The organism is Kitasatospora sp. NPDC101801, assembly GCF_044766665.1.
Taxonomy (GTDB): domain Bacteria; phylum Actinomycetota; class Actinomycetes; order Streptomycetales; family Streptomycetaceae; genus Kitasatospora.
In genome coordinates, this window is sequence record NZ_JBIWML010000017.1 from 54,768 (window position 1) to 111,585 (window position 56,818).

Sequence of the window (56,818 nt, forward strand, 5' to 3'; positions counted from 1 at the left end):
GCTCAATCATCTCCCCGTGAACGCCTAGAGCGGAATGTTGCCGTGCTTCTTCGGCGGCAGGACCTCGCGCTTGCCGCGCAGCGCCCGCAGGCCCCGGACGATGTGCCGACGGGTCTCGCTCGGCGCGATCACCGCGTCCACGTAGCCGCGCTCGGCGGCCAGGTAGGGGTTGAGCAGGGTGTCCTCGTACTCGGCGACCAGTTCGGCGCGGCGGGCGTCGACGTCCTCGCCCGCCTTGGCGGCCTCGGCCAGCTCGCGGCGGTAGACGATGTTCGCGGCGCCCTGGGCGCCCATCACCGCGATCTGCGCGGTCGGCCAGGCCAGGTTGAGGTCGGCGCCGAGGTGCTTGGAACCCATCACGTCGTACGCGCCGCCGAAGGCCTTCCGGGTGATCACGGTGATCATCGGGACGGTCGCCTCGGCGTACGCGTAGATCAGCTTGGCGCCGCGCCGGATGATGCCGTTCCACTCCTGCTCGGTGCCGGGCAGGAAGCCGGGGACGTCCACGAAGGTCAGCACCGGGATGTTGAAGGCGTCGCAGGTGCGGATGAACCGGGCGGCCTTCTCGCTGGCGTTGATGTCCAGGCAGCCGGCCAGGTCCATCGGCTGGTTGCCGACCACGCCGACCGGGTGGCCCTCGACCCGGCCGAAGCCGGTGAGGATGTTGCCCGCGTACAGCGGCTGGGTCTCCAGGAACTCGCCGTCGTCGAGGACGTGCTCGATCACCTTGTGCATGTCGTACGGCTGGTTCGCCGAGTCGGGCACCAGGGCGTCGAGTTCGAGGTCCTCGTCGGTGACCGAGAGGTCGGCCTCCTCGGGGAAGGCCGGCGGCTCGGAGAGGTTGTTGGAGGGCAGGTAGGAGAGCAGGCTCTTGACGTACTCGACCGCCTCCTTCTCGTCCGCCGCGAGGTAGTGCGCGTTGCCGGACTTGGCGTTGTGGGTGCGGGCGCCGCCCAGCTCCTCCATGCCGACGTCCTCGCCGGTGACGGTCTTGATCACGTCGGGGCCGGTGATGAACATGTGCGAGGTCTGGTCGGCCATCACCACGAAGTCGGTGATCGCGGGGGAGTAGACGGCGCCGCCCGCGCACGGGCCCATGATCAGCGAGATCTGCGGGATGACGCCCGAGGCGTGCACGTTGCGGCGGAAGATCTCGCCGTACAGGCCGAGCGAGACCACGCCCTCCTGGATCCGGGCGCCGCCGGAGTCGTTGATGCCGATCACCGGGCAGCCGGTCTTCAGCGCGAAGTCCATCACCTTGACGATCTTCTCGCCGAACACCTCGCCGAGCGAGCCGCCGAAGACGGTGAAGTCCTGGGCGAAGACCGCGACCTGACGGCCGTCCACGGTGCCGTAGCCGGTCACCACGCCGTCGCCGTACGGCCGGTTCCGCTCCTGGCCGAAGTTGACCGAGCGGTGCCGGGCGAACTCGTCGAACTCCACGAAGGAGTCCTCGTCCAGCAGCTCCTGGACCCGCTCACGGGCCGTCAGCTTGCCCTTGGCGTGCTGCTTCTCGACGGCTGCGGCGGAGCCGGAGTGCACGGCCTCGTCGATCCTGCGGCGCAGGTCGGCGAGTTTGCCGGCGGTGGTGTGCGGGTCGTGCGACGCCTCGGTCATCCGGTCGGCTCTCCCTGATCCATCGGCCGCTCCCGGGTGCATGACTGCGTGAGGGCAGGTGCGGCGCTGCGAACTACCGCTGGGTAGCGTAGCCAGCCAGCGGGCGTTCCGGTTATGGCCAGCGACACAGTGCACTCGGGCGTGTTCCTGCGGCAGCATGGTGCGGCTCACGGCCGGGTGGGCCGGGGCCGGGCCCGATCCGGGGCTATAACCTCTATGATGACGAGTAAGGGTTAGGGTGGAGTCGTTCGGTCTTCCGCCGCGACCCGTGAGGATCCGTCATGTCCGCTGCCCGGCCCCCGCTGCCGCCGTTCACCGCCGAGAGTGCCGCCGCCAAGGTCAGGGCGGCCGAGGACGCCTGGAACTCCCGTGACCCGGAGCGGGTGGCACTGGCCTACACACCCGACTCGGTCTGGCGCAACCGCGACGAGTTCCTCACCGGACGGGCGGAGATCGTCGCGTTCCTCACCCGGAAGTGGGCGAAGGAACAGGAGTACGCGCTGCGCAAGGAGCTGTGGGCGTACACCGGCAACCGGATCTCGGTGCGGTTCACCTACGAGTGGCGCGACGGAGCCGGCCAGTGGTGGCGCAGCCACGGCAACGAGCAGTGGGAGTTCGCCGAGGACGGGCTGATGAGCCGTCGGGAGGCGAGCATCAACGACCTGCCGATCACCGAGGCGGAACGCGGCATCCTCGGGCCGCGCGAAGCCGGTTGAGCCGGTGGCCGGTCGGTACGCTGGCCCGGTGACCGAGAGCGCCGAGAACCCCCGCCCCCGCCGCAGTGGTCTGCGTGGCTTCGGCCACGACGGGCCGTCCCCCTGGACCGACCTGGAGCGGCCGCCGCTCGACCAGGCCGCGTTGCAGCGGGACCTGGTGACCCCGGGCGGGCTGTGGACCTCGTTGGAGGTGCTGGCCGAGACCGGTTCGACCAACACCGACCTGGCGGCCCGGGCCCGGTCGGGCGCCGCCGAGGGCGCGGTGCTGGTGGCCGAGGAGCAGACGGCCGGCCGGGGCCGGCTGGAGCGGCAGTGGTCGGCGCCCGCGCGCTCCGGGCTCTTCCTCTCCCTGCTGCTGCGGCCGAAGGACATCCCGATCGAGCGGTACGGCTGGCTGCCGATCCTGGTCGGCGTGGCGGCCGCGGCCACCCTGAGCCGGGTGGCCGGGGTGGACACCGGTCTGAAGTGGCCGAACGACCTCCAGGTCACCGTGGGCGGGGCCGAGCGGAAGCTCGGCGGCATCCTGACCGAGCTGAGCGACGGCGCGGTGGTGGTCGGACTCGGTGTCAACGTCTCGCTGCGGGAGGACGAGCTCCCGGTGCCGACCGCGACCTCGCTGGCGCTGGCCGGGGCCGAGGTGACCGACCGGGAGACCCTGCTGCGGTCGCTGCTGCGCGAGTTCGCCGAGCTGTACGGCGAGTGGGTGGCCGCCGCGGGTGACCCGCAGGCGAGCGGGCTGCTGCCCGCGTACGCCGCCCGGTGCACCACCCTGGGCCGCCAGGTGAAGGTCCAACTCCCGGGCGACCGGGAGCTGTTGGGCGAGGCAGTGGCGATCGACGGGGACGGCCGGCTGGTGGTCAGGACGGCCGACGGCAGCCGCAGGCCGGTGGCCGCCGGGGACGTCGTGCACGTACGGCCGCAGGCGCTCTGAAACCGTCCGGCTCGTGGACGGGGGAGCGTCCGGCCCGTGGTCGGCTCTCCGGCGGATGCCCCGGATCGGGGGATTCCGTGCGACGATTCCACCTGGCAGCGGTGTGAGGCGCACCACTACCCGCGTGGTGGTCGGTCGCCCCCGGACAGGCAGGACATGAGGCAAGTGCGGCAACCGCACGGGGACGGACCGGTGGAACGCGCAGGCGGCGGTGACGAGGAGCCGGACCACGACGGCCGGACGGTCGCGCTGGACCTGGAGCGCCTGATCCTCGACGCACCGCGCAGATACACGCCGTACCAGGCCGCCCGGGCCGCCGACGTGCCGATGGAGCTGGCCACCCGGTTCTGGCGGGCGATGGGATTCCCCGACATCGGCCAGTCCCGCGCGCTCACCGACGGCGACGTGATCGCGCTCCGCCGACTGGCCGGTCTGGTCGAGTCCGGCCTGCTCAGCGAGTCGATGGCGATCCAGGTGGCCCGCTCCACCGGCCAGACCACGGCCCGGCTGGCGGGCTGGCAGATGGACACCTTCCTGGACAACCTGACCCAGGCCGTCGAGCCCGGGCTGACCAGGGCCGAGGTGGCCTACCCGCTGGTCGAGCTGCTGCTGCCGGAGCTGGAGCAGTTCCTGGTGTACGTCTGGCGGCGTCAACTCGCCGCCGTCACCGGTCGGGTGGTGCAGGCCGCCGAGGACACCGAGATCACCAGCGGTCGGCTCGCGGTCGGCTTCGCGGATCTGGTCGGCTTCACCCGGCTGTCCCGGCGGCTGGAGGAGGAGGAGCTCGGCGAGCTGGTGGAGAGCTTCGAGAACACCTGCTCCGACCTGATCGCCGGTCACGGCGGCCGGGTGGTGAAGACCCTCGGCGACGAGATCCTGTACGTCTCGGAGGACCCGGCCACCGCCGCCGAGATCGCGCTGAGCCTGGTCGAGGCGCTGGCCGACGAGGAGAACATCCCGGCGCTGCGGGTCGGCATGGCGTTCGGCACCGTGACCTCCCGGATGGGCGACGTCTTCGGCACCACGGTCAACCTGGCCAGCCGGCTGACCTCGATCGCGCCCAAGGACGCCGTGCTGCTGGACGGCGAGTTCGCGGCCGCGCTGGAGGGCAGCGGCGCCGCCGAGCCCTCCGGGGAGCCGGACGGCACCGAGAAGGCCGGGCCGCACCGCTTCCACCTGCAGCCGATGTGGCGCCGCCCGGTCCGCGGCCTGGGGCTGGTCGAACCGTGGCTGCTCACCCGGATCGGGCGCACCCACCTGCCGTAATGCGGGGCGCCCGGGCACCGGATTCCCCCGGGTCCACCCCGAAAGCTCCCCGACAAAACAGACAAACTCTCAACAATGCGTCATAACCTTGGGGTAGAGCGGGCAGATCAACCTGCACCAGGGACGAGGCGAGCCGGTGAGCGAGGCGACCATGGCGGAGTGCGTACAGGCACCGTCGACGGACCGGCGGTTGCGCGCGGTGGTCGAGCTGGCCCAGGACATGGCGGGCGCGCTGACCCCGCTGGAGGCGGTCCGGGCGGCCGCCGTCCGGGCCACCACCGCGCTCGGCGCGACGATGGCGGCGGTCTCGGTCTGGGACCGCGAGTCCGGCCGGCTGCGGGTGCTGGTCAACCACGGCGACCTGGCGGCGGGGGAGGAGGAACTCCCCGAGGACGAGTCCTACCCGGTGGCCGACTTCCCGGAGATCGTCACCTACCTGGAGGAGCACTGGACCACCGGGCGCTTGCCGCGCGCCTGGGTGCAGACCGCCGAGAGCACCGAGTCGCACGTCCCGCACGCGCATCCCGGTGCGGGCGCGTTCTGCCAGCAGCGCGCCGCCGGTCTGCGCCGGCGCGGCCGGGAGTGCTGCCTGGTCGCGCCGATCGTGCTGCACGGCCAGGCCTGGGGCGAGCTCTACCTGGCCCGCACGCTCGGGCTCGCCGTCTTCAGCGACTCCGACGCCGAGTACGCCACCCTGCTGGCCGCCCAAATCTCGGCCGGTCTGGCCGCCACCGAACGCCTGGCCGACCTGCGCCGGCTGGCCTTCACCGACCCGCTCACCGGCCTGGCCAACCGCCGTGCGGTGGACGCCCGGCTGGAGGGCGCCCTGCAGGCGCACAACCGGGACGGCACCGTGGTCTCGCTGGTGGTCTGCGACGTCAACGGCCTCAAGCGGGTGAACGACCGGCTCGGGCACGAGGTCGGCGACCGGCTGCTGGAACGATTCGCCCACCAGCTCTCGCTGGCCGCCGCCCGGCTCCCCGGGTCGCTCGCCGCCCGGCTCGGCGGCGACGAGTTCTGCCTGCTCGCGGAGGGCCAGAAGGCCGACGAGGTGGTCGCGGTGGCCGAGGAGCTGTGCGCCCGCGCGCTCCAGCTGGCCGACGGCGAGGGCGTCGCCTGCGGGGTCGCCTCCACCGGTGACTCGATCGGCCCGGTGACCACCCCCGACCGGCTGTTCCGGCTCGCCGACGCCGCGCAGTACCGGGCCAAGGGTGCCCGGTCCGCGCACCCGGTGGTGGCCGGGCGCAGCCACGGTCCTGGCTTCTCGCCCGACCCCACGGTGCTGCTCGCCGACGCGGCCGACCCGCACCACCGTGCCGACGGCCGCCCGCGCCCCGGCCGGATCGGCGCCGCCGACCGCCGCCGGTTCCGCGGCGCCGCGCACAGCGCGGACCCGGGCCAGTTGCTCACCGTGGTGCTCGGCGCCCTGGACCGGAGCGGGGCCGGCCGGGCCAGCCACCCCGCCGACACCATCAGCCGGCTCGCCGTGGTCGCCGAGACCGCGGCCCGGCTGCTGGACGCGGTCGGCTGGTGGATCTCGTACGTGCCGCCCGGCTCGCAGTTCATGCGCACCTCCAGGCACGCGGTCTACCGGATGACCAGCGGTCCGACCAGCACGGGTGCGGAGACCCAGCGGGCCCAGATCGAGGCGCCCGACGCGGTCTTCGACCTCGGTCACTACCCGCTGACCCGCCGGACGGTGCGCGGCGGGGCGTTCGCGCTGCGCGCCGGGGCGGCCGGGAACGACCCGGCCGAGGAGGCGATGATGATGGTCAGCGGCTACAAGGCGATGGTCGCGGCGGGTGGTGGCAACGCGGCGGGCGGCTGGCTGCTGGAGCTCTTCGCGGACGAAGCCACCCTGCCGTTCGGGCAGATCGCCCCTGCCCTCCGCTCGCTGGTGGCGGTGGCGCTGGCCGGGCCCGCCTCGCCGCCGCCGTGAGCGGTCCGGCCGCGGTCGTCACAGCTCAGGTACAAGGCTGTCGCGGCGGCCCGCGCTCTGCCACAGTGGGCGGCGACGCCGGCCGGAGGGGCCTGGGCGGGAACGAGGTACGGGGAACATGCGGACACGAATGGCTGCCACACTGCTCACGCTGACGCTCGCCTTCGGCGGGCTGACCGCCACCACCGCCAGTGCCGGCGACGCGAGCGTGCAGCCGCGGAACAGCCTGACCCTGACGGCCGTTCAGGGGGCGCAGCCGAGCGACGCCGTGCTGGTGGTCGCCGCCCCCGCGGTGACCCGGACGGTCGCGACCACCGAGCTGGCCAAGTCGAAGTCCAAGAGCAAGAAGAAGAAGGGCCTGTCGGTCGTCGGCATCCTGATCATCCTGGTGCTGCTCGGCCTGCTGGCCGCCGCGGTGATCCTGGTGGTGCTGGCGATGAAGCGGCGCGGCAAGGACCGGCACTGACCTGACGCCTGGGTCGCGGCGCTGCGACCCCGGCGGGTACGGGGGCCGACCTGGCAGAGTGCGGCTCCGCCCCCTGGTCCGGGCACCCCGTCCGACCTGCGCTTCTCCCCGCGCACCGCAGGTGGCCGACCGATCGTCAGGCCCGTCCGCCCCGCCCTACGCTCCCGGCGTCCGGGGCATGGTGGCGGAGGGGAGCGACTCGATGACGACGGTGGCAGCGGAGACGGAGCCGTACGGCCGGTCACTGGCCGAGCTGTTCGCGGTGCAGGTGCGCAGACAGCCGGAGCGGTGCGCGGTCGAGGGGCCCGAGCTGCGGTACACGTACGCCGAACTCGGCGTGCTGGCCGAGCGGTTCGCCCGTGGCCTGGCGGCCGCCGGGGTGGGCCGGGGCGCGGTGGTCGGGGTGCTGGGGCAGCGTGGTCCCGAGGCCTGCGCGGCGCTGCTCGGCGTGGCGTACGCCGGGGCGAGCTACCTGCCGCTGGACGCCGCGCTGCCGCCCGAGCGGCTGCACGGCATGCTGGCCGACGCCGGTGCGGTGGCGGTGGTCCGGCTGCCGGAGGCCGGGCGGCTGGCCGGCGCGGCGGTGCCGGTGCTGCGCTACCGGGAGGTGCTGGCGGCGGGCGAGGCGGCGGGTGACGGACCGTTCGAGCTGCCTGGGCCGGAGGCAGCGGCGTACGTGATGTTCACCTCCGGCACCACCGGCCGGCCCAAGGCGGTGGCGGTGCCGCAGCGCGGGGTGGCCCGGCTCTCGGTGGCCAACGGCTTCTTCGCCCCCGAGCCGGCGGACCGGGTGCTGCACGCCGCGACGCTCTCCTTCGACGCCTCGGTGCTGGAGTTCTGGCCGACCCTGCTGAACGGTGCCTGCCTGGTGCCGGTGCCCTCCGAAGTGCTGCTGTCCGCACCGGAGTTGCACCGGGTGGTGCGGGAGCGGGGGATCACCGCGCTGTTCCTCACCACCAGCATCTTCCACCGGATCGCCGAGGAGCGGCCGGAGACCTTCGCCGGGCTGCGCTACGTCCTGACCGGCGGCGAGGCCCTGCGGGCGGACGCCGCCCGGCGGGTGCTCCGGCTCGGGCGTCCGCAGCACCTGGTGAACGCCTACGGGCCGACCGAGGCGGCCTGCGTGGCCACCGCCCACCTGGTCGCCGAGGTACCGGCGGAGGCGACCGGGGTGCCGATCGGCCGCCCGATCGCCGACACCGTCTGCCGGGTCCTGCGCGCGGACGGCGGCCCGGCCGAGGTGGGTGAGGAGGGCGAGCTCCACCTCGGTGGCGGCGGCATCGCCACCGGCTACCTGAACAACCCCGAGGAGAGCGCCCGCCGGTTCCGCACCCTGGTGCTCGACGGTGTGCCCCAACTGTTCTACCGCACGGGTGACTTCGTGGTCCGCCGGGTGGACGGCGGGCTGGAGTTCCGGGGCCGCAGGGACGACCAGGTCAAGGTGCGCGGCTTCCGGATCGAACCGGAGGAGGTCCGCCGGGCGCTGACCACCCACCCCGACGTGACCGACGCCGCGCTGCTGGCCCGCGCCGACGGCACCACCCGGCAGCTGGCCGCCTACGTCGCCGTCCGGCCCGGATCGGCGCCCACCGCAACGGAGTTGCGGGCCCACCTGGCCGAGCGGCTGCCCGCCTTCATGGTCCCGGCCACCGTCACGGTGCTGGACCGGCTGCCGCTGGCCCCGAACGGCAAGGTGGACCGGGCCGCGCTGCCCGAGCCGGCCCGGGCCGCCGGGCCGGACCGGCCGGAGTCCGGGGCCGAGTCGGTGGCCGGGACCGTGGCCCGGATCTGGGCCGCGGTGCTGCCCGCAGCCAGCGCCGAACCGGCGGAGGACTTCTTCGCGGCCGGCGGCAGCTCGCTGCTGGCCGTCCAACTGGTGGCCCGGGTGCAGCAGGAGCTGGGCATCAGCGACCTGCACAACTACCAGCTGGTCACCGAGCTGCTCGGCGAACCGGTGCTCGGGGCTTTCGGCGCGGCCGTGGCGGAGCTGGTCCGCACCGCCGCCGCCGAGCCGCCGGCCGCCCCGGCCGACCGCTGGCGGCCCGACCTGAGCTGGGACCGGCCCCGGATCGGCACCGCCGCGCCCCGGCCGGGCTGGCGCACCCCGCACCACGTCTTCCTCACCGGCGCCACCGGCTTCTTCGGCGCCTACCTGCTGCGCGAACTGCTCGACCGGACGGACGCGGACGTGCACGCCCTGGTCCGGGCCCGCGACACCGACCACGCCCACCACCGCCTCGCCGAGGCCCAGCTCCGGTACGGCATCGACCGGCCGCTGCCCGCCCACCGGGTCCGCCCGGTGCTCGGCGACCTGGCCAAGCCGGGGCTCGGCCTGAGCGAGCTGGAGTGGGACTACCAGGCCGGTGGCGCCGACGTGATCCACCACTGCGGGGCGGAGGTCAACTTCCTCTACCCGTACGAGAAGCTGCGGGCCGCCAACGTGCACGGCACCCAGGAGATCATCCGGCTGGCGGCCGCCCGGGCCGTCCCGCTGCACCACGTCTCCACCGTCGCGGTGGTGCACGGGATGGGGGCGGCGGGCGTCCGGGAGGTCACCGAGACCACCCCGCTCGACCACGTCGAACTGCTGTCGATGGGCTACACGGAGAGCAAGTGGGTGGCCGAGGAGCTGGTCCGGGGCGCCGCCCGGGCCGGGCTGCCCGCCGTGGTGCACCGCCCGTATGAGCTGTCCGGGGACACCACCGGGCACACCTGGAACAGCGCCGCCGCGCTCTGCGAGTTCTTCAAGGTGATCGTCGAGCTGCGGCTGGCCCCGGAGTTGGACCTGCCGCTCAACCTGGTGCCGGTCGACTTCGCGGCCGGGGCGGTGGTCCACCTGGCGACCCGTCAGCCGGCCGTGGGGCAGACCTACCACCTGATCAACCCGCGCGAGGCGATGCTCGGCGACCTGGTGGAGCGGCTGCGCGCGTACGGGCACCCGGTCCGCACCATCGGCTACCACGCCTGGGTGGACGCCCTGTTGGACCATCTCGCGGACCGTCCGGACCACCCGTTCGCGCCGTTCGCCCCGCTGTTCACCACCGAGGCCGCCGGGGGTGGCATGACCGTCGAGGAGCTCGCCGGCACCCGGTACTCGCCCCGGCTGGACCGGTCCGGGATCGAACGGGACCTGGCGGGCAGCGGTCTGGTCTGCCCGCCGGTCGACGCCGCGCTGCTGGACCGCTACCTGGACTACTTCCACGCCTCCGGCTTCCTGCCGGCCCCGCTCGCCGAGGAGGCCGTCGGTGTCTGAACTCCCTTACGCGCAGCCGGTGTCCGACCTCTCCGACCCCCGAGCCTTCCTGCCGGAACCGCCGTACCGGCTCTGGGCCGAGCAGCGCCGGGCGGGCCGGCTGCCCCGGCAGGAGCGGGACGGCGCCCCGGCGTTCCACTCGGTGACCCGCTACCGCGACATCGACGCCGTGCTCCGGGACTCCGCCGGCTACAGCTCCGAGTGGGGCATGACGCTGGACACCTCGCTCGGCGAACCCGACCCGGCCGCCGGGCGGATGATCGAGCTGACCGACCCGCCGCGCCACCAGCGGCTGCGCCGGCTGGTCAGCAGCGGGCTGACCCGGTCGGCCACCCGCACCATGGACGGCCTGCTCCGGGACCGGGTCGAGCACTGGGTGGAGCGGGCGGTCCGGGCCGGCGAGACGGACTTCGTCGGTGCGGTCGCCGCCCGGGTGCCGTCCGCCGGGGCCGGGCTGCTGCTCGGCCTGCCCGAGCGGGAGTGGGCCGTCCTGGCCGACCGGGCGAGCCGGGCGGTCTGCGGCTCGCTCGGCGGCGACGACCCGGGGGCCGGCGACCTGACGGTCCGTCGGCGGTCCACCGCGACCGCCAACGGTCAGCTGCTGATCCACCTGGCCGGACTGCTCGACCACGCCGAGCTGGCCGAGGACGGGCTGATCCGCCGCCTGCTGGACGCCGAGCTGGACGGTGACCGGCTGACCCGGGAGGAGGTGCTGCTGAACTGCCTCAACCTGGCGATCGGCGGCAACGAGACCACCAAGAACGCCACCGCCGCCGGCCTGGCCGCGTTCGCCGCCCACCCCGAGCAGTGGCAGTGGCTGCGCCGCCACCCCGAGCACGTGGACCGGGCGATCGAGGAGGTGCTGCGCTGGACCACACCCCCGCTGCACCTGACCCGGACGGTGCTGCGCCCCACCCGGCTGGGCGGCACCTCGCTGGCGCCCGGCGAGCTGGTCTGCCTCTGGCTGCCGTCGGCCAACCGCGACCAGGAGGTGTTCCCCGACCCGGACGAGTTCCGGGTCGACCGGGCGGTCAACCCGCACCTCTCCTTCACCAGCGGACGGCACTTCTGCCTGGGGGCCGCGCTGGCCCGCAGTCAACTGCGGCTGGTGCTGGAGGCGTTGCTGGCCCGGGTCGACAGCATCACCCTGCTCGGGGAGCCGGCCCGGCGGGCCTCCAACTTCGTGGCCGCCTACGACACCCTGCCGGTGGCCCTGGTGGCGGCCGCCTAGCGCCGTGCCCGGCAAGGTTCACCCCGTCGCGCCGTCCGGCACGCACTCTCGCCGCACCGGTCAAGGCCCGAGCAGGGCCGCCGCGCGTGGCCTTCGTACGGCCCGCCGAGAGCACGACGCGACGGGGCAGCCCTTGCCGGGTACGGCACCAGCGGGCGTTACTCGAGGAAGAGCCCGCGGGCGGCGGCGGACTGCTCGATCGACTCCAGCCGGGCCTCGGCCCCCGGGATGAAGTCGCACATGGTCTGCAGCAACACCCGCCCGAGCATCATCGGCGCGCAGGCGGTGTCGAAGACCAGCCCGGTGCCGACGGCGGCCGGCAGCAGCAGGTCGGAGAGCTTGGCCACCGGGGCGAAGGCGCTGTCGGCCACCGTCAGCACGGTCAACCCGCAGTCCCGGGCGACCGTCAGAGCCTCCATCAGCTCCTTGGGATAGCGCGGCAGGGCGAAGCAGAGCAGGGCCGAGGCCCCGGCGGCGACCGCCTGCTCCAGCCGGTCGGCCAGCATCGAGCCGCCCTCGTCGAGCAGCCGGACGTCGGGGTGCACCTTGCCGGCGAAGTACGCGAAGCCGCGGGCCTGCGCGGAGGCGGCCCGCAGCCCGAGCACGGGCAGCGGCCGGGAGGCGGCCAGCAGCCGGGCGGCCCGGACGATCGGCTCGGGGTCGGCGAGCAGCTCGGCGAGGTGGCGCAGGTGGGCGATCTCGGCGAGCACGGCCTGCTGGTGCTCGTTGCGGACCACGTCCGCGTGCGACTCGGGGGCGGTCGGCTCGCCCGCGCCGAGCTCGCGGAGCTGCTTGCGCAGGGCGGGGTAGCCGTCGAAGCCGAGGGCGACCGCGAACCGGGTGACCGAGGGCTGGCTGACCCCCGCCAGTTCGGCCACCTCGACGCTGGACAGGAACGGGGCCTCGGCGGCGTGCTTGACCAGGGAGTGCGCGATCCGGCGCTGGGTCGGGGTGAGCCGGTGGCCCTCGAAGAGCTGGAGCAGCCGGGCGGAGGGGCCGACCGTACCGGTGTCGTCCGTGGCGGTCATCAGCGCTTCCTCCGGGCAGGTCGGGCGGTGCTCGGGACGACTGTGCAGCAGTCCCGCGATGCGGGCAACGAGGTATCGAACAGTGGGATGAGCGGATCGCTCTCAGGGTGACCCTGATTTACCCCTGAACCGTCCCGGAAACCGTGGACCCCGAGTGGACCCCGTGGTGGCCGGAACGACAGGATGGCCGGTATGAACAGTCGCCAGGACGATCTGAAGCAGGACCTCGATGCGGCTCTGCAGACCCGCAAGGAGCTGGGCAAGGAGTACGAGGCGGAGATCGTCGACTCCTTCCTGACCCGGTTGGACGCACGGATCGACGCGCAGGTCGACCAGCGGGTGGCCGACGGGCTCGCCCAGCACGGGGTGGGCGACGGGCGGCGCGGCGGCCGGGGCGGCTGGTCCTCCGCCGGGCGGCTGCCGGTGGTCTCCCTGGTGCTGGCCATCCCGCTGACCGGGATCGCTGCCGGGGCCAACCTGACCGGGATGATCGTCTGCTGGGCGGGCATCGTCGGCGTCAACGTCGCGGCGGCGGTCGGTGCCCGCGCCGAGCAGCGCAACGCCCGTCCGGGCCGGGGCGACTGGAACTGACGTCCGGTCACCCCGGCCCGAGGTGCACTACGCCAGCGGGCCGGTGACCTGCTCGACCGCGGTGACCAGCTCGCCGGTGGCGACCAGCGCGGCGGCGGCCTCCAGGTCGGGCGAGAGGAAGCGGTCGCGCCCGGCGCCGCCGACCCCGGCGGCGCGGGCGGTGGCCAGCGCGGCGGCGGTGGCGGGGGCCAGCGGGCCGCTGCCGTTGTCGAGCCGGATCTCCAGCGCGCGGGCCGAGGCGGTCAGTTCGACGGCCAGGATGCGGCCGAGGTTCTCCACCGACTGACGCAGCTTGCGGGCGGCGGACCAGCCCATCGAGACGTGGTCCTCCTGCATCGCGGAGGACGGGATCGAGTCCACCGAGGCCGGGACGGCGAGCCGCTTGTTCTCGCTGACCAGGGCGGCCTGGGTGTACTGGGCGATCATCAGGCCGGAGTCCACGCCCGGGTCGTCGGCCAGGAAGGCCGGCAGGCCGTGCGAGCGGGCCTTGTCCAGCAGCCGGTCGGTGCGGCGCTCGGAGATCGAGCCCAGGTCGGCGGCGGCGATGGCCAGGAAGTCCAGCACGTACGCGACCGGGGCGCCGTGGAAGTTGCCGTTCGACTCGACCCGGCCGTCCGGCAGCACCACCGGGTTGTCGACCGAGGCGGCCAGCTCGCGGGAGGCGACCAGCGCGGCGTGCGCCAGGGTGTCCCGGCCGGCGCCGGCCACCTGCGGGGCGCAGCGGATCGAGTACGCGTCCTGGACCCGGGGCGCGTCGTCCTGGTGATGGCCCGTCAGGGCGGAGCCCTTGAGCACGGCGAGCATGTTGGCGGCGGACAGCGCCTGGCCCGGGTGCGGGCGGATCGGGCCGTGCAGCTCGGGGGCGAGCACCTTGTCGGTGCCGAGCAGCGCCTCCAGCGACATCGCGGCGGTGATGTCGGCGGTGGTGAACAGGCGGGCCAGGTCGGCCAGCGCCATCACCAGCATGCCGAGCATGCCGTCGGTGCCGTTGATGAGGGCCAGGCCCTCCTTCTCCAGCAGCTCGATCGGCTCGATGCCGGCCTCGGCGAGCAGCTCGCCGGCGTCCCGCTCGACCCCGTCCGGGCCGAACGCGGTGCCCTCGCCCATCAGCGCGAGCGCGCAGTGCGACAGCGGTGCCAGGTCGCCGGAGCAGCCGAGCGAGCCGAACTCCCGGACCACCGGGGTGATCCCGGCGTTCAGCAGGGCGGCCATGGTCTGCGCGACCAGCGGGCGGACCCCGGTGCGGCCGGAGGCCAGCGTCTTCATCCGCAGGAAGATCAGCGCGCGGACCACCTCGCGCTCCACCACCGGGCCCATGCCGGCGGCGTGCGAGCGCACCAGTGAGCGCTGCAGCTGGGCCCGCAGTTCGGGGCTGATGTGCCGGACGGCGAGCGCCCCGAAGCCGGTCGAGATGCCGTACACCGGGCGCGGCTCGGCGGCCAGCGCGTCGATCCTGGCCCGGGCGGTCGCCATCTCGGCGAGCGCGTCGGGGCCGATCTCGACCCGGGAGTTGCCGCGCGCGACGGCGATCACGTCCTCCGCACTGACGTCGGCCTTGCCGACCAGGACCAGCGGAGCGTCGGGGTCCACAGCACTGTGCATATCCATATACATCATCACACCAGGTGAATGAAGATATGACAACTAGGGTGCGGACACCTGGGCGAACGCGCGCCGGTAGGAGCGCGGTGGCCCGCCTCGGCGGACGGCGCGCCGTTCTAGTCCCCGGCCGCGCGGGCGGTGACCAGGCCCGACTCGTAGGCCGCGATGACCGCCTGGGCGCGGTCCCTCACCCCGAGCTTGGCGAACAGGGCGGTGATGTGGTTCTTGACCGTGGAGACGCTGAGGTCCAGGGCCCCGGAGATCCCGGAGTTGTCGAGGCCGGTGGCCATCAGACGCCAGACCTCGACCTCGCGGGGCGTGAGATCGGCCGGCCCGGCGGGGACCGGCCGGGCATCGTGCGGGGCCCGTACGTAGGTGGCGATCAGCCGGGTGAGCAGGCGCGGGGCGACCACGGCCTCGCCGGCGTGCACGGTGCGGATCGCCGCGCCCAGCTCCTCCGGGGAGCTGTCCTTGGGCAGGAAGCCGTGGGCGCCGGCCCGCAGCGCGCCCACCACGTACTCGTCCAGGTCGAAGGTGCTGAGGGCCAGCACCCGGCAGTCCGGCACCTCGGCGGCGAGTCGTCCGGTGGCGGCGACCCCGTCCAGCACGGGCATCCGGATGTCCATCACCACCACGTCGGGGCGCAGCCGGGCGGCCAGTTCGACCGCCTCGGCGCCGTCCCCGGCCTCGCCCACCACCTCGAAGGCCGGGTCGGGGGAGAGGATCAGCGACAGACCGCGCCGGACCAGCGGCTGGTCGTCCGCGATCAGCACCCGGATCGGCCCGGTGGCCGTCATCGGACGGCCGCCTCGTCCTGGTCCAGCGGCAGCTCGGCCAGGACGCCGAAGCCACCCTCGGGCCGGGGGCCGACGGTCAGGGTGCCGCCGTGCAGGGCGACCCGCTCGCGCATGCCGATCAGCCCGTAGCCGCCCGGGCCCGCCTGCGGCGACGCGCCCACGCCGTCGTCCCGCACCTCGACGAGCACCCGGTCCTGACCGTACGTCAGCCGGACCGAGGCGCGGGCCGGCCCCGCGTACTTGCGGGCGTTGGTGAGCGCCTCCTGGGCGATCCGGAACACCGTCAGCCCCACGGTCGGCGGCAGCGGTCGCGGCGGCCCGTACACGCCGAGGTCGGTCGGCAGCCCGGCCAGCCGGGACTCGCCGACCAGCCGATCCAGGTCCCCGATGCCGGGCTGGGGCAGCGCCGGTGCGGTCTCCGGTTCGTCGTCGGCCCGCAGGACGTCCAGAAGTTGACGCATCTCGCGGAGCGCCAGCCGTCCCGAACCCTCCAGGGTGACCAGGGCGTCCCGGACCACCTCGGGGTTGCCCAGATTGGCCCGGGCGCCGCCGGCCATCAGCTGCATGGTGGTGATGTGGTGGGCCACGATGTCGTGCAACTCCCTGGCGATCCGCCGACGTTCCTCGGCCACCGCCCGGTCGGCGAGCAGCCTGCGGTTGGCCGCTCCCTCGCGCTGCCAGCGGTTCACCACCAGCGCGGCGCCGACCACGATCAGGACGGACATCGGCGGGCCCACCAGGGACTCCTGCCAGGGCGTGCTTCCGCCGCCGCGCTGGCTCAGCACCGTCACCGCCGCGGTCGCGAGGCCCGCGACCGCCGTCACCGGGAGCGGGCGGGCCCGGGCGACCGAGTACATGGCGACGATCAGGACGGCGCCGAAGTGGCTGGGCAGCGGGAGGGTCAGCGCGGCCGTCGCGTCCAGCACCAGGACGGCGGCCAGCGCCGCCACCGGGTGGCTGCGCCGGGCCAGCAGCGGTACGGCGCCCAGCGCGACCAGCAGGAACCCGGGCACGCTCACCGGCTGCCTGCCGCCGAAGTCGGTGAAGAACACGTAGCTGAGCAGGTTCAGCACACAGGCCGCGGCGGTCACCAACGCGTCGTTGCGGGACCACGGTGGCTCGTCGCCGCCGGTGGGCAGCGGCTCCCGGCTGTCCGCCGGCCCGGTGCTGGGCATGTCTGTTCTCCCCTGTGTCCGGCCTCCCGGCCCTCCCGGACAGCCTCGCACAGCGTTCGCGGCGGCAGTACCGACGGTGGACCGGGTCCTGACCAGGACCAGGGTCCTGGTCAGGACCCCGGGGAGGACCCAGGGCCCCGGTCCGGATCATCCGCTGCCCCGACGCCCGGGCACCCCTCCGGCTGATGGTCTGGAGACCGGCCGGGAGCACCCGGCCGACCCGCTCCCCAGTGCGTCCGCCGGAGGACACCGTGATCCGCGCCCTGACCGGATACTCGACCAGGAACCCATGGCGGGTGATCGCCCTCTGGGCGGTGCTCGGCCTCGCCCTGACCGCCCTGGCCCCGACCCTGCTGGCCCGGGTCACCCAGCACCAGACCGGTGACTTCTTGCCGCCGGGCTACGACTCGGCCGCCGCGCTGCGGATCGCCGAGGAGCGGTTCGGGGTGGACCCCGACGCCACCACCGTGACGGTGCTGGTGGCCCGGGCCGACGGCCGGCCGCTCGGAGCCGCCGACCAGCAGCGGGTCGAGGCCGAGGCCGCGAAGCTGGGCGAGCGCCGGGTGGTGATGCCCCGGGAGGACGACACCCCGGCGTTCCTGCTGCCGGACAGCTCCCAGACGCCCCGGATCGCCCCGGCGATGACGGCGCCCGACCGGAGCTTCGAACTGCTCTCGGTCCAACTCACCGGCAACCCCGCCGACCAGGGGGTGCAGGACGTCTACCGGACCTTCCGGGACGCCGCCCGGACCCAGTTCGCCGAAGCCGGGCTGCGGACCGGTTTCACCGGCGGCCTGGCCGACCTGGTCGACAGCACCGACGCCCACGAGACCGCCGCCAAGGTCGGCGGCATCCTGGTCACGGTGCTGATCGTGCTGCTCAACGTGCTGGTGTTCCGCAGCGTGCTGGCGGCCGTCCTGCCGCTGCTCGCGGTCGCCCTGATCGGCGGCGTGGCGGCGGGTGCCGTCGCGGGCGTCGCGCTGCTGACCGGGCGGATGCTCGACCCGAGCACCCCGGGGCTGATCAACGTGGTGCTGCTCGGCATCGGCATCGACTACCTGCTCTTCCTGCTGTTCCGGTTCCGCGAGCAGCTGCGCGCCCGGCCCGGGCAGCCCGCCCGTGAGGCCGCTGCCCAGGTCTCCGGCCGGGTGGGCACCGCGATCACCTCGGCGGCGCTGACCATCGTGGCCGCGTTCGCCACGCTGGGTCTGGCGACCTTCGGGCAGTTCCGCTCGCTGGGCCCGGCGATCGCGGTCGCGGTCCTGGTGATGCTGCTCGGCAGCCTCACCCTGATGCCGGCGCTGCTCGCGGCCGCCGGGCGGAAGATGTTCTGGCCCTCCAAGACCTGGCGACACGAGCCGCCGGCCGGCCGGGCCGCCCGGTTCGGCGACCTGGTCACCCGTCGCCCGCTGGCGGTGCTGGCGCTCTCGGTCGCCCTGCTCGCCGCGCTGGCCGCCGGGCTGGTCGGCATCCGGATGGACTACGGCCGGGGCGGCCCCGAGGAGCGGACGCCCGCGGTGGCCACCGCCGCCGAGATCTCCCGCGCCCTGCCCGCCGGGGTGTCGGACCCGACCAGCGTCTACCTCACCGCCACCGACGGCGGCACCCTCGACACCGCCCGGCTCGACGGCCTCGCCCGCGCGCTGGCCGGGGTCGACGGGATCGGCCAGGTCGCACCGACCGTACTGAACCAGGACCACCGGGCCGCCCGGATCGACCTCTACCCGACCGCCGACCCGCAGAGCCGGCAGGCCCGTGACCTGGCGTCAGGACCGGTCCGGGACACGGTCGCCCGGCACACGCCGGCCGGGACGGTGGCCCACGTGGGCGGTACGGCGGCGATCCTCGCGGACGTCTCGACCGCGGTGGACCACGACCTCACGATCGTGTTCCCGGTCGCGGCGGCGCTGATCGGGCTGATCCTGCTGCTGCTCCTGCGCAGCCTGCTGGCGCCGGTGGTCCTGATGCTCTCGGTCGGGCTCGGCTTCGCCGCCACCCTGGGTGCCGCCACCCTGGTGTTCCAGCACGGCCTGGGCCGACCCGGCGTCAGTTTCACCCTGCCACTGGTGCTGTTCCTGTTCGTGGTGGCGCTGGGCACCGACTACAACATCCTGATCACCGACCGGATCCGGGAGGAGATGCGGCGCCCAGGCTCGGCCCGGGCCGCCGTGGCCCGCGCGGTCCGGCACACCGCACCGGCCGTCGCGACCGCCGGGCTGGTGCTGGCCGGCTCCTTCGCCACCCTCGCCACCACCCCGGGCAGCGAACAGGTCGCCTTCGCGATGGCGCTCGGCATCATGCTCTCCGCGCTGGTCCTCTCGCTGGTGGTGGTCCCCGCGCTGGCCGCGCTGCTCGGCCGGGCCCTCTGGTGGCCGCTGCGCCCGCGGCCCCAGCTGCGGCACCCGGAGACCGTGCCCGCCCGGCACCCGGAACCGGCCGTGGTCGGGGGCGGCCCGGGGCCGTCGTAGCCTGGCAGCCGGTGGCCGGTCGGCCGGGAAAGGGGTACGGGATGGCTCGGGCGACGGTACGGCGGCGGGTGGTGCGGCTGCGCGGGGACGAGCGGGCCGAGCGGGCGGACGTGCTGGCGGGGGAGGAGCCGCTGGAGATCCGGGTCGGCGGCGAGCCGCTGACCGTCACCATGCGCACCCCCGGACACGACTTCGACCTGGTGGCCGGCTTCCTGGTGGGCGAGGGGATGCTGCACACGGCGGCCGAGCTGGCCGCGCTGCGGTACTGCGCCGGGACGGACGCGGACGGGCTGAACACCTACAACGTGGTGGACGCCACCCTGCGCGGCGGCCGGCCCGCGCTGACCACCCATCGGAACCTGCTGACCACCAGCGCCTGCGGCCTGTGCGGGCGGGACACCGTGGAGGCGGTCCGCACCCACGTCCGCTGGCCGCTCGCGGCGGACCGGGTGCCGGTCCGGCCGCAGGTGCTGTACGGGCTACCGGACCGGCTCCGGGCCGCGCAGAAGGCGTTCGACTCGACCGGCGGCCTGCACGCGGCCGGACTGTTCACGGCGGAGGGCGAGCTGCTCTGCGCCCGGGAGGACGTCGGGCGGCACAACGCGGTGGACAAGGTGGTGGGCTGGGCGCTCCGGGAGGGGCGGCTGCCGTTGACCGGCCACCTGCTGCTGGTGAGCGGGCGGGCCTCGTTCGAGCTGACCCAGAAGGCGGCCCTGGCGGGCATCCCGGTGCTGGCCGCCGTCTCGGCGCCGTCCTCGCTTGCGGTGGACCTGGCCGAGGAGCTCGGGCTGACCCTGGTGGGCTTCCTGCGCGGCGAGGGTGCCAACGTCTACACGGGCGCCGACCGGCTGGTCTGACAACAGCTCGGTCACGCCTGGTTGTTGACTGTCCGTGGGCGGGCATCCCCTCAGTGGGCCCTGGTGGCCAGGGCCGGACGGGGGTTGCCCAGCCATGCGTGTGATCCACGAGATGAAACTGGTCGGCCGGCTCGCCTCGGGCGCCGACGAGTGGTCCTGCCCCACCTGCGGTCGCCGGATCGCTCTCCGCCAACCGCCCCACCCCGACCTCACCATCCTGGAGGAGGGCGACGAGACCGCCGTGCACGTCGGCGTGATCCAGCCCGACCCGGCCGCCACGGCCGCCGCCGAGAAGTACGGCCTGGGCCCGATCCAGGAGATCCCCCGCCCGCCGAGACCGGTCGCCCCGGAACCCCCGGACGCGCAGGACCGCGCCTGGCTCGCCGACATCGGCATCAGCTGGGACGGCGGGGACGCGGCGGCCTGAACAGGACGAAAGCCCGGAGCTGCCTCTGGCCGCCGTTCGGATGATTGGATATATTCAGTCGAACAGACTCTGAATGAATCCATCCGCAAGGAGACCGTGAGCATGGTGCAGCAGCAGGGCAGTGGTCCGCGCGAGGTGCGTGCGGCGCGTGGGACGCAGCTGACGACGCAGGGCTGGCAGCAGGAGGCCGCGCTGCGGATGCTCATGAACAACCTCGACCCGGAGGTGGCCGAGCACCCGTCCAAGCTGGTGGTCTACGGCGGCACCGGCAAGGCGGCCCGGGACTGGCGCAGCTACGACGCGATGGTGCGCACCCTGCAGACCCTCAAGCAGGACGAGACCATGCTGGTCCAGTCCGGCCGCCCGGTCGGCGTGATGCAGACCCACGAGTGGGCGCCCCGGGTGCTGATCGCCAACTCCAACCTGGTCGGCGACTGGGCCAACTGGGAGGAGTTCCGCCGGCTGGAGAACCTCGGGCTCACCATGTACGGCCAGATGACGGCCGGCTCCTGGATCTACATCGGCACCCAGGGCATCCTGCAGGGCACGTACGAGACCTTCGGCGCCGTCGCGGCCAAGAAGTTCAACGACACCCTGGCGGGCACCATCACCCTCACCGCCGGTCTCGGCGGCATGGGCGGCGCCCAGCCGCTGGCCGTCACCATGAACGGCGGCGTGGCGATCTGTATCGACTGCGACCCGTCCCGGATCGCCCGCCGGATCGAGCACCGCTACCTGGACGTGGAGGCCAAGAACCTCGACCACGCGCTGGAGCTGGCCACCGCCGCCCGGGACAAGAAGCAGCCGCTCTCGATCGGCCTGCTCGGCAACGCGGCCGAGCTGTTCCCGCAGCTGCTCGCGATGGACGCGCCGATCGACATCGTCACCGACCAGACCAGTGCGCACGACCCGCTGGCCTACCTGCCGATCGGCGTCGACTTCGACGACATGGCGGCCTACGCGGCGGCCGAGCCGGCCGAGTTCACCCGGCGCTCGCGCGAGTCGATGGCCAGGCACGTCGAGGCGATGGTCGGCTTCCAGGACCGTGGCGCCGAGGTCTTCGACTACGGCAACTCGATCCGTGGCGAGGCCCAACTCGCGGGCTACGATCGCGCGTTCGACTTCCCCGGGTTCGTCCCGGCGTACATCCGGCCGCTGTTCTGCGAGGGCAAGGGCCCGTTCCGCTGGGCCGCGCTGTCCGGTGACCCGCAGGACATCTACAAGACCGACAAGGCGGTGCTCGACCTCTTCCCGGAGAACGAGTCGCTGCACCGCTGGATCAAGATGGCCCAGGAGAAGGTGCACTTCCAGGGCCTCCCGGCGCGGATCTGCTGGCTCGGCTACGGCGAGCGCGACAAGGCCGGCGAGCGGTTCAACGACATGGTCGCCTCCGGCGAGCTGTCCGCCCCGATCGTGATCGGCCGCGACCACCTGGACTGCGGCTCGGTGGCCTCCCCGTACCGGGAGACCGAGGCGATGCTGGACGGCTCCGACGCGATCGCCGACTGGCCGCTGCTGAACGCCATGGTCAACGTCGCCTCCGGCGCCTCCTGGGTCTCCATCCACCACGGCGGCGGCGTCGGCATCGGCCGCTCGATCCACGCCGGCCAGGTCACGGTCGCCGACGGCACCGCGCTGGCGGGCGAGAAGATCCGCCGGGTGCTCACCAACGACCCCGGCATGGGCGTCATCCGGCACGTGGACGCCGGGTACGACCGGGCGGTCGAGGTCGCCGACGAGCGTGGTGTCCGCATCCCCATGGGTGAGCTGTGACCTTCGAAGCGATGTGGGCGGAGCTGCTCCCCGTGGGCCGCTCCGCCGCCTCCGGGGGCTACCGCCGGCACGCCTGGAACTCGGCCGACGCCGAGTGCCGGGCCTGGTTCGAGCAGCAGGCCACCACCCGGGGCCTGGGCTACGAACTGGACCGGAACGGCAACCAGTGGGCCTGGCTCGGCGATCCGACCGGTGACGGCGCGGTCGTCACCGGCTCGCACCTGGACTCGGTGCCGGACGGCGGCGCCTTCGACGGCCCGCTCGGCGTGGTGTCCTCCTTCGCCGCCCTGGACGAACTCCGTTCCCGTGGCGCGGAGTTCACCCGCCCGCTGGCGATCGTCAACTTCGGTGACGAGGAGGGCGCCCGGTTCGGGGTGGCCTGCATCGGCTCCCGGCTGACGGCCGGCGTGCTGGGCCGCGAGCAGGCGTACGAGCTGCGCGACGCCGACGGCGTCCGGCTGCCCGACGCGATGGAGCGGGCGGGGTACGACCCGGCCGTGATCGGCGCGGACCACGACCGGCTGGGCCGGATCGGTGCCTTCGTCGAGCTGCACGTCGAGCAGGGCCGGTACCTGACGGAGGATCAGCCGATCGGCGTGGCCAGCGCGATCTGGCCGCACGGCCGGTGGCGGTTCGACTTCCACGGCGAGGCCAACCACGCCGGGACCACCCGGATCGAGGACCGCCGGGACCCGATGCTGACCTTCGCCGACACCGTCCTGTCGGCCCGGCAGCAGGCCGAACTGGCGGGCGCGCTGGCCACCTTCGGCAAGGTCGCGGTGGAGCCCAACGGCACCAACGCGATCGCCTCGCTGATCCGCGGCTGGCTGGACTCCCGGGCGGCCGACGAGACCGTGCTGACCGAACTGGTCGAGCGGATCCGGCAGTCCGCGCTCCGGCGCGGCGAGCGGGACGGCGTCCGGGTCGAACTGACCCGCGAGTCGTACACCCCGGTGGTCGACTTCGACGGACCGCTCCGCGACCGGCTGGCCAAGCGCCTCGGCGGCGTACCGGTGCTGCCGACCGGCGCGGGACACGACGCCGGGATCCTGGCCTCGGCCGTTCCGACCGCCATGCTGTTCGTACGTAACCCGAGCGGGGTCTCGCACTCCCCGGCCGAGTACGCCGAGCAGGCCGACTGCCTGGCCGGTGTGACCGCGCTCGCCGACGTCCTGGAGGATCTGGCGTGTCAGTGACCACCTACTGGGCCGAGCACGCCTGGCTGCCGCACGCCAACGGCCCGGTGGTCGAGCGGGACGTGTCGATCACGGTCGCGGACGGCCGGATCACCCGGGTCGCGCCGGACAGCGGGCCCTGCCCGCCCGGCGCGGTCCGGCTGGCCGGGCTGCTGCTGCCCGGCCAGGCGAACGCCCACTCGCACGCCTTCCACCGGGCGCTCCGGGGCAGCGTCCAGGTCGGCTCCGGCACCTTCTGGACCTGGCGGGACACCATGTACCGGTTCGCCGGTGCGCTGGACCCGGACAGCTACCTGGCGCTGGCCACCGCCGTCTACGCCGAGATGGCGCTCGCCGGGATCACCAGCGTGGGCGAGTTCCACTACCTGCACCACGCCCCCGGCGGCGGCCGGTACGCCGACCCGAACGCGATGGGCCACGCCCTGATCGAGGCGGCGGCCCGGGCCGGCATCCGGATCACCCTGCTGGACACCTGCTACCTGTCGTCCGGCTTCGGCGCGGAGCCGACCAAGCCTCAACTCCGGTTCAGCGACGGCGACTCGGACGCCTGGGCGGAGCGGGTCAGCGCCCTCAGGGCGGCTGAGCACGCCCGGATCGGCGCCGCCGTGCACTCCGTCCGGGCGGTCCCGGCCGGGCAGTTGGGCACCGTCGCGCAGTGGGCCACCGAGACGGGCGCCCCCCTGCACGTCCACCTCTCCGAGCAGACCGCCGAGAACGACGCCTGCCTCGCCGCCCACGGCGTCACCCCCACCAGGCTGCTCGCCGACCACGGGGTGCTCGGCCCGCGCACCTCCGCCGTGCACGCCACCCACCTGACGGACGAGGACATCCGGCTGCTCGCGGACTCCTCGACCAACATCTGCATGTGCCCCACCACCGAACGCGACCTGGCGGACGGCATCGGCCCGGCCCGGCGGCTGGCCAGTGCCGGCTGCCCGATCACCCTCGGCAGCGACAGCCATGCGGTGATCGACCCGTTCGAGGAGGCCAGGGCACTGGAGCTGGACGAACGCCTGCACACCCGGACCCGGGGCCACTGGACGGCGAACGCCCTGCTCCGCGCGGGCGGCCAGGACGGCCACGCCTCCCTCGGCTGGCCCGACGCGGGCCGGATCGAGGCCGGCGCCCTGGCCGACTTCACCGTGCTCGCGCTCGACTCGGTCCGCACCGCCGGCCCCCCGCCGGCCCTCGGAGCCGAGACGGCGGTCTTCGCCGCCTCCGCAGCCGACGTCCGCCACCTGGTGGTCGGCGGACGACACATCGTCAAGGACGGCGTCCACCAACTCGTCCCCGACGTCGCAGCCGCCCTGAGCACGACAATCGCCGCCCTCCGGTCCTAGACTGCGACGCGTGTGCCCGAGCGGGGCTGATCCTCTCGGGCACACACTTTTCGCACGGGGCTCGGCCATGCACCACCAGGGCCCGGGGAACGGCGGCGCCGACCTCAGGAGCGTTCAACGTACGGACCGGGTCAGGCACTCCGCACTGTGACCCGCACGCCAGATCTCCTCGCAGTTCCCCGAGCCCCTGACCGTAGAAAGGCCCGCTCCGTGAGCACGCTCATCACCAACCTCGGTTCCCTGGTCACCAACGACCCCGCGCTCGGCACCCGCACCGCCGCCGCCGTGGTGATCGACGGTGACCGGATCGCCTGGGTCGGCGACGCCGCCGCCGCCCCGGACACCGACCACCGGTTCGACGCCGAGGGCCGGGCGATGATCCCCGGCTTCGTCGACTCGCACGCCCACCTGGTCTTCGCCGGCGACCGCACGGCCGAGTTCAACGCCCGGATGAGCGGCCAGTCCTACAGTGCGGGCGGCATCAGGACCACGGTCGCCGCCACCCGCGCCGCCACCGACGCCGAGCTGGAGGCCAACCTCACCCGCTTCATCGGCGAGGCGCTCCGCCAGGGCACCACCACCATCGAGTGCAAGTCGGGCTACGGCCTGACCACCGAGGACGAGGCACGCGCGCTGCGGATCGCCGCCGCGCACACCCCCGAGACCACCTACCTCGGTGCCCACGTGGTGGCCCCGGAGTTCAAGGACGACCCGGCGGCGTACGTCGACCTGGTGACCGGCGAGATGCTGGACGCCTGTGCCCCGCACGCCCGTTGGGTGGACGTGTTCTGCGAGCAGGGCGCCTTCGACGGCGACCAGGCCCGGGCCGTCCTGACCGCAGGGGTCAAGCGCGGGCTGATCCCCCGGGTGCACGCCAACCAGCTGCACCACGGCCCGGGCGTGCAGCTCGCGGTCGAGCTGGGGGCGGCCTCGGCCGACCACTGCACCCACCTGACCGACGCCGACGTGGACGCGCTGGCGGGCGGCGACACCGTGGCCACGCTGCTCCCCGGCGCGGAGTTCTCCACCCGGGCGAAGTACCCGGACGCCCGTCGGCTGCTGGACGCGGGCGTCACCGTCGCGCTCTCCACCGACTGCAACCCGGGCTCCAGCTTCACCAGTTCGATGGCGTTCTGCATCGCGGTCGCGGTCCGCGAGATGGGCATGACCCCGGACGAGGCGGTGTACGCCGCCACCGCCGGTGGCGCCCATGCGCTGCGCCGGACCGACGTCGGCGTGGTGGCGCCCGGCGCCCGGGCCGACCTGCTGCTGCTGGACGCGCCGTCGGCCGTCCACCTGGCCTACCGTCCGGGCGTCCCGCTGACCGCCGCCGTCTGGCAGGGCGGCGTCCGCAAGGTCTGAGCACACGTCAGCGGGCCGGTACCCCTCCCAGAGGATTACCGGCCCGCCGTGCGTGGTGTCAGTGCACGTCGCCCATCAGCCTGACGACCTTCTTCCGGTACATCAGCAGGGCCACCCCGGCGAGCACGGCCAGCAGGCCCTGCGAGGCGAAGTACCAGGTGCTGCCGGTGGCGTCGCCGACCAGCAGCTGGATGATCGAGGCGGTGCAGTCGCCCGCCGTGACGGCGAGGAACCAGATGCCCATCATCTGGCTGGCGTACTTGGCCGGCGCCAGCTTGGTGGTGACGGAGAGTCCGACCGGGGACAGGGTCAGCTCGCCGACGGTCTGGACGAAGTAGACCAGCGCCAGCCAGAGCGGGGTGACCTTGGTGCCACCGGAGGCGGCGGCCATCGCCAGCATCATCACCAGGAACGAACCGCCGATCATCAGCAGGCCGAAGGCGAACTTCACCGTGGTGGACGGGTTCTGCCGGCGCCGGTCCAGCCAGATCCACAGCCAGGCGAAGACCGGTGCCAGCGCCATGATGTAGAGCGGGTTGAGTGACTGGAACCAGCTGCTCGGGAAGCTGAACCCGAGCACCGAGAGGTCGGTGTTGTTCTTGGCGAACAGGTTCAGCGTCGAGCCGGACTGGTCGTAGATCATCCAGAACACGGCGGCCGCCACGAAGAACCAGGCGTACCCGCTCATCTTGGACTTCTCGTCCGGGGTCAGGTCCTTGTCCCGGCGCAGCCGGGCGAAGTAGACCACCGGGATCACGATGCCGGCCACCGAGAGCGGCCAGATCACCCAGCCGAGGCTCAGCCGGCCGCTGAGCGCGACGGCGGCGTAGCAGACCACGGCGGCGGCCAGCCAGAGGGCGACCTTGCGGAGCATGCTCCGCTTCTCGTCGGCGCTCATCGGCGCGCTCACCACGCTGCTGCGCTCGCTCAGGTGGCGGCTGCCGAGCAGGTACTGGAGCAGGCCGATCGCCATGCCGACCCCGGCCAGCGCGAAGCCCAGGTGCCAGTCGACCTTCTCGCCGACCGTGCCGATCACCAGCGGGGCGACGAAGGCACCGAGGTTGATGCCCATGTAGAAGATGGTGAAGCCACCGTCGCGGCGGGGGTCGTTCGGGCCGTCGTAGAGGTGGCCGACCATGGTGGAGATGTTGGCCTTGAGCAGGCCGGAGCCGATCGCGATCAGGCCGAGCCCGGCGAAGAAGGTCGCCTGGGGCGGCAGGGCCAGCGCGAAGTGACCGAGCATGATGACGCCGCCGCCGATCGCGACCGTCTTCCGGGCGCCGAGGAAGCGGTCGGCGATCCAGCCGCCCGGCAGGGCGAGCAGGTACACCATGGCGTTGTAGACGCTGTAGACGGCGCCGGCCGTGGCGACCTGCATGCCGAGCCCACCCTCGGAGACGCCCGCGGCCATGTAGAGCACCAGCAGGGCGCGCATCCCGTAGAAGCTGAACCGCTCCCACATCTCCGTCATGAAGAGGGTGGCGAGTCCGCGAGGGTGTCCGAGGAAGGTCTGGCCGCTGCTGGTCGGGTTCGGCGCGGTGCCGACGTCCGGAGTTGTTGACGCCATGAGTGGGGGGTTCCTTGTGGCGGCGGGGGCAGGGACCAGAACACTCTACGTCGCGTTTTCAGAGCCAATCAGAGGACAAGGCCATATCCGTACCTCTTGTCCGAGTAAAGAAAAACGCCACTGCACCGCCTGGATCAATGGCAAGGAAGGAGAAAATCCTTGGAATCGCAACCTCTGCCGCCCGATCTTCCGGTGATGACATGATCAGTCCGAAAATCCCACCAGGGTTACCGGCCCCTGCGCCGCTCACGCTCTGTGAACTAGTTCACAGCGCCCATCAGCCGCTTGATCCGCCCGGCGGCCAGCCAGATCGCCACCCCGCAGACCGCCGCCAGCGCGCCCTGGAGATAGAAGTAGGCGTCCGCGCTGACCACCCGCTGGAGCTGGGTGGTCCAGCCTGCGACGGCGTCGCCGGTCGCGGTGGCCAGGAACCACAGCCCGAGCATCTGGCTGATGTACTTCGCCGGCGCCAGCTTGGTGGTCAGCGACAGGCCGACCGGAGAGAGCGTCAGTTCCGCGACGGTCTGCACGAAGTAGACCCCGACCAGCCAGAGCGGCGAGACCAGCGCGCCGCCCGAGGCGGCCAGCTCGGCCAGGCCCATCAGCCCGAACGAGGCGCCGATCAGCAGCAGGCCGAGGGCGAACTTGACCGGGGTGCCGGGGTTCCGGCTCCGGGTCGCCAGCCACTGCCAGAGCCAGGCGAAGACCGGCGCCAGGATGATGATGAAGAGCGGGTTCACCGAGTTGAACCAGCTGGACGGGAAGTGGAAGCCGAGGATCGACAGGTCGGTCGACTCGTTGGCGAACTGGGAGAGCGTCGACCCCGACTGGTCGTAGATCATCCAGAAGATCGCGGCCGCGATGAAGAACCACATGAAGGCCGACATCCGGCTGCGCTCCAGCGCGGTCAGCCCGCGGTCCCGGCGCAGCCTGGTGAAGTACCAGGCGGGCAGCCCGATCCCGATCACCCCCAGGATGTTGACCACCTGGTGCACCGAGAACCGGCCGAGCAGCGCGTCCACCGCGAAGAACACCACCGCCGCCCCGGCCCAGCACGCGGCCAGCCGGAACACCCGCCGCCGCTGCACCGGATCGGCCGGCCGGCCGGGCAGCGCGCCCGCGTGGCCGAGGTGCCGGCGGCCCAGCACGTACTGGATCAGCCCGACGCCCATCCCGACCCCGGCCAGTGAGAAGCCCAGGTGCCAGCTGACCTTCTGGCCGACCGTGCCGATCACCAGCGGCGCGAAGAACGAACCGATGTTGATCGCCATGTAGAAGATGGTGAAGCCGCCGTCCCGGCGGCCGTCGTTCTCGTGGTAGAGCCGGCCGACGATGGCCGAGACGTTCGGCTTGAGCAGGCCGGTGCCGACCGAGATCAGCAGCAGGCCGAACCAGAACGTCGCGCTCAGCGGCACCGCCAGCGCGAAGTGGCCGCCCATGATCACCAGGCCGCCGATCAGCACCGCCCGCCGGGCGCCCCAGACCCGGTCGGCGATCCAGCCGCCGGGGATGGCCAGCATGTAGATCAGCGAGTTGTAGACGCTGTAGACCGAGGCGGCCGTCACGGTGTCCAGGCCGATCCCGCCCTGGTCGACCGGCACCGCCAGGAAGAGCACCAGCAGCGACCGCATCCCGTAGAAGCTGAACCGCTCCCACATCTCGGTCATGAACAGGGTGGCGAGCCCGCGCGGGTGCCCGAAGAAGGCGTGCTCGTCCTCCGGTGGCATCCCGGACGCGGAGTACGGCTCCGCCCCGTCCCGCCCTGCTGCCTCGTCGGCCACCCGGTACCTCCCGCGCACGTTGTCCCACGACCGGCCCCCGTCTGCCCACGCTATGAGCCGACAAACCGTCAGGCGCTCCGGCGGCGCCCCCGGTACGCCGTCCGGGGCGTACCGGCAGGCCCAAGGCCCTGAACGTCGAGTCGCACTCGGACTACCATCTGCCACATGACCTGTGTGCTGTTGGCCGAGGACGACCCGGCGATCTCCGAACCGCTGGCCCGTGCGCTCCGACGGGAGGGGTACGAGGTGCTCGTCCGCGAGGAGGGCCCCGGGGCCCTCGCCGCCGCGCTGACCGAGGACGTGGACCTGATCGTGCTCGATCTCGGCCTGCCCGAGATGGACGGCCTGGAGGTGGCCCGCAGGCTCCGCGCCGAGGGCCGGACCTGCCCGGTGCTGGTGCTCACCGCCCGGGCCGACGAGGTGGACACCGTGGTCGGCCTGGACGCCGGGGCGGACGACTACGTCACCAAGCCGTTCCGGCTGGCCGAGCTGCTGGCCCGGGTCCGGGCGCTGCTCCGGCGCGGCAACGTGGACCAGCTGACCACCGGCGCGCACGGCGTGAAGATCGACATCGAGTCGCACCGCGCCTGGCTGGGCGAGGAGGAGCTGACCCTCTCGGCCAAGGAGTTCGAGCTGCTCCGGGTGCTGGTCCGGGACGCCGGACGGGTGGTCACCCGGGAGGAGATCATGCGTCAGGTCTGGGACACCACCTGGTGGACCTCGACCAAGACGCTGGACATGCACATCTCCTGGCTGCGCAAGAAGCTCGGCGACGACGCGGCCAACCCGCGCTACATCTCCACCGTCCGCGGCGTCGGCTTCCGCTTCGAGAAGAACTGATCAGGGGTCAGTCCGCGTGAAGCGCCGGATGATCAATTCACTGCTCGGCGTGGTCCTGGTGATGGTGGTGGTGTTCTGCGTCCCGATCGCCCTGATCGAGAAGCAGTCCATCGTGAACGCCGCGGACGCCCGGGTGGACGCCCAGGCGGTCCGGGTGCTCGGCCTGGTGGAGAGCCGGCTGGCGGCGCAGGAGCCGATCACCGGCGAGAAGTTCACCGCCCAGCTGCCCGAGGGCGGCTACGTCACCATCGCGGTGCCCGGACAGCCGGTGCTGGCGATCGGCACCCCGCCCGCGCCGCCGGTGCTCAGCGTCACCGAGTCCGGCGCCGACGGCGAGACGGTCACCGTGGTCCAGTCCCGCACCGGGGTGGACCACGAGATCGCCAACATGCTGCTGCTGCTCGGGGTGGTCGCGCTGCTCGCGGTCCAGGCGGCGGTGGCCCTCGCGGTCTGGCAGGCCAAGCGGCTGGCCAGGCCGCTGGTCGACCTGGCCGAGACCGCCGAGCGGCTCGGCTCGGGCGACCCCCGGCCCCGGGACCGGCGGTACGGCGTCCCGGAGCTGGACCGGGTGGCCGAGGTGCTGGACGCCAGCGCCGAGCGGATCGCCCGGATGCTCTCCGCCGAGCGGCGGCTCTCCGCCGACGCCTCGCACCAGCTCCGCACCCCGCTCACCGCGCTCTCGATGCGGCTGGAGGAGATCAACACCCTGGCGGGCGAGCCGGACACCGTGAAGGAGGAGTCCACCATCGCCCTCCAGCAGGTGGAGCGGCTCACCGACGTGGTGCAGCGGCTGCTCACCAACCAGCGCGACCCGCGCAGTCCCACGGCGGTGGTGTTCGAGCTGGACGAGGTGGTCAAACAGCAGCTGGCCGAGTGGAGCCCGACCATGCGCGGCACCGGCCGCACCCTGCGGGTCGAGGGCCTGCGCGAGGTACGGGTGCTGGGCACGCCGGGGATGGTGGCCCAGGTGCTGGCCACGCTGATCGAGAACTCGCTGATGCACGGTGCCGGGACGGTCGTGGTCCGGGCCAGGCCGTCCGGCCGCTCGGTGGTGGTCGAGGTCCAGGACGAGGGCCCCGGGGTCCCGACCGAGCTGGGCAACCGGGTCTTCGAACGGGCCGTCAGCGGCCGCAACTCCACCGGCATCGGGCTCGCGGTGGCCCGGGACCTGGCCGAGGCGGACGGGGCGCGGCTGGAGCTGCTCTCGCTGCAACCGCCGGTCTTCGCGCTCTTCCTCAGCCGGGCCGACGAGCCGGCCTGACGAGCCGGCCTGACGGGTCTCAGCGGGCGTACTCGGGCTGCTCGGTGACCGGCGGCTGGGCGGCGGCCGGCACGGTCGCCGCCGGCGCAGTCGGCTCGGCCAGCTCGGGCAGCGCCTTGAAGACCCAGGTCCGGTACGAGAAGAACCGGAAGACCGTGCCGATGGCGAGCCCGAGCGTCTTGGCGGCGAACTTCTGCAGGTCGCCGTCGAAGCCGAAGCCGTACTCCGACAGTCCGAGGACGCCGGTCTCGATCAGCATGCCCGCACCGCTGAAGAGCAGGAAGAGCGTGATCTCCCGCTTGCGTGAGCTGGCGTCGCGGTCCTTGTAGAGCCAGTAGCGGTAGCCGAGGTAGTTGGTGGCGATGGCCACCAGGGTCGCCGCGATGTTGGAGCGCAGCGTCGCCAGCCCCAGGCTGTTCATGCAGAACCAGAAGACGGCGAAGTTGACGACCACACCGCTGAGGCCGACCAGGCCGAACTTGAGTGCCTCACCGGAGAGGCCGCTGAGCTTCTGCCTCAGCGAGGGCTTCGGGCCGGTCATGCTCGTCATCCGCGGGTCTCCAGTGTGTGCTGACGAAACAGTGCTCGCACGGGCTGTCGCGCAAGCACATCATCCGACAGTGTGCTTCGGGCCCGGCCATCCAGGCTACTCGCTCCGGTCGGGCCCCTTCTCCCGGCCGGTCCGCCGCTCCCTTCCGGTGGCCGCCGGTGCACCGCCCCTCACCGGCCCGGATATCCTGGACAGCGTGACTTTCGCGGGTAATGCAAATTTTCCAGTCGTGGGCATGATCGGCGGCGGGCAGCTCGCCCGGATGGCGCACCAGGCGGGCATTCCGTTGGGCATCCGCTTCCGGCTCCTCGCCGACACCCCCCAGGACTCCGCCGCCCAGGTGGTCTCCGACGTGGTGCTCGGTGACTATCGGGACCTCGACACCCTGCGCCGCTTCGCGGCCGGGTGCGACGTGATCACCTTCGACCACGAGCACGTGCCGACCGAGCACCTGCGCGCCCTGCAGGCCGACGGCATCGCCGTCCGCCCGGGCCCGGAGGCCCTGGTCAACGCCCAGGACAAGGGCGTGATGCGGGCCAAGCTGGTCTCGATCGGCGTGCCCTGCCCCCGGCACCGGCTGGTCGCCGACCCGGCGGACGTGACCGCCTTCGCCGAGGAGGGTGACGGCTACCCGGTCGTGCTCAAGACGGTGCGCGGCGGCTACGACGGCAAGGGCGTCTGGGTCGTCGACGACGAGGACGGGGCGCAGGCCCCGTTCCTGGCCGGCGTGCCGGTGCTGGCCGAGGAGAAGGTCGACTTCCTCCGCGAGCTGGCCGCCAACGTGGTCCGCTCGCCCAGCGGCCAGGCGGTCGCCTACCCGGTGGTGGAGAGCCTCCAGGAGAACGGCGTCTGCGCCGAGGTCACCGCCCCCGCCCCCGACCTCGACCCCGCGCTCTCCGACCAGGCCCAGCAGTTGGCCCTGCGGATCGCCGGCGACCTGGGCATCACCGGCCACCTCGCGGTCGAGCTGTTCCAGACCCGGGACGGCCGGATCCTGGTCAACGAGCTGGCCATGCGCCCGCACAACTCCGGCCACTGGACCCAGGACGGCGCGGTCACCTCGCAGTTCGAGAACCACCTGCGGGCCGTCCTCGACCTCCCGCTCGGCGACCCGCGCCCGCGCGCCAGGTGGACCGTGATGGTCAACGTGCTCGGCGGCGACTACCCCGACATGTACCGGCCCTTCCTGCACTGCATGGCCCGCGACCCCGGCCTGCGGATCCACATGTACGGCAAGGACGTGAAGCCCGGCCGCAAGGTCGGTCACGTCAACGTCTTCGGGGACGACCTCGAGGACGTCCGCGAGCGCGCCCGCCATGCGGCCGCCTACCTGCGAGGGACGATCACCGAATGACCCAGCCAGTTATCGGCATCGTGATGGGCTCGGACTCCGACTGGCCCGTGATGGAGGCCGCCGCCCAGGCGCTGGACGAGTTCGAGATCCCGTACGAGGTCGACGTGATGTCCGCGCACCGGATGCCGCGCGAGATGATCGCGTACGGCGAGCAGGCGCACACCCGGGGCCTGAAGGCGATCATCGCGGGTGCGGGCGGCGCCGCCCACCTGCCGGGCATGCTCGCCTCGGTCACCCCGCTGCCGGTGATCGGTGTGCCGGTCCCGCTGCGCTACCTGGACGGCATGGACAGCCTGATGTCGATCGTCCAGATGCCCGCCGGGGTGCCGGTCGCCACCGTCTCGATCGCCGGGGCCCGCAACGCCGGGCTGCTCGCGGTCCGGATGGTGGCCGCCTTCGACCCGGAGCTGACCGAGAAGATGACCGAGTTCCAGGCCGAGCTGAACAGCCAGGCCACCGAGAAGGGCAAGAAGCTCCGCGCCAAGGTGGCGGGCTCCGGCTCCTTCGGCTTCGGCAAGTAGCACCGCACGTGCCGCTGTCGCGCCGCGCGGCCCTCGCCCTGGGGGCCGCCGCGGTGCTGACGGGGTGTTCGACGCCCTCGCCGCGCGGGGTGCTGCGGCTGGCGGCCGGCCCCGAGGGCGGGCCGTACCAGACCTTCGGCCGGCGGCTCGCCGAGGAGATCGGCCGGGCTCACCCGGGCCTGACCGTCGAGGTGCTGTCGACCGCCGCGAGCGTGCGCAACCTGCGGTTCCGGTTAACACCGGCGGGTTGGGTAGAACTGTTCCCATGACTCCTGAGCTGCTCGACCGTGCCCACGCCCTGCTCCGTACCGCACCCGTGGTGGACGGTCACAACGACCTGCCGTGGGCGATGCGCGCCCAGGTGGGGTACGACCTCGACGCCGTGGACCTGACGGCGGACCAGCGGGCCAGGCTGCACACCGACTTCGGCCGGCTGCGGACGGGCGGGGTCGGCGCGCAGTTCTGGTCGGTGTACGTACGTTCCGACTACGCGGGCGACCAGGCGGTCAGCGCCACCCTGGAGCAGATCGACTTCGTCCGGACGCTGACCGAGCGCTACCCGGACACCCTCCGGCTCGCGCTCACCGCCGAGGACGTCGAGACCGCCCGCGCGGAGGGCCGGATCGCCTCGCTGATGGGCGCCGAGGGCGGGCACTCGATCAACAGCTCGCTGGCCACCCTGCGGGCGCTGTACCAACTGGGCGTGCGGTACCTGACGCTGACCCACAACGACAACGTGCCCTGGGCCGACTCGGCCACCGACAAGCCCGAGCACGACGGTCTGACCTCCTTCGGCGAGGAGGTGGTGCGCGAGATGAACCGGCTCGGCATGCTGGTCGACCTCTCGCACGTCTCCGCCGACACCATGCGGGACGCCCTCCGGGTCACCGAGGCACCGGTGATCTTCTCGCACTCCTCGGCGCGGGCGGTCTGCGACCACCCGCGGAACGTCCCGGACGACGTGCTGGCCCAGCTGCCCGCCAACGGGGGCGTCGCGATGGTCACCTTCGTGCCCAAGTTCATCCTGCCCGCCGCGATCGAGTGGACGGTGGACGCGGACCGGAACATGCAGGCGCACGGCTTCCACCCGCTGGAGACCACCCCCGAGGCGATGGTCTGCCAGCGCGCCTTCGAGGCCGCCCACCCGCGCCCGGTCGCCACCGTCGGCACGGTCGCCGAGCACCTGGACCACATGCGGCAGGTGGCCGGGATCGACCACCTCGGGATCGGCGGCGACTTCGACGGCACCGCTTTCACCCCGGCGGGCCTGGACGACGTGGCCGGCTACCCGCACCTGATCGCCGAGCTGCTCGGCCGGGGCTGGTCGGAGGCCGACCTGGCGAAGCTCACCTGGCACAACGCGGTCCGGGTGCTGCGGGAGGCGGAGGCGGTGGCCCGCGAGCTCCAGGGCCGCCGCCGCCCCTCGATCGCGACTCTCTAGTGCCGTGCCGGGCACGGCACTAGGCCTGGCCGCGACGAGCGGCTATCGTCCCTCGGCGTGACCTTCTCCGTAGTGGCCCGCTCGGGCAGTGCCGTCGGTGTCGCGGTGGCCAGCAAGTTCCTCGCCGCAGGCGCGGTCGTCCCGGCCGCCGAGGCGGAGGTCGGCGCGCTGGCCACCCAGGCGATGGCCAACTTCGCCTACCGGCCGCAGGGCCTCACCCTGCTCCGGACCGGCGTCGCCCCCGCCGACGTGGTGGCCGGGCTGACCGCCGCCGACCCCGGCCGGGCCGACCGCCAGCTCGGCGTGGTCGGCTGCTCCGGCGACGGCGCCACCTACACCGGCGTGGACTGCCTGGACTGGGCGGGGGGCGTGGCAGGCCCCGGCTACGCGATCCAGGGCAACATCCTGACCGGGCCCGAGGTGGTCGAGGCGATGCAGGACACCTGGCTCGGCGGGGCCGAACTCCCGTTCGCGGAGCGGCTGGTGGCCACCCTGGCGGCCGGGGACGCGGCAGGCGGCGACAGCCGGGGGCGACAGAGCGCCGCGCTGTACGTCGCCGACCGGGGCGCCGGTTACGGCGGCCTCAGCGACGTCTCCTACGACCTCCGGGTGGACGACCACCCCGACCCGGTCACCGAGCTCGCCCGCCTGCTGGCCGGCCACGAGATCCTGTTCGGTACCCCGGACCCGGCCACCCTGCTCGAACTCACCGGCGCCCTGGCCACCGAGGTCACCTCCCTCCTCACCGCCACCGGCCACCCCACCCTCGACCGCTGGGCCGGCGTCGAGAACCTCGAAGGCCGCCTCGTCCCGGGGTACATAGACCCGCTGGTCCTCGCACACCTCCGCACCAAGGCCCGCTAGGTCAGCCCTTTCGCAGGTGCTCCCGTTGCACTGTCCAGGGGTTCGGGCAACGGCGACGGTTCGTGGCCGGCGGGTGTCACGGCGAAAGTGCCTGACCCCGTACGCACGTCGAACGCTCCCGAGGCCGGCGTCGCAGTTCCCCGAGCCCCTGACCGTGGAAGCTCGACCGCTTGCCTAAAGGAGCGGCAGCTCGATCGCCGGGCAGCGGTTCATGACCATGTCCAGGCCGGCCGCCGTCGTGCGCGCGTACGCCTCCTGGTCGATCACGTCGAGCTGGAACCAGACCGCCTTGGCGCCCTTGGCGACCGCTTCGTCGGCGACCGCCCCCGCCAGCGAGGAGTTCACGAAGACGTCCACCACGTCGACGTCGAACGGGATGTCGGCGAGGGAGGCGTAGCCCGGCTCGCCGAGCACCGTCTCGGCCTTGGGGTGCACCGGCACGACCCGCTTGCCCGCCCGCTGCAGCACCCGGGCCACCCCGTACGCGGCCCGGGCGGTGTTGTTCGACAGCCCGACCACCGCCCAGGTGTCGCCGCTGTCCAGCAGGATCTTCCGCACCACCGCGTCGTCGCTCATACCCGCTGCAACTCCCCGCCGGACAGCGGCTATTCCACCGTCGGGCGGCCCATCGCGCGGTAGTGCCAGCCGGCCGCGCGCCACTTGGCGTCGTCCAGGACGTTCCGGCCGTCCAGTATCCGGCGCTCGGCGACCACGGTGCCGAGGACGGCCGGGTCGAGCTCGCGGAACTCCTGCCACTCGGTCAGGTGCAGGACGACGTGGGCACCCTCGGCCGCCTCCAGGGCGGAGCCGGCGTAGGTGAGGCCGGGGAACATCTTCCGGGCGTTGTCCATCGCCTTGGGGTCGTAGACCGAGACCTGGGCGCCCTGGAGCTGGATCTGCGCGGCGACGTTGAGCGCGGGGGAGTCCCGGATGTCGTCCGAGTTCGGCTTGAACGCGGCGCCGAGCACGGCGACCCGGCGGCCGAGGAAGCCGCCGCCGCACTGTTCGCGGGCCAGCTCGACCATCCGGGAGCGGCGGCGCATGTTGATCGAGTCGACCTCGCGCAGGAAGGTCAGCGCCTGGTCGGCGCCCAACTCCCCGGCGCGTGCCATGAAGGCCCGGATGTCCTTGGGCAGGCAGCCGCCGCCGAAGCCGACCCCGGCGTTCAGGAACTTGCCGCCGATCCGCTCGTCGAAGGAGAGCGCCTTGCTGAGCTGGACCACGTCCGCGCCCGCGCTCTCGCAGACCTCGGCCATCGCGTTGATGAAGGAGATCTTGGTGGCCAGGAAGGAGTTGGCCGCGGCCTTCACCAACTCGGCGGTGGGGAAGTCGGTGACCACGAACGGGACGCCCTCGGCGACCGGCGTCGCGTACACCTCGCGGAGCAGCGCCTCGGCCCGCTCGCTGCGGACGCCGACCACCAGCCGGTCGGGGTGCAGGGTGTCGCCGACGGCGAAGCCCTCGCGGAGGAACTCCGGGTTCCAGGCCAGCTCGGCGGCCTCGCCGACCGGGGCCAGCTCGGCCAGCCTGACGGCCAGTCGGTTGGCGCTGCCGACCGGCACGGTGGACTTGCCGACCACCAGGGTGGGGCGGGTGAGGTGCGGGGCGAGCGAGTCCAGCGCGGCGTCCACGTAGGACATGTCGGCGGCGAACTCACCCTTCTTCTGCGGGGTGTTGGTGCAGATGAAGTGCACGTCGCCGAACTCGGCCACCTCCTCGTAGGAGGTGGTGAAGCGCAGCCGGCCGGAGGAACCGGGGTGCCCGGGCACGTGCTTGACCAGCAGCTCGGCCAGACCGGGCTCGTACATCGGGATCTTCCCGGCGGCCAGGGTGGCGATCTTCTCCGGGTCGATGTCCAGGCCGAGCACCTCGAAACCGAGCTCCGCCATGCAGGCGGCATGCGTCGCGCCGAGGTATCCGGTGCCGATCACCGTGATGCGGAGGGTCACGCTCTTCCCCTTTGGTTCGGTCTGCTCGGGTCGGGCAGTGACCGATGCTATCCGGCGTGGGCCCCAGCGCGTAGCCGTCCGCCGAGAGGTAACGACTTCACCTCCTCGTACCGGTTCCGGCCCGGTGCGTGCCGTCCGACCGGACAATGCCCGCATGAGCACCGAGGACGGGGCGGACCCCACCGGACTGAGCATCTTCGCCGACCGGTCCGAGCAGACCGCGCAGGCCGACGGCACCGAGGCCCCGGAGGCCCCGCCCGGGCCCCGGCGGCGCGGCCGCCGGCTGCTGCCGGCCGTGCTGCTGACGGTGCTGCTGATCACCGGCGGCTGCGCGGGGGCGGTGTACTGGACGGCCGACCACTACGCCTCCTCGGTGGCCCGGATCCCGGGGGCGCTGCCGAGCCTCGCCGAGTCCGAGCGACCCAAGCCGGTGCCCAACGCCGGGGTGACCTTCCTGCTGGTCGGCCTGGACGCCAGGACCGACGCGGGTGCGCCCGCCAAGGCCCCGGTCTGGCAGGCGGGGGCGGCCCGCAGCGACACCATGATGCTGCTGCACCTGTCGGCGGACCGGAAGAACGCCTCGGTGATCTCGCTGGCCCGGGACACCTGGGTGGACGTGCCGGGCCACGGCAAGGCCAAGCTGAACGCGGCGTACTCGCTGGGCGGCCCCGCGCTGATGGTGCGCACCATCCAGGACCTCACGGGCATCCCGGTCGACCACCTGGCGGTGGTGGACTGGAACGGCTTCCGGTCGCTCACCGACGCGGTCGGCGGGGTGGACATCACCATCCCCAAGGAGATCGAGGGCAAGGGCGAGGCCAGGCACTGGGCGGCCGGCACCCAGCACATGGACGGCACGACCGCGCTGCTCTACGTGCGGGAGCGGTACGGGCTGCCCAACGGCGACCTGGACCGGACGAAGCGTCAGCAGAACTTCCTGCGCGCCCTGATGCAGCAGACCCTCAGCTCGGGCACCCTGGGCAACCCCGGCAAGCTGACCGGCCTGCTCGGCTCGGTCGGCGAGGTGGTCAGCGTGGACGACAAGCTGAGCAACACCGACCTGTACGACCTGGCCTGGAGCCTGCGCGGGCTGCGCGGCGACGGGGTGCGCTTCATGAACGCGCCGTTCGGCGGCTTCGGCGACGAGGGCGGCCAGTCGGTGGTCTACCTCGACCAGCGGGTGGCCAAGCAGCTCTGGGAGGCGGTCCGCAACGACCGGGTGACCGAGTACCTGGCCGAGCACCCCGGCACCGGCGACACGCTGGGGGAGAACGTCCGCTGAGCCGTGTCACGCAGGTCACGTCCGGGGTAGGCAGGGCGCGAGCCTAGAATTAGTCTTACTTAACGGTAACTAACGTGGTCCGAATTCAAGGGGCGAGGCACATGGCGGGCAACTCCGGGGCGGATTTCGACCTTTTCCGGGTTTCCGAGGAGCACGAGATGCTCCGGGAGGCGGTGCGGTCGTTGGCGGAGGCGAAGATCGCTCCGTTTGCGGCGGAGGTGGACGAGCAGGGCCGGTTCCCGCAGGAGGCGTTGGACGCGTTGCAGGCCAGTGAGCTGCATGCGGTGCACGTGCCGGAGGAGTTCGGTGGTGCGGGGGCGGACGCGTTGGCGACCGTGATCGTGATCGAGGAGATCGCGCGGGTGTGTGCGTCCTCGTCGCTGATCCCGGCGGTGAACAAGCTGGGTTCGCTGCCGGTGCAGCTGTCGGGTTCGCAGGAGTTGAAGGCGAAGTACCTGGGTGCGCTGGCGCGGGGCGAGGGGATGTTCTCGTACTGCCTGTCGGAGCCGGACGCGGGTTCGGACGCGGCGGGGATGAAGACCCGGGCGGTGCGGGACGGGGACTTCTGGGTGCTCAACGGTGTGAAGCGGTGGATCACCAACGCGGGGGTGTCGGAGTTCTACACGGTGCTCGCCGTGACCGATCCGGAGCTGCGGTCCAAGGGCATCTCGGCGTTCGTGGTGGAGAAGGGCGACGCGGGCGTCTCGTTCGGTGCGCCGGAGAAGAAGCTCGGCATCAAGGGCTCGCCGACCCGGGAGGTCTACTTCGACAACGTGCGGATCCCCGCCGACCGGATGATCGGGGCGGAGGGCACGGGGTTCGCGACCGCGATGAGGACGCTGGACCACACCCGGGTCACCATCGCCGCGCAGGCGGTGGGCATCGCGCAGGGCGCGCTGGACTACGCCAAGGGGTACGTGCGGGAGCGCAAGCAGTTCGGGAAGCCGATCGGTGACTTCCAGGGTGTGCAGTTCATGCTCGCGGACATGGCGATGAAGCTGGAGGCGGCGCGTCAGCTGACGTACGCGGCGGCCGCCAGGTCGCAGCGGGTGGACGCGGACCTGACGTTCTTCGGCGCGGCCGCCAAGTGCTTCGCCTCGGACGCCGCGATGGAGATCACGGTCGACGCGGTGCAGCTGCTGGGCGGTTACGGCTACACCCGTGACTACCCGCTGGAGCGGATGATGCGCGACGCCAAGATCACCCAGATCTACGAAGGCACCAACCAGATCCAGCGCATCGTGATGTCCCGCAACCTCCCGTAGCGTCAGCTGCCGTACCGGACCCCGTCGGTGTGACCGGCGGGGTCCTCGCGCATGCCGATCCGGCGGGCCGGGACGCCGGCCCAGATCTCGTTCGGCCCGGTGGAGCCGGTGAGCACGGCGTTGGCGCCGACGACGGTGCCTGCGCCGACGGTGAGGACGCCGCTCCGGCAGACGATCTTGGCGCCCGCGCCGACCAGGACGCCGTCCTCCAGGACGATCCGGCGCATCGCGCTGCGCTGCTGCGGCACCCAGGGGTCGGCCCGGCCGATGGTGACGCCGTTGTAAAGCGTGACGTCCGCGCCCAGGGTGGTGTACGGGTGCAGCACGGTGCCGAAGCCGCGGTGGAAGACCCGCAGGCCGGGGCCGATCTCGACGGCGGCGGGCACCTCCATCCCGTACAGCGCGAGGGCCTCCTGCACCAGGCGCCCGAACAGGCGGCTGCGGCGGCGGTAGATCAGAGCGGTCACCAGCGACATGGAGCACATTGTGACGGCTCCGGCACCGAGGGTGTCCCAGCCGCGCGCGAATGTCCTGGTGCTGTCACAGGCGGGGAAGGGTGGTAACCGGGGCGGCCGGTCGCCCCGTGTGGAGGGTGACCTTGCCTTTCGTACCGGGGGAATCCAGCCATGAACGCTCACCGCCTGTCCGTCGCCGCCGCCGTCCTCGCCACCGCGGTCCTGGCCCTGACCGCCTGCGGGCCCAAGGACGCCGCACCCGCGACCGGGCCCGGCCTGACCGCCACGGCCGGCGCCACGCCGACCGGCGCGCCCGCTGCCACGCCCACCACCAAGCCGTCCGCTCCGGCGGCGACGCCGTCGAAAGGCGCGACCAAGGCGGGTGCCGCTCCGGCAGCGGACTGCACGGCCAACGCGGCCCAGATCGGCCGGGTGATCGAGGCCGCCGAGGTCGGCTACGCCACCCACGTCTGGATGAAGGCCAAGGAGACCAAGTTCGTCTGTGGTCCGAACGTCCCGGGGGAGAGCTACTTCACCCCGACCGGGGCGGTGAAGGTGTTCGAGTTCAGCAACGACGTCAAGACCTACCTCCTCGCCGACCTGCAGGAGAAGCTGCTCCCGCTGAACGACTTCATGGCCCGGGCGGAGACCTGCCTCACCAACGCGACCTCGGTGCAGCGGCCGTACGGCTGCTACGGCAACCAGTTCTCCGTCACGCTGGACCCGGCCGGCAAGATCAGCGCGATCCACCAGCTCTACCGCCCCTGAGCTCAGGACGGTGCGGGCACCGGCCGGTCGTTCTGGATCTGCTCGAACAGCTGCTTCGAGGCGGTCGGCGCCCAGAGGATCGAGGACCCCGCCGGGGTCTGGTGGTTCTGGTCGGCGATCGGCACCGTGACGGTCCGTCCGCCGGAGCCCGACACCTTGTCCAGCTGCCACCCGAACCGGGTCAGCGTCCAGAGCGAGCTGCCCCGGTCCACCGTCAGGGCGCCCAGCGCGGCGCTCAGGAACGGGTACAGCACGAACGGGTCGAGCAGGGTGGACGTGCTCAGCACCTCCCCGGCCAGCGCCTGCAGGAAGGCCTGCTGGTTGCCGATCCGGCTCAGGTCGGAGTCGGGCAGCGAGTAGCGGGTGCGGACCAGGGCGAGCGCCTGGGTGCCGTTCAGGTCCCGGCAGCCGGCCGGCAGGTCCGCACCCGACTTCGCGTCCACCACCGGCCGGTCCAGGCACATCCGGACGCCGCCGAGCGAGTCCACGACGTCCACGATGCCGGTGAAGCCGACCTCGACGTAGTGGTCGATCCGGATGCCGGTGTTCTGCTCCACGGTCTGCACCAGCAGCTGCGGGCCGCCCTGGGCGAAGGCCGCGTTGATCTTGTTCTTGCCGTGCCCGGGGATCGGCAGGTAGCTGTCGCGCGGGATGCTCATCAGCACCGGGCCGTTGTCGCCCTCGTGCAGCACCATGATGGTGTCGGTGTTGATCCCCGACTCGCCGCCGACGTGCAGGTCCCGCTCCTGCTGCTCGGTCAGCCCGGCCCGGCTGTCCGAGCCGACCAGCAGCCAGTTGGTGCCGGGGCCGTTCCCCGGGCGGCCGGACCAGTCGGTGATCGCGTCCACGTGCCGGATCTTCCGGTCGGCCCAGAGGTAGCTGCCGACCGCGCCGCCGACCAGGGCCAGCACCAGCACCGCGACCGTCCAGCGGACGATGCGCCAACGGTTCCGGCGCCGCCGTGGCGGCCCGGCGGCCGGGCCCCCGCGCGGGTTCAGCGAGGGTGGCAGCGGCGGTTCGGAGCCGTACGCCCCCGGGGTGCCGCCGGACCGGCCAGTGCTGCTCATGCTTCCAGGGTGGGCTAGCGGCGCCCGGACGGCCGCCCTGTGGGGGCCGTCCGGGTGAGGCGGGCTGACCGCGCGTCAGATCTGACGCGGGCTCAGGGCGCCGGTCACTTCACGTCGGGCACCGCGCTGTCGCTCCTGAAGGCGTCGAAGACCTGCTTGGCCTTGGTGGTGTCCCACTTCACCGCGGACTCGCCGGTGGGCGTACGGAAGTCGGGGTTGGCGATCGGCACGGTCATCGACCTGCCCTCGCCGCCGGAGACCGAGCGCATCGCCAGGAAGAGCGAGCCGAGGTCACCGAGACCGGCGTCGTCGTCCACGATCAGGGTGCCCAGGCCCGAGCTGACCATCGGGTAGAAGGTGAACGGGTTCAGCAGGGTGCCCGGCGAGGCGGCCTGGTTGGCCAGCGCGGAGAGGAACTTCTGCTGGTTGCGCATCCGGCCCAGGTCCTGGTCGGCCATCTGGTGCCGCTGCCGGACGAAGGCCAGCGACTCCTTGCCGCTCAGCGACTGGCAGCCCGCCTTGAGGTTGAGCCCCGAGTCCTTGTCGGCGATCGCCTTGTCGACGCACATCTCCACGCCGCCGACCGAGTCCACGATCCCGACGAAGCCGGCGAAGCCGATCTCGGCGTAGTGGTCGATCCGGATGCCGGTGTTGTGTTCGACGGTCTGCACCAGCAGCTTGCCGCCGCCGGTGTTGAAGGCCGCGTTGATCTTCGTGGTGGTGGCCGGGACGGTCTTGCCGCTCCCGTTGGTGTTGGGGTGCGCCGGGATCTGCACCCAGGAGTCGCGCGGGATGCTCATCAGGGTGTTCCCGTTGTCCCCGATGTGCAGCAGCATCATCGAGTCGCTGCGCTTGCCCACGGCGGAGCCGGTGTGCAGCGCGTCCTCGTCGGCGTCGGTCAGCCCGGCCCGGCTGTCCGAGCCGACGATCAGCCAGTTGGTGCCCTTGCCTGCCGGGGGTCTGCCGTCGTAGGAGACCAGCACGTTCTCGTGGTTGAGCTGGGAGTCGGCCCAGAAGTAGGTGCCGACGGCGGCCACCATCAGCGCGGCCAAGGTGCCGTAGACGCCGTACTTGATCTTCCGGCGGCGCGGCCAGCGCGCGTTCGCCGGACGCGGCGCGGTGGGCGGCTGCCCCGGTCCTGGCGGTATCGGGGCACCCGGGGTGCGCGGCGCGGCACCCGGACCGCGCGGGTCGAGCTCGGGCGGCAGACCCGGGCGGGCCTGCACCGGTACGGGCTGCGCGACCGGGACCGCGGGCGCCGCCTGCGGCGGTGCGGCCGGACGGCGCGGCGCCGGGGCGCCCGGGCCGCGCGGGTTCAGCCCGGGCGGCAGCGGGGGCTCGTCCCGGTACGGGTTCGGCCCGCCCTCGGAGCCGTAGGACCCGAAGGCCCCGCCGCCACTGCCGCCCCCCGGGCGGTCCTCCTGCCACGTGTTCATGGGGGGAAGGATGCCCGAAACCGCGGCCGCGCACCGCAGTCGGGGCTGCCACCAGGGCCCTTGTAACACAGTTGATGCACGTCCCGGACGGGTCGGCCGTATGTTCACAGGGCGGAACGAACCTTGACCCGTTCGAACGCAGCGTGGTCCCATGACGTCCATGGAGCAGCAACGGATCCTCACGCGGCGGCGGCACGTCGACCTGTTGCGCGTGTCCTGCTCCCTCTGTAGTGGCTGACCGCTCGCCACCTCCGCTCCCGCCCTTCCTCCGCGCAGCGTCGCGCGTCGAGCCCTGCCCGCTTCCACCTTCCTGGGGTGCCTCATGGCCACCGTCCTGTCCGTTTCCGGCTCGCCCTCCGCCACCTCCCGCACCACCCGCCTGCTCCGCCACGTCGACGCCCGGCTGACCGCGCAGGGCCACCGGGTGATCCCGCTGGAGGCGCGCGCCCTCCCTCCGGCCGCGCTGCTCTCCGCCGACCTGGGCGACCCCCAACTGGCCCGCGCCATCGAGCTGTTCGCCGAGGCTGACGGCGTGGTGATCGGCACCCCGGTCTACAAGGCCGCGTACTCGGGGCTGCTGAAGGCCCTGCTGGACGTGCTGCCGCAGTACGCGCTCGCCGGGAAGGCGGTGCTGCCGCTGGCCACCGGCGGCTCGACCGCGCACGTGCTCGCGGTGGACTACGCGCTGCGGCCGGTGCTCACCTCGATGTGGGCCGGGCACGTCACCCAGGGCTGGTTCGTGCTGGACCGCCACATCGGCACCCGGGAGGACGGCTCGACGCTGATCGAGCGGGAGACCGAGGCCCTGCTCACGCCGGTGGTGGACGCCTTCGCGACCGCCCTGGTCCGGCAGGGCGAGCCGGTGCTGACCGGCTGACCCGGCGGCCGATCCCTGAGGCGGGCGGCGGGAACCCCTAGGGGGAGGGGGCCCGCAGCCCGTACATCGCTCGTTGGTCGGCTTCCTCCCGGCGGATGACGATCCGTTCGGGCGGCGCTCCTACCGTGGTTCTTACCTCGCCACTCCACTCAGCACCACCTGGAGGGTGGGGGCAGCCCCAGGATCAAGACGGCAGACCGCACCATGTCCCCGGACGGGTGCGCTGCGGAAGTCTGGGGCCGACGGGTGGACCACCAACGAGGAGACTCCAGTGACGACGGCAGCCAGCGCCGTGCAGGACCAGCAGCTTTCCGGCGGCCCCGAGGCCCCGGCCGCGGCCGCGCGGCAGGTGACCAAGGCGTACGGCGCCGGGGAGACCCGGGTCACCGCCCTCGACGCGGTGGACGTGGACATCCACCGCGGCCGGTTCACCGCGATCATGGGCCCCTCGGGCTCGGGCAAGTCCACCCTGATGCACTGCCTGGCCGGGCTCGACACGGTCTCGGAGGGCCGGATCTGGATCGGTGACACCGAGATCACCGGCCTGAATGACCGTCATCTCACCAGACTGCGCCGGGACAAGATCGGCTTCATCTTCCAGTCCTTCAACCTGCTCCCCACGCTGAACGCGCTGGAGAACATCACGCTCCCGATGGACATCGCCGGCCGCAAGCCCGACGCCGCCTGGCTGGACACCGTGGTCTCCACCGTCGGCCTGGCCGACCGCCTGAAGCACCGCCCGACCCAGCTCTCCGGCGGCCAGCAGCAGCGCGTCGCGGTGGCCCGGGCGCTGGCCGCCCGCCCCGAGATCATCTTCGGCGACGAGCCCACCGGCAACCTCGACTCCCGCTCCGGCGCCGAGGTGCTCACCTTCCTCCGCCGCTCGGTGGACGAGCTGGGCCAGACCATCGTGATGGTCACCCACGACCCGGTCGCCGCCTCCTACGCCGACCGCGTGCTCTTCCTGGCGGACGGCCGCCTGGTGGACGAGATGCACGCCCCGACCGCCGACTCCGTCCTCGAGCGCATGCGTCGCTTCGACGGCAAGCGCACCAGCTGAGACGGGGTCAGAAACCGATGCTGCTCAAGACGTCACTACGGAGCTTCTTCGCCCACAAGGGTCGGATGGCGCTCTCGCTCATCGCTGTGGTCCTCTCGGTCGCGTTCGTCTCCGGCACCCTGGTGTTCTCCAACACCGCGACCTCCACCTTCGACAAGCTGTTCGCCACCACCGCCTCGGACATCTCGGTCCGGCAGGCCGTCCCCGAGGCCGACGACCAGCCGGACGGCGAGGGCCGGGGCAAGCCCCGGACCGTCCCGGTGGACACCGAGCAGAAGATCGCCGCCCTGCCGGGGGTGAAGTCCGCGCGCGGTGAGGTCTCGGTCCAGAACGCGGTGCTGACCAACCCGCTCACCAACAAGGCGGTCGGCCCGACCAGCGGTGCCCCGACGATCACCGGCTCCTGGCACGACAACCAGAACATGCTGAAGATCACCTCGGGCAGGGCGCCCGCCGGTGGCGACCAGATCGTGCTGGACGCCGACACGGCCAAGAAGGCCGGCCTGGGGATCGACGGCAAGCTGCGGGTGATCACCGCGGTCGGCGACCGGGTCTTCACCATCTCCGGCATCGCCACCTTCCAGACCACCAACCCCGGTGCGGCGCTGGCCTTCCTGGACCTGCCGACCGCGCAGTCGTACCTGCTCGGCAGGACCGCGCTCAGCACGGTCGAGGTGACGGGCGACGGCTCGAAGAGCCACGAGGCGCTGAAGGCCGCCGCGCTGGCCGCGCTCGGCGACGGGTACACGGTGCTCACCGCCGAGGAGCAGAAGGCCGAGGGCAAGGCCGACATGGCCTTCCTCGACTACATGAAGTACGCGATGCTCGGTTTCGCCGGGATCTCGCTGCTGGTCGGCGGCTTCCTGATCATCAACACCTTCTCGATGCTGGTCGCGCAGCGCACCCGGGAGATCGGGCTGATGCGGGCCATCGGCAGCAGCCGCAGCCAGGTCAACCGCTCGGTGCTGATCGAGGCGCTGTTCCTCGGGGTGCTCGGCTCCACCCTCGGCCTGCTGGCCGGCATCGGCCTGGCCGTCGGCCTGATCCAGCTGATGAAGGCGACCGGGATGAACCTGTCCTCCGCCGACCTGCAGATCGGCGCGAGTGTGCCGATCGCCTCCTACGCGGTGGGCGTGGTGATCACCGTGCTGGCCGCCTGGATCCCGGCCCGCCGGGCGTCGCGGATCTCGCCGATGGCCGCCCTGCGGGACCACGGCACGCCCAGCGAGGCCAAGGCCAACCGGATCCGGGCCGCGATCGGGCTGGTGCTCGCGGGCGGCGGCACGGCACTGCTGTTCGCGGCGGCCGGTGCGAGCTCGGCCGGTACCGGTGGCCAACTCCTCGGTGGCGGCGTCTTCCTGACCCTGGTCGGCCTGGTGGTGATCGGTCCGCTGCTCTCCACCTGGATGGTCGGCGTGCTGGGCGCGGTGCTGCCCGCGCTGTTCGGCCCGTCCGGCAAGCTGGCGCAGCGCAACGCCACCCGCAACCCGCGCCGTACGGGCGCCACCGCCGCGGCACTGATGATCGGCCTGGCGCTGGTCACCGGGGCCTCGGTGGTCACCTCCTCGATGGTCACCTCGGCCAACGACCAGATCGACCAGTCGGTGGGCGCCGACTACGTGGTCGCCTCCAGGACGAACGCGGACCTCACCCCGGCGATGGTGACGGCGGCCCAGGGCACCCAGGGCCTCAAGCACCTGACGCTGCAGAAGTCGCTCCCGGTGGTGCTCGTCACCTCGGACGGCAAGCGCACCAAGGAGGACCTGGCGGCCGCGTCGAAGACCTTCGTGGAGGACTTCAAGATGCCGGCGGAGTCGGGTTCCGGGGAGGCGGCCTTCGCGCTCGGCGGTGTGGCGGTCGGCAGCGGGTTCGCCAAGGAGCACGGTCTGCGGACCGGCGACCGGATCACGGCCGACTACGGCCAGGGCCACACCCAGGAGCTCACGGTCGGCCTGGTCATCAAGGCCGGCAGCGACATGTTCAACGGGACCTTCGCCAACCTCGACACGGTCGCCAAGGCCGTCCCGGCGGCGGATCTGCCGGCCGACAAGGCGATGTTCGCCAAGCTCGCCGACGGCGCCGACCCGGCGAAGACGCTGGCCGCGCTGGAGGACTCCCTCAAGCAGTACCCGCAGCTGACGGTCACCGACAAGGCGGGCTACAAGGAGATCATCCAGAGCCAGGTCAACACCCTGCTCTACATGGTCTACGGCCTGCTCGGTCTGGCGATCGTGGTCGCCGTCCTGGGCGTGGTCAACACCCTCGCCCTCTCGGTGGTCGAGCGCACCAGGGAGATCGGCCTGCTCCGGGCGATCGGGCTGTCCCGCCGTCAGCTCCGCCGGATGATCCGGCTGGAGTCCGTGGTGATCGCCCTGTTCGGCGCCCTGCTCGGCACCGGCCTCGGCCTCGCCTGGGGCGTCACCTCCCAGCAGGTGCTCTCCGGCAACGGCATCAGCCTGCTGACCGTCCCGGTCACCACCATCGTGGTGATCCTGTTCGCCTCGGCCGTGGTCGGCCTGCTGGCCGCCCTGCTCCCGGCCTTCCGGGCCGGCCGGATGAACGTCCTGGCGGCCATCGCCACGGACTGACACCCGGTCGGGCAGTACGCGACGGAGGGGTCGCCCACGGGGGTGCGGCCCCTCCGTCGCCTACTGACGTGCGCTCAGTCCAGGGCGTCGCCGAACAGGTGGTTGCCCACCTGGTCCGGGTCGGTGCTGGTGTAGAACCCCCGGAACGCCGACAGCACCTCCGCCTCGGAGAGCACCCCGTTCCGGTCGGTGTCCAGCTTCTCGAAGGCGAACCGCGCCGCCGCCTCGGAGGAGCCGAACGCCCGCTGGAAGTCCCAGAACTCGGCCGCCGAGATCACCCCGTCGCCGTTCCGGTCCATCAGCGCGAACACCGCCAGCGCCATCGGCCGCAGCACGTCGTCGAACGCCCCGGGTGCCTCCGCGAGCAGCCGCATCCCGGCCCGGTACTCGTGCCGCTGGATCTTCCGGTCCCGGTTGGTGTCCAGGTCCGCCACCAGCGCCCGCCACCACGCCTGAGCCGCCGTCAGCATCGCCACCGCCTTCGGCGAGTCGAAGTCCTCCCCCGAGGCGGCGATCGTCCGGGCCGCGAGTCCGAGCACGTCCGAGGCGTCCACCAGCCCGTTCCGGTCCAGGTCGACCTGTCCGAAGCACAGGTCGATCTTCCGGTCGAGGGCATCGGGGCTGGCTGCGATGGTCATACCGTGTTCCTTCGTCCTGGTCCGTCCGAGCGGTGGCGAGCCTAGGGAGCCCGGGCCACCGACGGCAACAGCCGCCGCACCGGATGCACCAGTCCGCAGCTGATCGGAAGAGCTGCGGATCGCGGTCGGCCGGCCCTCAGTGCGCTTCCGGCAGTCCGAGGAACCTGCCGACCTCCGCGGTGAACGTGGCCGGCTCGGTGCGGTGGATCAGATGTCCGGCGGGGATGGTGACGACCCGTCCGCCCGGGATCCGGCGGGCCAGCTCGGCGACGCCCTCCTGGGACAGGTGGCTGCGCGGGCCACCCGCCAGCACCAGGGTCTCGGCGGTGATCCCGCCGAGGCGCTCCAGCCAGGCCGGGTCAGGGGTGTCGAGCTGCCTCCTGACCGCGAGCACCATCTCCCAGTCGAAGCCCAGCCGCCCCGCCGGCCTGGCCGAAACGGTCGGCCGGCGGGGGTACGGAGCCGGCACGTCCTCCAGCACCAGCCGGTCCACCCGCCCCGGACTCTCCTCGGCGAGCAGGTAGGCCACCACTCCGCCCATCGAGTGCCCCACCACGTCGACCCGGTCGGCACCCACGGCGTCCAGGAAGCCGAGCACGTCGTCCCGCATGAGCTCCAGGGAGTACTCCCCGGGCCAGTCGCTCCGGCCGTGACCGCGCAGGTCGAGCGCGTACACCCGCCGCTCGGTGGCGAGGACCGGTGCCACCACCTCCCAGTCGGTGGCGTCCGTGCCCAGGGCGTGCAACAGGAGAACCGGCGGAGCGTCCGACGGGCCCGAGACCTGGAAAGCCAGCCGGATCCCACCCACCTCGATCAAGCGCTGATCAGCCATGCCCGGACGATACGTGGCCCGGCACCACCACCGAGGCGAGGTTCGCCGACGGAGGAACCGCGCGGACACCCGGGCACGCGTCGATCCGCCGGGCGGACGTCGACTTCGGCGAGACCGTTCACATTCCCGCGCCGTTCGACTTCGAGCTGGTCACCACCGGGCTGCTGCCGTATTGATGCCGCCCCGGTCTCACGGACAGCTGATCTCGGTACCGGTGCTGGCGGTGACCGCCGGGGTCTCGGCGGGGGACGGGGCGGCGGTGGGCGAGGGCGGCGGCGGGGTGGCCACGCCGACCACGCCGGTGTAGTCGGTGCCCGCGACGACCTGCATGGTGGCGCCGAGGCCGGGGGTGGCGACCAGTTCGGCGCTCGGGAGGGCGGCGGCCACGGTCTTGACCGACTCGTCCCAGCGCGGGTCGTACCGGACCGTGGTGCGGGTGGTGGAGCCGCCGCCCGCGTTGGAGGGGGCGCCGGTGGTGGCGAAGCCGGCCTTGTGGAGGTCACCGTCCACCCGGGCGCCGAGCCCGACCACGCCCGCACCGTTGAGCACCTGGATGTGGATCTGCCCGGGCGGGACGGTGACCTGGACCGGTGCGGCCGGGGGAGTGGCCGCCACCGGCCGGTCGGTCAGCGGACGGCCCTCCCGGACCGCGGCGAACAGCGCCTTGGCCCCTGCGGCGTCCCAGCGCACCGTCGAACCCCAGCCCTCGACCTGGAAGTTGACGTCCCCGACCGGGACGGTGGTGAAGTCCGCCCGGGCGGGGGAGAGGTCCTTGAGCCGCCCGGCCAGCCGGACCAGGTCCTCGGTGGAGAGGTCCCGGTCGGCCTTGACGGACTTCAGCACGGCGTCGGTCACCCGGCTCAGCTTCACCGGGTTCAGCAGGGTGTCGCTGCCGGTGGCCTGGTGCAGCAGCTGCGCCAGGAACTTCTGCTGACGCTGCATCCGCCCGAGGTCCGAGCTGCCGTCCAGGTGCCTGGCCCGGACGTACTTGAGCGCCCCGGCGCCGTCCAGCCGGGTGGTCCCGGCGGGCAGGTCGAGACCGGAGTACTCGTCCTTCAGCGGGCGGGAGCTGCACACCTCGACGCCGCCCAGCGCGTCCACGGTGGAGACGAAGGAGAGGAAGTTGACCTGGAGGTAGTGGTCGATCCGCAGGCCGGTGTTCTGCTCCACGGTGCGGACGGTGAGCGGGGCGCCGCCCATCCCGTAGGCCGCGTTGATCTTGCCGTGGCCGTCCGGCACCTCCCGGCCGGTGGCGAGGTCCCGGTGAGCCGGGATGGTGACGTAGGAGTCGCGCGGGATGCTCACCACGCTGGCCCGGCCGCCGTCCTCGGCGAGCTGGACGATCATCATGGTGTCGGTGCAGTGGCAGGACTCGCCGCCCGCGTGCAGCACGTTCTTGAGGGTGTCGGCGGGGATGCCCTCGCGGTCGTCGGTGCCGACCACCAGGAAGGTGGTGACCCCGTCGTCGGCGGGCCGCTCCTTGCTCCGGTCGAAGGCGTCCACCCGCCCGATCGCGTCCCCGACGCCGTTCAGCAGCGCCCGGCCCCCGCAGGCGGTGACCAGCACGGCGAGCGAGACCGCGCCCGCCAGCCAGCGACCCCAGCGGCGGCGTGGGGTGCGTTCCCGGGCGGGGTGCGGGTCGGTGGACGGCATCTCTCGGATGGTAGGCGGGTGCCCCGGTGGCCGGGCGGGGGCGCGCCGACCGGGTACGCCGGACGCCGGGACGGTCGATGAAACGTTCCTGCGGACCTCGCTCAGCAGACCGAACCTGACAAGGCCGGGCGGCCGCCGGTACGGTGGGCCCCGATGAACACCAAGGCTGCTGAGGAGCTGCCGGCGGTCTCCGTGATCATGCCGGTGCTCGACGAGGAACGTCATCTGCGCGCCGCCGTGCGGCACATCCTGGAACAGGAGTACGCGGGCGAGCTGGAGGTGGTGATCGCCCTCGGCCCCTCCACCGACCGGACCGACGCGATCGCCGCCGAGCTGGTCGCCGAGGACCCCCGGGTGCGGACGGTGGCCAACCCGACCGGCCGCACCCCCGCCGGACTGAACGCGGCCATCCGGGGCTCGCGTCACCCGATCGTGGTGCGGGTGGACGGGCACGGGCTGCTCACTCCCGGGTACGTCTCCACCGCCGTCCGGCTGCTCAGGGAGATGGACGCGGCCAACGTCGGCGGCATCATGCACGCCGAGGGCGAGACCGAGTGGGAGCAGGCGGTCGCCGCCGCGATGACCTCGAAGATCGGTGTCGGCAACGCGGCCTTCCACACCGGCGGCCTGGCCGGCCCGGCCGAGACGGTCTACCTCGGTGTCTTCCGCCGCGAGGTGCTGGAGCGGCTCGGCGGCTACAACGAGGAGTTCATCCGGGCCCAGGACTGGGAGCTGAACTACCGGATCCGCCAGGAGGGCGGTCTGATCTGGTTCACCCCCCAGCTCAGGGTGACCTACCGGCCCCGGCCGAGCGTCCGGGCGCTGGCCAAGCAGTACAAGGACTACGGCCGCTGGCGCCGGGTGGTCACCCGGTACCACAAGGGCTCGGTCAACCTGCGCTACCTGGCGCCGCCGGCCGCCCTGCTCGGGGTGCTGACCGGCTTGGTGCTCGGCGCGGCCCTGCACCCGGTGTGCTTCGTGCTGCCGGCCGGGTACCTGCTGGCGATCGCGGGCGGTTCGGTGCTGGAGGGCCGGGGCCTGGCCCCCAAGGCCCGGCTCCAGCTCCCGCTGGCCCTCGCCACCATGCACCTGAGCTGGGGCTTCGGCTTCCTCACCTCCCCGCGCAAGCTGGCCCGCCGGGTGATCGCCAGCACCGCGCCCGAACCGATGACGCCGGTCACCGAGGCCAACTAGCCCACCACGTGGTCCCCGTGGCGCTATCTTCGGCGCCATGGGGAACTCCGTGCGGGTGGAACAGAGCGCCGACGTCGACGAGCGGGCGGTGATCGGGCCCGGCAGCACGGTCTGGCACCTGGCCCAGGTCCGCGAGGACGCCGTGATCGGGGCGGACTGCATCATCGGGCGCGGCGCGTACGTCGGCCCCGGGGTCCGGATCGGCGACCGGGTCAAGCTGCAGAACCACGCCCTGGTGTACGAGCCCGCCGTCCTGGAGGACGGCGTCTTCGTCGGCCCGGCGGCCGTCCTCACCAACGACCTCTACCCCCGCTCGGTCGACCCCGACGGCCGGCTCAAGCGCGGCGACGACTGGCACGCCAAGGGGGTGACGCTCCGTCAGGGCTGTTCGATCGGCGGCCGCGCGGTGCTGGTCGCGGGCGTCACGGTGGGCCGCTGGGCGCTGGTCGCGGCGGGCGCCGTGGTGCACCGGGACGTCCCCGACTTCGCCCTGGTGGCCGGCGTCCCGGCCCGCCGGATCAAATGGGTCGGCCGCGCGGGCGAACCCCTCACCGACGAGGGCAACGGCCGCTGGCGCTGCCCCCGCACCGGCGAGGGCTACCTGGAGATCAACGGCACCCTGCGCGAGGCCCGGCCGTAGCGGCCGTCGACCGGCCCTAGCGCCCCTGCAGGTGCGCCGACCAGGAGCGGATGGCCGGGAGGCGCTGGTAGAGGGCGTTGCCCGGGCACTCGGTGTTGAAGGCGTCGCGGTGGCCGGAGACGGTGCGGAAGGTGGCGCTGGTGCCCTTCTTGAACTTGCTGCCGTCCGAGGCCGAGGTCAGGGTGACCGAGCCGTCGGCGTCCCGGCCGGTCAGGCCGAGCTTCCAGGCGGCCACCTTGGCGATCCCGTCGACCTGGGCCTGCGGTGCGGTGTCGGAGCTGTAGCGGCCGAGCGCGGCCACCCCGGCGGTGTCGGTGTTGAAGCCCAGCGTGTGGGCGCCCAGCACGGGTTCGGCCACCCCGCCGGCCCGGCCCTCGTAGACCGTGCCGCAGCGGTCCACCAGGAAGTTGTAGCCGATGTCCCGCCAGCCGCTGCTCTTCACGTGGTACTGGTAGATCGCCCGGATCACCTTCGGCGCGTCCGAGCAGGCGTAGTCGTTGGCGGTGTCGGTGTGGTGCACGAACACCGCCCGGACCGGCCCGGTGTAGCCGAAGCCGGGCTCGCGCAGGCTCTCGTCGGCGCCCCAGCCCGATCGGGTGACGATGCCCGGGCGCGGTCCCTCGTGGGCCGTCGCGGGCAGCGACCGGGCGGAGCTCCGTCCCGGGTCGACCAGTTCGGCCCGCAGCCCGCGCGGCGGAGTGCCGGTGAACCGGACCGCGACCCCGTCACTGGGCCCGACCCAGAGCGGTGCGGTGGCACCCCGGCCGGCCCGTTCGGCGCCCCCGGGATCGGGCCGGTCGTCCGCCTCGACCTCCAGCAGGTGCCAGTCGCCCCACACCCCGCCGACCGGGCGGACCCTCACCTGGACGGAGCCCTCGAACACCGTGCCCGGGTCGTCCCAGCTCACCCCGACGAGTGAGAACGGGGCGGTGTCCCGTTCGGCCGGGCCGCGCTGACCGGCCGTCAGCGGGAAGGTGCGGACCCCGCCGTCCGAGGGCTGGGCGAAGGCGGGTTGCGGGAGCAGCAGCAGGGAGCCGACGGCGGCGAGCAGGGAGAGGCGCATAGAAGGGATATTGCGCGCAAAACGGACCTGACGCCACGCCAGTTCGTCCGGTCGCCCTCCCCTCCCCGGGCGCCGCCCGAGGTCGTAGGCTGGACCGCACCATGACTGCGCCCTTCGCTGCCGACGCCCGCACTCCCGCCGAGCTGCTGCACGCATATCTGCGCGCGGGAGCCCCCGACGCCGATCCGTCCCGTCCCCTGGTCACGTTCTACGACGACGCGACCGGCGAGCGGGTGGAACTCTCCGCCAAGACCTTCGACAACTGGGTGGCCAAGACCGCCAACCTGCTCCAGGACGAGCTGAACGCCGGGCCCGAGACCCGGGCCGCGCTGCTCCTGCCGGCCCACTGGCAGAGCGCCGTCTGGCTGCTCGCCTGCTGGTCGGTCGGGGTGACGGCGGTGCCGGGCGGCAGCCCGGCCGACGCCGATCTGGTGATCAGCGGCCCGGACGGCCTGGACACCGCCAAGGACTGTTCCGGTGAGCGGGTGGCGCTGGCGCTCCGCCCGCTCGGCGGCCGGTTCCCGGAGCGGCCCGACGGCTTCCTGGACTACGCCGCCGAGGTGCCCGGCCAGGGCGACCGGTTCGCCCCGTACTCGCCGGTGGACCCGCAGGCCCCCGCGCTGGAGACGCTGGTGGACGGCCTGCCGCTGAAGCTGACGGGGGAGCAGACCGTGGCGCTGGCCCGGGAGGGCGCGGTCCGGCTCGGCCTGGAGCCGGGCAGCCGGGTGCTCAGCACCTTCGGGTACGACGACTGGACCGGCCTGGAGGCCGGGCTGCTCGCCCCGCTGGCCGCCGGTGCCTCGGTGGTGCTCTGCCGGAACTCCGGTGAGCTGACCGAGGAGCAGTGGACGAAGCGGATCGAATCCGAACGGGTGACTCTGCGCCTGGGCTGACCCCGGCCGGGCGGCCAGGGGTAGGCATCCCCGTCATGGCCGAGGACGATGACGACCGCGAACGCCCCCCGACCTCACGAGGCGGGGGGCGCCGCCGGTTCCTGCTGATCACCGCCGCCGTGCTGGCCTTCTTCCTGGTGGCGGGCGGAGTCCTGGCCTGGATCGGCTACCGGAAGCTGGACGGCAACCTGGAGACCGACGCCACCACCGGCCGGCTGCTGGAGCACGACGCCTCCGAACGGCCCGACCGGGGCCCGTTGCAGGCCGAGAACATCCTGCTGATCGGCAGCGACGACCGCAGCGGGGCCAACGCCGCGTACGGCTACGCGGGCGGGCGGCGCTCGGACACCACGATCCTGCTGCACCTCGCGGCCGACCGGCAGCACGCGACGGCGGTGAGCATCCCCCGGGACGCGATGGTCCGGGTGCCGGCCTGCGAACTCCCGGACGGGACGCGGACCCAGGCCCGCTTCATGCAGTTCAACTGGGCCTTCGAGACGGGCGGCCCGGCCTGCACGATCCGGACCGTGGAGCAGCTCAGCGGCATCCGGGTGGACCACCACCTGATCCTCGACTTCACCGGCTTCAAGAAGATGGTGGACGCGGTCGGCGGGGTGGAGGTCTGCGTCCCCCGGGCGATCCACGACAGGAACGCCCAACTGGACCTGCCGCCCGGCCGGCAGACCCTCGGCGGCGAGCAGGCGCTCGGCTACGTCCGGGTCCGGGAGACCCTGGGCGACGGCAGCGACACCCAGCGGATGGGGCGTCAGCAGCAGTTCCTCGCCTCGCTGATCCGCAAGGTGCAGTCGCAGGGGGTGCTGCTCAACCCGACCAGGCTGTGGCCGCTGCTGGACGCGGCCACCTCGGCGGTCACCGCCGACGAGGGACTGAGCCGGGTCGGCGCGCTCTACGACCTGGCCCAGGACCTGCGCTCGATGCCGACC

48 protein-coding genes and 1 pseudogene (1 of these 49 running past the window's edge) are annotated in these 56,818 nt (G+C 72.9%); 32 read left to right on the plus strand and 17 right to left on the minus strand.

Annotated features, from left to right (window positions below; genetic code table 11):
- Nucleotides 1-24: 24 nt before the first annotated feature.
- On the minus strand, nt 25-1,617 hold the full coding sequence (locus tag ACIRPK_RS20095; protein WP_403040597.1) for an acyl-CoA carboxylase subunit beta: 1,593 nt from the start codon (nt 1,615-1,617) through the stop codon (nt 25-27).
- 281 nt (nt 1,618-1,898) lie between these two features.
- Between ACIRPK_RS20095 and ACIRPK_RS20100 the strand changes: the two genes are divergently transcribed.
- The 7 genes and pseudogenes from ACIRPK_RS20100 (at nt 1,899) to ACIRPK_RS20130 (ending at nt 11,419) form a co-directional block, all read left to right on the plus strand.
- Nucleotides 1,899-2,333: a DUF1348 family protein gene (locus ACIRPK_RS20100; RefSeq protein ID WP_403040598.1), complete on the plus strand. Its 435-nt coding sequence runs from the start codon at nt 1,899-1,901 to the stop codon at nt 2,331-2,333.
- A gap of 70 nt (nt 2,334-2,403) precedes the next feature.
- Nucleotides 2,404-3,264 (plus strand): biotin--[acetyl-CoA-carboxylase] ligase, encoded by an 861-nt coding sequence (locus tag ACIRPK_RS20105; RefSeq protein WP_403040655.1) that lies wholly within the window; start codon nt 2,404-2,406, stop codon nt 3,262-3,264.
- A gap of 156 nt (nt 3,265-3,420) precedes the next feature.
- The gene (locus ACIRPK_RS20110; protein WP_403040599.1) at nt 3,421-4,530 is read left to right on the plus strand and encodes an adenylate/guanylate cyclase domain-containing protein; all 1,110 of its coding nucleotides are present in this window, start codon (nt 3,421-3,423) and stop codon (nt 4,528-4,530) included.
- Between the two features lie 151 nt (nt 4,531-4,681).
- Nucleotides 4,682-5,905, plus strand: a pseudogene (locus ACIRPK_RS20115) (diguanylate cyclase domain-containing protein); the annotation flags it as partial.
- Between the two features lie 694 nt (nt 5,906-6,599).
- A complete protein-coding gene (locus ACIRPK_RS20120) occupies nt 6,600-6,935 on the plus strand; it encodes a hypothetical protein (protein WP_403040600.1) in 336 nt (111 codons plus the stop codon).
- Between the two features lie 202 nt (nt 6,936-7,137).
- Nucleotides 7,138-10,188: an amino acid adenylation domain-containing protein gene (locus ACIRPK_RS20125; protein WP_403040601.1), complete on the plus strand. Its 3,051-nt coding sequence runs from the start codon at nt 7,138-7,140 to the stop codon at nt 10,186-10,188.
- A complete protein-coding gene (locus tag ACIRPK_RS20130; RefSeq protein ID WP_403040602.1) occupies nt 10,181-11,419 on the plus strand; it encodes a cytochrome P450 in 1,239 nt (412 codons plus the stop codon). Before ACIRPK_RS20125 ends, ACIRPK_RS20130 begins: the two co-directional genes overlap by 8 nt.
- Nucleotides 11,420-11,577: 158 nt before the next feature.
- On the opposite strand, the gene ACIRPK_RS20135 is transcribed toward ACIRPK_RS20130, so the two are convergent.
- On the minus strand, nt 11,578-12,447 hold the full coding sequence (locus tag ACIRPK_RS20135) for a MurR/RpiR family transcriptional regulator (protein WP_403040603.1): 870 nt from the start codon (nt 12,445-12,447) through the stop codon (nt 11,578-11,580).
- A 192-nt stretch (nt 12,448-12,639) separates the two neighbouring features.
- Between ACIRPK_RS20135 and ACIRPK_RS20140 the strand changes: the two genes are divergently transcribed.
- A complete protein-coding gene (locus ACIRPK_RS20140) occupies nt 12,640-13,038 on the plus strand; it encodes a hypothetical protein (protein WP_403040604.1) in 399 nt (132 codons plus the stop codon).
- 27 nt (nt 13,039-13,065) lie between these two features.
- On the opposite strand, the gene hutH is transcribed toward ACIRPK_RS20140, so the two are convergent.
- The 3 genes from hutH to ACIRPK_RS20155 form a co-directional block, all read right to left on the minus strand.
- Complete coding sequence (gene hutH / locus ACIRPK_RS20145) at nt 13,066-14,640, minus strand: histidine ammonia-lyase (protein WP_403040605.1); 1,575 nt, start codon at nt 14,638-14,640, stop codon at nt 13,066-13,068.
- A 116-nt stretch (nt 14,641-14,756) separates the two neighbouring features.
- Nucleotides 14,757-15,437, minus strand: a complete 681-nt coding sequence (locus tag ACIRPK_RS20150) for a response regulator (RefSeq protein WP_403040606.1) — start codon at nt 15,435-15,437, stop codon at nt 14,757-14,759.
- Nucleotides 15,434-16,612 (minus strand): sensor histidine kinase, encoded by a 1,179-nt coding sequence (locus ACIRPK_RS20155; protein ID WP_403040607.1) that lies wholly within the window; start codon nt 16,610-16,612, stop codon nt 15,434-15,436. Before ACIRPK_RS20155 ends, ACIRPK_RS20150 begins: the two co-directional genes overlap by 4 nt.
- Before the next feature lie 251 nt (nt 16,613-16,863).
- On the opposite strand from ACIRPK_RS20155, the gene ACIRPK_RS20160 reads away from it, so the two are divergent.
- The 7 genes from ACIRPK_RS20160 to hutI all read left to right on the plus strand — a co-directional run bounded on the left by ACIRPK_RS20160 (nt 16,864) and on the right by hutI (nt 26,035).
- Entirely contained in the window at nt 16,864-19,080 is a 2,217-nt protein-coding gene (locus ACIRPK_RS20160; RefSeq protein WP_403040608.1) for an MMPL family transporter, read from the plus strand.
- Between the two features lie 41 nt (nt 19,081-19,121).
- The gene (fdhD, locus tag ACIRPK_RS20165) at nt 19,122-19,937 is read left to right on the plus strand and encodes a formate dehydrogenase accessory sulfurtransferase FdhD (RefSeq protein ID WP_403040609.1); all 816 of its coding nucleotides are present in this window, start codon (nt 19,122-19,124) and stop codon (nt 19,935-19,937) included.
- Between the two features lie 94 nt (nt 19,938-20,031).
- Nucleotides 20,032-20,364: a hypothetical protein gene (locus ACIRPK_RS20170; protein ID WP_403040610.1), complete on the plus strand. Its 333-nt coding sequence runs from the start codon at nt 20,032-20,034 to the stop codon at nt 20,362-20,364.
- 102 nt (nt 20,365-20,466) lie between these two features.
- Nucleotides 20,467-22,137, plus strand: coding sequence for a urocanate hydratase (gene hutU / locus ACIRPK_RS20175; RefSeq protein WP_403040611.1), 1,671 nt, complete (start codon nt 20,467-20,469; stop codon nt 22,135-22,137).
- Between the two features lie 11 nt (nt 22,138-22,148).
- Complete coding sequence (locus ACIRPK_RS20180; RefSeq protein ID WP_403040656.1) at nt 22,149-23,333, plus strand: allantoate amidohydrolase; 1,185 nt, start codon at nt 22,149-22,151, stop codon at nt 23,331-23,333.
- Nucleotides 23,324-24,673 carry a formimidoylglutamate deiminase gene (locus tag ACIRPK_RS20185; RefSeq protein WP_403040612.1) on the plus strand — a complete coding sequence of 450 codons (1,350 nt, stop codon included), beginning with the start codon at nt 23,324-23,326 and terminating at the stop codon, nt 24,671-24,673. Before ACIRPK_RS20180 ends, ACIRPK_RS20185 begins: the two co-directional genes overlap by 10 nt.
- A 210-nt stretch (nt 24,674-24,883) precedes the next feature.
- Nucleotides 24,884-26,035 (plus strand): imidazolonepropionase, encoded by a 1,152-nt coding sequence (gene hutI, locus ACIRPK_RS20190; RefSeq protein WP_403040613.1) that lies wholly within the window; start codon nt 24,884-24,886, stop codon nt 26,033-26,035.
- A gap of 58 nt (nt 26,036-26,093) precedes the next feature.
- Here the strand turns inward: hutI and ACIRPK_RS20195 are convergent, their stop codons facing one another.
- Nucleotides 26,094-27,602: a peptide MFS transporter gene (locus ACIRPK_RS20195; protein WP_403040614.1), complete on the minus strand. Its 1,509-nt coding sequence runs from the start codon at nt 27,600-27,602 to the stop codon at nt 26,094-26,096.
- Between the two features lie 260 nt (nt 27,603-27,862).
- A complete protein-coding gene (locus ACIRPK_RS20200) occupies nt 27,863-29,329 on the minus strand; it encodes a peptide MFS transporter (RefSeq protein WP_403040657.1) in 1,467 nt (488 codons plus the stop codon).
- Nucleotides 29,330-29,548: 219 nt separating this feature from the next.
- On the opposite strand from ACIRPK_RS20200, the gene ACIRPK_RS20205 reads away from it, so the two are divergent.
- Both ACIRPK_RS20205 and ACIRPK_RS20210 read left to right on the plus strand, forming a co-directional pair.
- Entirely contained in the window at nt 29,549-30,223 is a 675-nt protein-coding gene (locus ACIRPK_RS20205; protein ID WP_403040615.1) for a response regulator transcription factor, read from the plus strand.
- A 16-nt stretch (nt 30,224-30,239) separates the two neighbouring features.
- Nucleotides 30,240-31,484 carry an ATP-binding protein gene (locus tag ACIRPK_RS20210; protein ID WP_403040616.1) on the plus strand — a complete coding sequence of 415 codons (1,245 nt, stop codon included), beginning with the start codon at nt 30,240-30,242 and terminating at the stop codon, nt 31,482-31,484.
- A gap of 19 nt (nt 31,485-31,503) precedes the next feature.
- Here the strand turns inward: ACIRPK_RS20210 and ACIRPK_RS20215 are convergent, their stop codons facing one another.
- Nucleotides 31,504-32,034, minus strand: a complete 531-nt coding sequence (locus ACIRPK_RS20215) for a GtrA family protein (RefSeq protein ID WP_403040617.1) — start codon at nt 32,032-32,034, stop codon at nt 31,504-31,506.
- Nucleotides 32,035-32,269: 235 nt separating this feature from the next.
- Here ACIRPK_RS20215 and ACIRPK_RS20220 point away from each other — a divergent pair, with 235 nt between their 5' ends.
- Genes ACIRPK_RS20220 through ACIRPK_RS20240 form a run of 5 tightly spaced genes read left to right on the plus strand, consistent with a single transcriptional unit; the run spans nt 32,270 to nt 36,214 of the window.
- On the plus strand, nt 32,270-33,388 hold the full coding sequence (locus tag ACIRPK_RS20220; protein WP_403040658.1) for a 5-(carboxyamino)imidazole ribonucleotide synthase: 1,119 nt from the start codon (nt 32,270-32,272) through the stop codon (nt 33,386-33,388).
- Nucleotides 33,385-33,909, plus strand: a complete 525-nt coding sequence (gene purE, locus ACIRPK_RS20225; protein ID WP_403040618.1) for a 5-(carboxyamino)imidazole ribonucleotide mutase — start codon at nt 33,385-33,387, stop codon at nt 33,907-33,909. The genes ACIRPK_RS20220 and purE overlap by 4 nt, the downstream gene beginning before the upstream one ends.
- Before the next feature lie 8 nt (nt 33,910-33,917).
- Nucleotides 33,918-34,178, plus strand: a complete 261-nt coding sequence (locus ACIRPK_RS20230) for a hypothetical protein (RefSeq protein WP_403040619.1) — start codon at nt 33,918-33,920, stop codon at nt 34,176-34,178.
- On the plus strand, nt 34,175-35,350 hold the full coding sequence (locus ACIRPK_RS20235; RefSeq protein WP_403040620.1) for a dipeptidase: 1,176 nt from the start codon (nt 34,175-34,177) through the stop codon (nt 35,348-35,350). The genes ACIRPK_RS20230 and ACIRPK_RS20235 overlap by 4 nt, the downstream gene beginning before the upstream one ends.
- 57 nt (nt 35,351-35,407) lie before the next feature.
- Nucleotides 35,408-36,214, plus strand: coding sequence for a DUF1028 domain-containing protein (locus tag ACIRPK_RS20240; RefSeq protein WP_403040621.1), 807 nt, complete (start codon nt 35,408-35,410; stop codon nt 36,212-36,214).
- 174 nt (nt 36,215-36,388) lie between these two features.
- Here the strand turns inward: ACIRPK_RS20240 and ACIRPK_RS20245 are convergent, their stop codons facing one another.
- Both ACIRPK_RS20245 and ACIRPK_RS20250 read right to left on the minus strand, forming a co-directional pair.
- On the minus strand, nt 36,389-36,790 hold the full coding sequence (locus ACIRPK_RS20245) for a CoA-binding protein (RefSeq protein ID WP_403040622.1): 402 nt from the start codon (nt 36,788-36,790) through the stop codon (nt 36,389-36,391).
- Between the two features lie 29 nt (nt 36,791-36,819).
- On the minus strand, nt 36,820-38,163 hold the full coding sequence (locus ACIRPK_RS20250) for a UDP-glucose dehydrogenase family protein (protein WP_403040623.1): 1,344 nt from the start codon (nt 38,161-38,163) through the stop codon (nt 36,820-36,822).
- Nucleotides 38,164-38,317: 154 nt separating this feature from the next.
- On the opposite strand from ACIRPK_RS20250, the gene ACIRPK_RS20255 reads away from it, so the two are divergent.
- Nucleotides 38,318-39,445 (plus strand): LCP family protein, encoded by a 1,128-nt coding sequence (locus tag ACIRPK_RS20255; protein ID WP_403040624.1) that lies wholly within the window; start codon nt 38,318-38,320, stop codon nt 39,443-39,445.
- 101 nt (nt 39,446-39,546) lie between these two features.
- Complete coding sequence (locus tag ACIRPK_RS20260; RefSeq protein ID WP_403040625.1) at nt 39,547-40,710, plus strand: acyl-CoA dehydrogenase family protein; 1,164 nt, start codon at nt 39,547-39,549, stop codon at nt 40,708-40,710.
- 2 nt (nt 40,711-40,712) lie between these two features.
- Here ACIRPK_RS20260 and ACIRPK_RS20265 read toward each other — a convergent pair whose 3' ends face one another.
- Nucleotides 40,713-41,186: a serine O-acetyltransferase gene (locus tag ACIRPK_RS20265; RefSeq protein ID WP_403040626.1), complete on the minus strand. Its 474-nt coding sequence runs from the start codon at nt 41,184-41,186 to the stop codon at nt 40,713-40,715.
- Nucleotides 41,187-41,336: 150 nt separating this feature from the next.
- Between ACIRPK_RS20265 and ACIRPK_RS20270 the strand changes: the two genes are divergently transcribed.
- On the plus strand, nt 41,337-41,933 hold the full coding sequence (locus tag ACIRPK_RS20270) for a hypothetical protein (RefSeq protein WP_403040627.1): 597 nt from the start codon (nt 41,337-41,339) through the stop codon (nt 41,931-41,933).
- A gap of 2 nt (nt 41,934-41,935) precedes the next feature.
- Here ACIRPK_RS20270 and ACIRPK_RS20275 read toward each other — a convergent pair whose 3' ends face one another.
- Both ACIRPK_RS20275 and ACIRPK_RS20280 read right to left on the minus strand, forming a co-directional pair.
- Nucleotides 41,936-43,000, minus strand: coding sequence for an LCP family protein (locus tag ACIRPK_RS20275; RefSeq protein ID WP_403040628.1), 1,065 nt, complete (start codon nt 42,998-43,000; stop codon nt 41,936-41,938).
- Nucleotides 43,001-43,104: 104 nt separating this feature from the next.
- Nucleotides 43,105-44,436: an LCP family protein gene (locus ACIRPK_RS20280; protein ID WP_403040629.1), complete on the minus strand. Its 1,332-nt coding sequence runs from the start codon at nt 44,434-44,436 to the stop codon at nt 43,105-43,107.
- 322 nt (nt 44,437-44,758) lie between these two features.
- On the opposite strand from ACIRPK_RS20280, the gene ssuE reads away from it, so the two are divergent.
- The 3 genes from ssuE (at nt 44,759) to ACIRPK_RS20295 (ending at nt 48,961) form a co-directional block, all read left to right on the plus strand.
- Nucleotides 44,759-45,313, plus strand: a complete 555-nt coding sequence (ssuE, locus tag ACIRPK_RS20285) for an NADPH-dependent FMN reductase (protein ID WP_403040630.1) — start codon at nt 44,759-44,761, stop codon at nt 45,311-45,313.
- A gap of 271 nt (nt 45,314-45,584) precedes the next feature.
- The gene (locus ACIRPK_RS20290) at nt 45,585-46,373 is read left to right on the plus strand and encodes an ABC transporter ATP-binding protein (protein WP_403040631.1); all 789 of its coding nucleotides are present in this window, start codon (nt 45,585-45,587) and stop codon (nt 46,371-46,373) included.
- A gap of 17 nt (nt 46,374-46,390) precedes the next feature.
- Nucleotides 46,391-48,961, plus strand: a complete 2,571-nt coding sequence (locus ACIRPK_RS20295; protein ID WP_403040632.1) for an ABC transporter permease — start codon at nt 46,391-46,393, stop codon at nt 48,959-48,961.
- 74 nt (nt 48,962-49,035) lie between these two features.
- On the opposite strand, the gene ACIRPK_RS20300 is transcribed toward ACIRPK_RS20295, so the two are convergent.
- From ACIRPK_RS20300 to ACIRPK_RS20310, 3 genes are all read right to left on the minus strand, one after another.
- Nucleotides 49,036-49,599, minus strand: a complete 564-nt coding sequence (locus ACIRPK_RS20300; protein WP_403040633.1) for an EF-hand domain-containing protein — start codon at nt 49,597-49,599, stop codon at nt 49,036-49,038.
- Between the two features lie 136 nt (nt 49,600-49,735).
- On the minus strand, nt 49,736-50,431 hold the full coding sequence (locus ACIRPK_RS20305) for an alpha/beta fold hydrolase (protein WP_403040634.1): 696 nt from the start codon (nt 50,429-50,431) through the stop codon (nt 49,736-49,738).
- Between the two features lie 189 nt (nt 50,432-50,620).
- Entirely contained in the window at nt 50,621-52,084 is a 1,464-nt protein-coding gene (locus ACIRPK_RS20310; protein WP_403040635.1) for an LCP family protein, read from the minus strand.
- Nucleotides 52,085-52,237: 153 nt separating this feature from the next.
- Here ACIRPK_RS20310 and ACIRPK_RS20315 point away from each other — a divergent pair, with 153 nt between their 5' ends.
- Nucleotides 52,238-53,278: a glycosyltransferase family 2 protein gene (locus ACIRPK_RS20315; RefSeq protein ID WP_403040636.1), complete on the plus strand. Its 1,041-nt coding sequence runs from the start codon at nt 52,238-52,240 to the stop codon at nt 53,276-53,278.
- A gap of 37 nt (nt 53,279-53,315) precedes the next feature.
- The gene (locus tag ACIRPK_RS20320; RefSeq protein ID WP_403040637.1) at nt 53,316-53,918 is read left to right on the plus strand and encodes an acyltransferase; all 603 of its coding nucleotides are present in this window, start codon (nt 53,316-53,318) and stop codon (nt 53,916-53,918) included.
- A gap of 16 nt (nt 53,919-53,934) precedes the next feature.
- Here ACIRPK_RS20320 and ACIRPK_RS20325 read toward each other — a convergent pair whose 3' ends face one another.
- Complete coding sequence (locus ACIRPK_RS20325; RefSeq protein WP_403040638.1) at nt 53,935-54,981, minus strand: peptidoglycan recognition protein; 1,047 nt, start codon at nt 54,979-54,981, stop codon at nt 53,935-53,937.
- Nucleotides 54,982-55,082: 101 nt separating this feature from the next.
- Between ACIRPK_RS20325 and ACIRPK_RS20330 the strand changes: the two genes are divergently transcribed.
- Complete coding sequence (locus ACIRPK_RS20330) at nt 55,083-55,874, plus strand: TIGR03089 family protein (protein ID WP_403040639.1); 792 nt, start codon at nt 55,083-55,085, stop codon at nt 55,872-55,874.
- 35 nt (nt 55,875-55,909) lie between these two features.
- Nucleotides 55,910-56,818: the 5' portion of an LCP family protein gene (locus ACIRPK_RS20335; RefSeq protein WP_403040640.1), read on the plus strand. Its footprint extends 372 nt past the window's final position; the window shows 909 of its 1,281 coding nt (coding positions 1-909); it begins with the start codon at nt 55,910-55,912; the stop codon falls past the right edge of the window.

Bases quoted from the DNA above. Each gene is read 5' to 3' on its own strand.
- ACIRPK_RS20310 (WP_403040635.1), bottom strand. From the start codon at position 52,084: ATGCCGTCCACCGACCCGCACCCCGCCCGGGAACGCACCCCACGCCGC.
- ACIRPK_RS20245 (WP_403040622.1), bottom strand. From the start codon at position 36,790: ATGAGCGACGACGCGGTGGTGCGGAAGATCCTGCTGGACAGCGGCGAC.
- ACIRPK_RS20280 (WP_403040629.1), bottom strand. From the start codon at position 44,436: ATGAACACGTGGCAGGAGGACCGCCCGGGGGGCGGCAGTGGCGGCGGG.
- ACIRPK_RS20110 (WP_403040599.1), top strand. From the start codon at position 3,421: ATGAGGCAAGTGCGGCAACCGCACGGGGACGGACCGGTGGAACGCGCA.
- ACIRPK_RS20200 (WP_403040657.1), bottom strand. From the start codon at position 29,329: ATGCCACCGGAGGACGAGCACGCCTTCTTCGGGCACCCGCGCGGGCTC.
- ACIRPK_RS20265 (WP_403040626.1), bottom strand. From the start codon at position 41,186: ATGTCGCTGGTGACCGCTCTGATCTACCGCCGCCGCAGCCGCCTGTTC.
- fdhD (WP_403040609.1), top strand. From the start codon at position 19,122: ATGGCTCGGGCGACGGTACGGCGGCGGGTGGTGCGGCTGCGCGGGGAC.
- ACIRPK_RS20275 (WP_403040628.1), bottom strand. From the start codon at position 43,000: ATGAGCAGCACTGGCCGGTCCGGCGGCACCCCGGGGGCGTACGGCTCC.
- ACIRPK_RS20170 (WP_403040610.1), top strand. From the start codon at position 20,032: ATGCGTGTGATCCACGAGATGAAACTGGTCGGCCGGCTCGCCTCGGGC.
- ACIRPK_RS20260 (WP_403040625.1), top strand. From the start codon at position 39,547: ATGGCGGGCAACTCCGGGGCGGATTTCGACCTTTTCCGGGTTTCCGAG.
- ACIRPK_RS20215 (WP_403040617.1), bottom strand. From the start codon at position 32,034: ATGACGAGCATGACCGGCCCGAAGCCCTCGCTGAGGCAGAAGCTCAGC.
- ACIRPK_RS20300 (WP_403040633.1), bottom strand. From the start codon at position 49,599: ATGACCATCGCAGCCAGCCCCGATGCCCTCGACCGGAAGATCGACCTG.
- ACIRPK_RS20315 (WP_403040636.1), top strand. From the start codon at position 52,238: ATGAACACCAAGGCTGCTGAGGAGCTGCCGGCGGTCTCCGTGATCATG.
- ACIRPK_RS20150 (WP_403040606.1), bottom strand. From the start codon at position 15,437: ATGACGGCCACCGGGCCGATCCGGGTGCTGATCGCGGACGACCAGCCG.
- ACIRPK_RS20330 (WP_403040639.1), top strand. From the start codon at position 55,083: ATGACTGCGCCCTTCGCTGCCGACGCCCGCACTCCCGCCGAGCTGCTG.
- ACIRPK_RS20100 (WP_403040598.1), top strand. From the start codon at position 1,899: ATGTCCGCTGCCCGGCCCCCGCTGCCGCCGTTCACCGCCGAGAGTGCC.
- ACIRPK_RS20220 (WP_403040658.1), top strand. From the start codon at position 32,270: ATGATCGGCGGCGGGCAGCTCGCCCGGATGGCGCACCAGGCGGGCATT.
- ACIRPK_RS20180 (WP_403040656.1), top strand. From the start codon at position 22,149: ATGTGGGCGGAGCTGCTCCCCGTGGGCCGCTCCGCCGCCTCCGGGGGC.
- hutU (WP_403040611.1), top strand. From the start codon at position 20,467: ATGGTGCAGCAGCAGGGCAGTGGTCCGCGCGAGGTGCGTGCGGCGCGT.
- ACIRPK_RS20095 (WP_403040597.1), bottom strand. From the start codon at position 1,617: ATGACCGAGGCGTCGCACGACCCGCACACCACCGCCGGCAAACTCGCC.
- ACIRPK_RS20120 (WP_403040600.1), top strand. From the start codon at position 6,600: ATGGCTGCCACACTGCTCACGCTGACGCTCGCCTTCGGCGGGCTGACC.
- ACIRPK_RS20155 (WP_403040607.1), bottom strand. From the start codon at position 16,612: ATGCCCAGCACCGGGCCGGCGGACAGCCGGGAGCCGCTGCCCACCGGC.
- ACIRPK_RS20135 (WP_403040603.1), bottom strand. From the start codon at position 12,447: ATGACCGCCACGGACGACACCGGTACGGTCGGCCCCTCCGCCCGGCTG.
- ACIRPK_RS20255 (WP_403040624.1), top strand. From the start codon at position 38,318: ATGAGCACCGAGGACGGGGCGGACCCCACCGGACTGAGCATCTTCGCC.
- ACIRPK_RS20270 (WP_403040627.1), top strand. From the start codon at position 41,337: ATGAACGCTCACCGCCTGTCCGTCGCCGCCGCCGTCCTCGCCACCGCG.
- ACIRPK_RS20125 (WP_403040601.1), top strand. From the start codon at position 7,138: ATGACGACGGTGGCAGCGGAGACGGAGCCGTACGGCCGGTCACTGGCC.
- ACIRPK_RS20320 (WP_403040637.1), top strand. From the start codon at position 53,316: ATGGGGAACTCCGTGCGGGTGGAACAGAGCGCCGACGTCGACGAGCGG.
- hutH (WP_403040605.1), bottom strand. From the start codon at position 14,640: ATGCACAGTGCTGTGGACCCCGACGCTCCGCTGGTCCTGGTCGGCAAG.
- ssuE (WP_403040630.1), top strand. From the start codon at position 44,759: ATGGCCACCGTCCTGTCCGTTTCCGGCTCGCCCTCCGCCACCTCCCGC.
- ACIRPK_RS20140 (WP_403040604.1), top strand. From the start codon at position 12,640: ATGAACAGTCGCCAGGACGATCTGAAGCAGGACCTCGATGCGGCTCTG.
- ACIRPK_RS20305 (WP_403040634.1), bottom strand. From the start codon at position 50,431: ATGGCTGATCAGCGCTTGATCGAGGTGGGTGGGATCCGGCTGGCTTTC.
- ACIRPK_RS20205 (WP_403040615.1), top strand. From the start codon at position 29,549: ATGACCTGTGTGCTGTTGGCCGAGGACGACCCGGCGATCTCCGAACCG.
- ACIRPK_RS20195 (WP_403040614.1), bottom strand. From the start codon at position 27,602: ATGGCGTCAACAACTCCGGACGTCGGCACCGCGCCGAACCCGACCAGC.
- ACIRPK_RS20295 (WP_403040632.1), top strand. From the start codon at position 46,391: ATGCTGCTCAAGACGTCACTACGGAGCTTCTTCGCCCACAAGGGTCGG.
- purE (WP_403040618.1), top strand. From the start codon at position 33,385: ATGACCCAGCCAGTTATCGGCATCGTGATGGGCTCGGACTCCGACTGG.
- ACIRPK_RS20325 (WP_403040638.1), bottom strand. From the start codon at position 54,981: ATGCGCCTCTCCCTGCTCGCCGCCGTCGGCTCCCTGCTGCTGCTCCCG.
- ACIRPK_RS20235 (WP_403040620.1), top strand. From the start codon at position 34,175: ATGACTCCTGAGCTGCTCGACCGTGCCCACGCCCTGCTCCGTACCGCA.